This is a genomic window from Bifidobacterium callimiconis, from assembly GCF_003952005.1.
Lineage (GTDB): Bacteria > Actinomycetota > Actinomycetes > Actinomycetales > Bifidobacteriaceae > Galliscardovia > Galliscardovia callimiconis.
The window spans coordinates 1-57,671 of sequence record NZ_QXGJ01000004.1 but is presented as its reverse complement, the minus strand read 5'-3'; the positions used below and the strand labels follow the sequence as shown (position 1 = coordinate 57,671).

43 protein-coding genes and 4 tRNA genes are annotated in these 57,671 nt (G+C 63.0%); 27 read left to right on the top strand and 20 right to left on the bottom strand.

The genetic code is table 11. From position 1 onward, the window contains the following. Positions 1-64: 64 nt before the first annotated feature. The 3 genes from rpiA to D2E23_RS04910 form a co-directional block, all read right to left on the bottom strand. Positions 65-763 (bottom strand): ribose-5-phosphate isomerase RpiA, encoded by a 699-nt coding sequence (gene rpiA, locus D2E23_RS04920; protein ID WP_093959767.1) that lies wholly within the window; start codon positions 761-763, stop codon positions 65-67. A 214-nt stretch (positions 764-977) separates the two neighbouring features. Next, positions 978-2,210 (bottom strand): ribonuclease H family protein, encoded by a 1,233-nt coding sequence (locus D2E23_RS04915; protein ID WP_126029883.1) that lies wholly within the window; start codon positions 2,208-2,210, stop codon positions 978-980. A gap of 288 nt (positions 2,211-2,498) precedes the next feature. Further along, positions 2,499-3,599: a hypothetical protein gene (locus tag D2E23_RS04910; protein WP_241227219.1), complete on the bottom strand. Its 1,101-nt coding sequence runs from the start codon at positions 3,597-3,599 to the stop codon at positions 2,499-2,501. Positions 3,600-4,433: 834 nt separating this feature from the next. Between D2E23_RS04910 and D2E23_RS04905 the strand changes: the two genes are divergently transcribed. The 6 genes from D2E23_RS04905 (at position 4,434) to D2E23_RS04880 (ending at position 13,985) form a co-directional block, all read left to right on the top strand. Next, on the top strand, positions 4,434-7,190 hold the full coding sequence (locus D2E23_RS04905; protein ID WP_164520685.1) for a fibronectin type III domain-containing protein: 2,757 nt from the start codon (positions 4,434-4,436) through the stop codon (positions 7,188-7,190). Positions 7,191-7,617: 427 nt separating this feature from the next. Next, a complete protein-coding gene (locus tag D2E23_RS04900; protein WP_206431999.1) occupies positions 7,618-8,853 on the top strand; it encodes a heme/hemin ABC transporter substrate-binding protein in 1,236 nt (411 codons plus the stop codon). Continuing rightward, the gene (locus D2E23_RS04895) at positions 8,850-10,148 is read left to right on the top strand and encodes a FecCD family ABC transporter permease (RefSeq protein WP_206431998.1); all 1,299 of its coding nucleotides are present in this window, start codon (positions 8,850-8,852) and stop codon (positions 10,146-10,148) included. Before D2E23_RS04900 ends, D2E23_RS04895 begins: the two co-directional genes overlap by 4 nt. After that, positions 10,145-11,092 carry a heme ABC transporter ATP-binding protein gene (locus tag D2E23_RS04890; RefSeq protein WP_206431997.1) on the top strand — a complete coding sequence of 316 codons (948 nt, stop codon included), beginning with the start codon at positions 10,145-10,147 and terminating at the stop codon, positions 11,090-11,092. The genes D2E23_RS04895 and D2E23_RS04890 overlap by 4 nt, the downstream gene beginning before the upstream one ends. Continuing rightward, positions 11,089-12,432, top strand: a complete 1,344-nt coding sequence (locus D2E23_RS04885; protein ID WP_126029880.1) for a hypothetical protein — start codon at positions 11,089-11,091, stop codon at positions 12,430-12,432. Before D2E23_RS04890 ends, D2E23_RS04885 begins: the two co-directional genes overlap by 4 nt. Then, entirely contained in the window at positions 12,432-13,985 is a 1,554-nt protein-coding gene (locus tag D2E23_RS04880; protein WP_126029879.1) for a hypothetical protein, read from the top strand. The genes D2E23_RS04885 and D2E23_RS04880 overlap by 1 nt, the downstream gene beginning before the upstream one ends. A gap of 142 nt (positions 13,986-14,127) precedes the next feature. Here the strand turns inward: D2E23_RS04880 and pgm are convergent, their stop codons facing one another. Beyond that, a complete protein-coding gene (gene pgm / locus D2E23_RS04875) occupies positions 14,128-15,804 on the bottom strand; it encodes a phosphoglucomutase (alpha-D-glucose-1,6-bisphosphate-dependent) (protein ID WP_126029878.1) in 1,677 nt (558 codons plus the stop codon). A 385-nt stretch (positions 15,805-16,189) separates the two neighbouring features. Between pgm and D2E23_RS04870 the strand changes: the two genes are divergently transcribed. Further along, positions 16,190-18,283, top strand: a complete 2,094-nt coding sequence (locus D2E23_RS04870) for a glucose PTS transporter subunit IIA (protein ID WP_126029877.1) — start codon at positions 16,190-16,192, stop codon at positions 18,281-18,283. 103 nt (positions 18,284-18,386) lie between these two features. Next, complete coding sequence (locus D2E23_RS04865) at positions 18,387-19,226, top strand: PRD domain-containing protein (RefSeq protein ID WP_126029876.1); 840 nt, start codon at positions 18,387-18,389, stop codon at positions 19,224-19,226. A gap of 92 nt (positions 19,227-19,318) precedes the next feature. Here D2E23_RS04865 and D2E23_RS04860 read toward each other — a convergent pair whose 3' ends face one another. After that, entirely contained in the window at positions 19,319-20,560 is a 1,242-nt protein-coding gene (locus D2E23_RS04860) for a diacylglycerol/lipid kinase family protein (RefSeq protein ID WP_126030007.1), read from the bottom strand. Between the two features lie 139 nt (positions 20,561-20,699). Here D2E23_RS04860 and serS point away from each other — a divergent pair, with 139 nt between their 5' ends. The 3 genes from serS (at position 20,700) to D2E23_RS04845 (ending at position 23,834) form a co-directional block, all read left to right on the top strand. Continuing rightward, on the top strand, positions 20,700-21,986 hold the full coding sequence (gene serS / locus D2E23_RS04855; protein WP_126029875.1) for a serine--tRNA ligase: 1,287 nt from the start codon (positions 20,700-20,702) through the stop codon (positions 21,984-21,986). A 392-nt stretch (positions 21,987-22,378) separates the two neighbouring features. After that, positions 22,379-23,533, top strand: a complete 1,155-nt coding sequence (locus tag D2E23_RS04850) for an MFS transporter (RefSeq protein ID WP_338142179.1) — start codon at positions 22,379-22,381, stop codon at positions 23,531-23,533. A 216-nt stretch (positions 23,534-23,749) separates the two neighbouring features. Further along, a tRNA-Ser gene (locus D2E23_RS04845) sits at positions 23,750-23,834 on the top strand. A gap of 117 nt (positions 23,835-23,951) precedes the next feature. Here D2E23_RS04845 and D2E23_RS04840 read toward each other — a convergent pair. Then, complete coding sequence (locus tag D2E23_RS04840) at positions 23,952-24,662, bottom strand: nucleotidyltransferase domain-containing protein (RefSeq protein ID WP_126029873.1); 711 nt, start codon at positions 24,660-24,662, stop codon at positions 23,952-23,954. A gap of 52 nt (positions 24,663-24,714) precedes the next feature. Here D2E23_RS04840 and D2E23_RS04835 point away from each other — a divergent pair, with 52 nt between their 5' ends. After that, on the top strand, positions 24,715-25,377 hold the full coding sequence (locus D2E23_RS04835; protein ID WP_164520684.1) for an HAD-IA family hydrolase: 663 nt from the start codon (positions 24,715-24,717) through the stop codon (positions 25,375-25,377). Positions 25,378-25,387: 10 nt separating this feature from the next. Here D2E23_RS04835 and D2E23_RS04830 read toward each other — a convergent pair whose 3' ends face one another. From D2E23_RS04830 to D2E23_RS04820, 3 genes are all read right to left on the bottom strand, one after another. Beyond that, a complete protein-coding gene (locus D2E23_RS04830) occupies positions 25,388-26,875 on the bottom strand; it encodes a metallophosphoesterase family protein (RefSeq protein WP_126029871.1) in 1,488 nt (495 codons plus the stop codon). Between the two features lie 357 nt (positions 26,876-27,232). Then, positions 27,233-28,021 carry a LuxR C-terminal-related transcriptional regulator gene (locus D2E23_RS04825; protein ID WP_126029870.1) on the bottom strand — a complete coding sequence of 263 codons (789 nt, stop codon included), beginning with the start codon at positions 28,019-28,021 and terminating at the stop codon, positions 27,233-27,235. 18 nt (positions 28,022-28,039) lie between these two features. After that, complete coding sequence (locus D2E23_RS04820) at positions 28,040-29,536, bottom strand: ATP-binding protein (protein ID WP_126029869.1); 1,497 nt, start codon at positions 29,534-29,536, stop codon at positions 28,040-28,042. Between the two features lie 146 nt (positions 29,537-29,682). Between D2E23_RS04820 and D2E23_RS04815 the strand changes: the two genes are divergently transcribed. Continuing rightward, a complete protein-coding gene (locus D2E23_RS04815) occupies positions 29,683-31,488 on the top strand; it encodes a PspC domain-containing protein (RefSeq protein ID WP_164520683.1) in 1,806 nt (601 codons plus the stop codon). A 128-nt stretch (positions 31,489-31,616) separates the two neighbouring features. Then, positions 31,617-32,309, top strand: coding sequence for a hypothetical protein (locus tag D2E23_RS04810; RefSeq protein WP_126029867.1), 693 nt, complete (start codon positions 31,617-31,619; stop codon positions 32,307-32,309). A 167-nt stretch (positions 32,310-32,476) separates the two neighbouring features. On the opposite strand, the gene gdhA is transcribed toward D2E23_RS04810, so the two are convergent. The 5 genes from gdhA to D2E23_RS04785 form a co-directional block, all read right to left on the bottom strand. After that, positions 32,477-33,823, bottom strand: a complete 1,347-nt coding sequence (gene gdhA, locus D2E23_RS04805; RefSeq protein WP_126030006.1) for an NADP-specific glutamate dehydrogenase — start codon at positions 33,821-33,823, stop codon at positions 32,477-32,479. Between the two features lie 217 nt (positions 33,824-34,040). Further along, positions 34,041-34,727, bottom strand: a complete 687-nt coding sequence (locus tag D2E23_RS04800; protein ID WP_126029866.1) for a DUF4125 family protein — start codon at positions 34,725-34,727, stop codon at positions 34,041-34,043. 71 nt (positions 34,728-34,798) lie between these two features. Then, on the bottom strand, positions 34,799-36,952 hold the full coding sequence (locus D2E23_RS04795; protein WP_126029865.1) for a DUF4037 domain-containing protein: 2,154 nt from the start codon (positions 36,950-36,952) through the stop codon (positions 34,799-34,801). Positions 36,953-37,130: 178 nt separating this feature from the next. Next, positions 37,131-38,318, bottom strand: a complete 1,188-nt coding sequence (locus tag D2E23_RS04790; RefSeq protein WP_126029864.1) for an MFS transporter — start codon at positions 38,316-38,318, stop codon at positions 37,131-37,133. 192 nt (positions 38,319-38,510) lie between these two features. Next, positions 38,511-38,587 (bottom strand) — tRNA-Pro (locus D2E23_RS04785). A gap of 199 nt (positions 38,588-38,786) precedes the next feature. On the opposite strand from D2E23_RS04785, the gene lysS reads away from it, so the two are divergent. From lysS to D2E23_RS04765, 4 genes are all read left to right on the top strand, one after another. Beyond that, entirely contained in the window at positions 38,787-40,490 is a 1,704-nt protein-coding gene (lysS, locus tag D2E23_RS04780; protein WP_164520682.1) for a lysine--tRNA ligase, read from the top strand. An 89-nt stretch (positions 40,491-40,579) separates the two neighbouring features. Then, the gene (locus D2E23_RS04775) at positions 40,580-42,013 is read left to right on the top strand and encodes an MFS transporter (protein ID WP_277596255.1); all 1,434 of its coding nucleotides are present in this window, start codon (positions 40,580-40,582) and stop codon (positions 42,011-42,013) included. A gap of 344 nt (positions 42,014-42,357) precedes the next feature. Then, positions 42,358-43,341 carry a 1,4-dihydroxy-2-naphthoate octaprenyltransferase gene (gene menA / locus D2E23_RS04770; RefSeq protein WP_420897293.1) on the top strand — a complete coding sequence of 328 codons (984 nt, stop codon included), beginning with the start codon at positions 42,358-42,360 and terminating at the stop codon, positions 43,339-43,341. Between the two features lie 113 nt (positions 43,342-43,454). Next, a complete protein-coding gene (locus D2E23_RS04765; protein WP_093960194.1) occupies positions 43,455-44,192 on the top strand; it encodes a phosphoglyceromutase in 738 nt (245 codons plus the stop codon). Positions 44,193-44,407: 215 nt separating this feature from the next. Here the strand turns inward: D2E23_RS04765 and phoU are convergent, their stop codons facing one another. After that, on the bottom strand, positions 44,408-45,115 hold the full coding sequence (gene phoU / locus D2E23_RS04760) for a phosphate signaling complex protein PhoU (protein ID WP_126029861.1): 708 nt from the start codon (positions 45,113-45,115) through the stop codon (positions 44,408-44,410). Between the two features lie 225 nt (positions 45,116-45,340). On the opposite strand from phoU, the gene D2E23_RS04755 reads away from it, so the two are divergent. Beyond that, positions 45,341-46,651, top strand: a complete 1,311-nt coding sequence (locus D2E23_RS04755; RefSeq protein ID WP_241227217.1) for a sensor histidine kinase — start codon at positions 45,341-45,343, stop codon at positions 46,649-46,651. A gap of 143 nt (positions 46,652-46,794) precedes the next feature. Here D2E23_RS04755 and D2E23_RS04750 read toward each other — a convergent pair whose 3' ends face one another. Then, positions 46,795-47,055 carry a DUF2530 domain-containing protein gene (locus D2E23_RS04750; RefSeq protein WP_126029860.1) on the bottom strand — a complete coding sequence of 87 codons (261 nt, stop codon included), beginning with the start codon at positions 47,053-47,055 and terminating at the stop codon, positions 46,795-46,797. Between the two features lie 118 nt (positions 47,056-47,173). Here D2E23_RS04750 and manA point away from each other — a divergent pair, with 118 nt between their 5' ends. Then, positions 47,174-48,598 carry a mannose-6-phosphate isomerase, class I gene (gene manA / locus D2E23_RS04745; protein ID WP_164520681.1) on the top strand — a complete coding sequence of 475 codons (1,425 nt, stop codon included), beginning with the start codon at positions 47,174-47,176 and terminating at the stop codon, positions 48,596-48,598. Positions 48,599-48,715: 117 nt separating this feature from the next. Here the strand turns inward: manA and serC are convergent, their stop codons facing one another. Next, positions 48,716-49,861 (bottom strand): phosphoserine transaminase, encoded by a 1,146-nt coding sequence (gene serC, locus D2E23_RS04740; protein WP_126030004.1) that lies wholly within the window; start codon positions 49,859-49,861, stop codon positions 48,716-48,718. 339 nt (positions 49,862-50,200) lie between these two features. Between serC and D2E23_RS04735 the strand changes: the two genes are divergently transcribed. The 4 genes from D2E23_RS04735 (at position 50,201) to D2E23_RS04720 (ending at position 54,359) form a co-directional block, all read left to right on the top strand. Next, positions 50,201-51,169: a CHAP domain-containing protein gene (locus D2E23_RS04735; protein WP_126029858.1), complete on the top strand. Its 969-nt coding sequence runs from the start codon at positions 50,201-50,203 to the stop codon at positions 51,167-51,169. Positions 51,170-51,315: 146 nt separating this feature from the next. Further along, on the top strand, positions 51,316-52,122 hold the full coding sequence (locus D2E23_RS04730) for a C40 family peptidase (protein WP_126030003.1): 807 nt from the start codon (positions 51,316-51,318) through the stop codon (positions 52,120-52,122). A 186-nt stretch (positions 52,123-52,308) separates the two neighbouring features. After that, a complete protein-coding gene (locus D2E23_RS04725; protein ID WP_240541641.1) occupies positions 52,309-53,010 on the top strand; it encodes a C40 family peptidase in 702 nt (233 codons plus the stop codon). 275 nt (positions 53,011-53,285) lie between these two features. Then, complete coding sequence (locus D2E23_RS04720) at positions 53,286-54,359, top strand: universal stress protein (RefSeq protein ID WP_126029857.1); 1,074 nt, start codon at positions 53,286-53,288, stop codon at positions 54,357-54,359. A gap of 78 nt (positions 54,360-54,437) precedes the next feature. On the opposite strand, the gene D2E23_RS04715 is transcribed toward D2E23_RS04720, so the two are convergent. After that, the gene (locus D2E23_RS04715; RefSeq protein ID WP_126029856.1) at positions 54,438-54,851 is read right to left on the bottom strand and encodes an OsmC family protein; all 414 of its coding nucleotides are present in this window, start codon (positions 54,849-54,851) and stop codon (positions 54,438-54,440) included. A 179-nt stretch (positions 54,852-55,030) separates the two neighbouring features. On the opposite strand from D2E23_RS04715, the gene D2E23_RS04710 reads away from it, so the two are divergent. The 3 genes from D2E23_RS04710 (at position 55,031) to D2E23_RS04700 (ending at position 57,205) form a co-directional block, all read left to right on the top strand. Next, complete coding sequence (locus tag D2E23_RS04710; RefSeq protein ID WP_126029855.1) at positions 55,031-55,903, top strand: thymidylate synthase; 873 nt, start codon at positions 55,031-55,033, stop codon at positions 55,901-55,903. A 106-nt stretch (positions 55,904-56,009) separates the two neighbouring features. Beyond that, positions 56,010-56,678, top strand: a complete 669-nt coding sequence (locus tag D2E23_RS04705) for a dihydrofolate reductase (RefSeq protein WP_126029854.1) — start codon at positions 56,010-56,012, stop codon at positions 56,676-56,678. After that, positions 56,675-57,205 carry a low molecular weight protein-tyrosine-phosphatase gene (locus D2E23_RS04700; RefSeq protein ID WP_126029853.1) on the top strand — a complete coding sequence of 177 codons (531 nt, stop codon included), beginning with the start codon at positions 56,675-56,677 and terminating at the stop codon, positions 57,203-57,205. Before D2E23_RS04705 ends, D2E23_RS04700 begins: the two co-directional genes overlap by 4 nt. Positions 57,206-57,426: 221 nt before the next feature. On the opposite strand, the gene D2E23_RS04695 is transcribed toward D2E23_RS04700, so the two are convergent. Both D2E23_RS04695 and D2E23_RS04690 read right to left on the bottom strand, forming a co-directional pair. After that, positions 57,427-57,502: transfer RNA gene (locus D2E23_RS04695), tRNA-Phe, on the bottom strand. A gap of 43 nt (positions 57,503-57,545) precedes the next feature. Continuing rightward, positions 57,546-57,619 (bottom strand) — tRNA-Asp (locus tag D2E23_RS04690). Positions 57,620-57,671 lie beyond the last annotated feature (52 nt).

Sequence of the window (57,671 nt, the reverse complement as noted above, 5' to 3'; positions counted from 1 at the left end):
GGTTCGGCGGTCAGCCGGTCATCGACCGACCGCCGTGTGATCGCTTGATCAGTGGATCACTTGATCACTTGTTACCGTTGGTCATCACGCGCGGGCCGTTCGGATCGCCGACGATCACGGTGTCGACCATGTTGAGGAACAGGCCGTGCTCCACCACGCCCACGGTGTTGATCAGGTCCTCGGCCAGATCCTGCGGGTGGTCGATGCGCTCGAGGTGCAGGTCGACGATGAAGTTGTTCTCATCGGTGCGCACTTCCTTGCCGTCGGCGTCGAGACGCAGCACCGGCTTGTAGCCCTTGGCCTCGAACTTCTTGACCACGTGGCCGGCGCCGAACGGGATCACCTCGACGGGCAGCGGGAACTTGCCGATGGTGTCGACCACCTTGGACTCGTCCACGATCCACACGATCTTGTTCGAGTTGATGGCCACGATCTTCTCCCACAGCAGGGCGGCGCCGCCACCCTTGATGCCGTTGAAGTTCTTGTCCACCTCGTCGGCGCCGTCGATCGTCACGTCGATGTGGTCCACATCGTCCACGTCCACGATCTTGATGCCGTAGCTCTCGGCCTGCTCCTGCGTACGACGGGAGGTGGTCACGCCGGTGAACTTCAGGCCCTCCTCCTGCACGCGGCGGCCGAGCTCGTCAACGAGGAAGCGCACGGTGGAACCGGTGCCCAGACCCGCGATCATGCCATCCTCAACGAGCTTGGCGGCTTCGATGCCCGCCGCCTTCTTCAGTGCGTCCTGCTGTGCCTTGTCCATGTCTTCTCCTTCGCGATATGTGCGTCTGAGCGATCGGTTTTGAACGTTCTATGTGTTCTCTGCCCAGTCTAGGCGGCCGCGTGGAATTTCGGGGGATGACGTGGACGGTATGGGTGGTGCGGACGGACGGTCGCCGACGGTCGGTGGTGGTTGCTGGCGGTGAGTGATGGCGTTGCTGGCGGTTGATAGGGGTGACGGCGGTAGGGATATCGGCTCAGCGGCGAGGCATGATCGTCACATCGCCGTCGAGCTGCATGTAGCCGTCGGCGTCCACGATGCCGGTGAACGTGATCGTGCCGCTGATCGTGATCGTGCCGCCGGAGAACGACGGACTGCTCGACGGTGGCGGCGTGATCCGCACCCGGCCCGACGCGTGCAGTCCGCCGGTTCCGGTCGCGCGGCGCGGCGTCTGATCGGTGGTCGGTGCCGTCTGTCGGGCGGATATCGTGCTCGACGTTGCCGCCTGCTGGGCGGTCGTATTCGACGTGGCGACGGATTGCATCTGTGCCGCGTGGGCATTGCCTTCGTTCCCACTTCCGTCGCTGTCACGCCGATTCGCGCTGGTGGATGCGCCATCGAAACGGTTTGTACCACCGTCCGTGTCACCGATTCGTCCGGTTCGTGGTCCGCTACTCGTATTGGCGTTCGTCGAACCAGCCGACTTTGTGATCGAACCCGGTGCAGATGTCGACGAATCCGACGAAAAATCAGCCAGTTCCGGTACACCCTCCCTGCCAGCGAGACGCTGTGCCAGCGAATCCGCACCGTGCCCGTTTCTGCGATCGTCGGTCATTGCACCGGTTGCACCCCCCTCCGTCACACCGCCGGTATCCTCACCGTGACCGAGATGATATTCCGCCGCCGTGATCTGCCCGTCCATGAGCATCTGCGCGTCGGCCGGCACATCCGTGCCCTTGGAATACTCTGACGCCAGCAGTGACTCCCAACCCTCCTTGGGCAGGTAGCCGTCGCGCGCGCCGGACCGGCAGTCCTCCGCGTACGTGCGCGCCAACTCGTCCACCTTCTCGTTGCCGGCGTTGCCTGCGTGACCCTTCACCCACACGAACTTCACCGAACCAGGACGCTTCGAAATCTCCACGTCGATCGCCTTGATCACGGCCGCGTTCTTCACCGGCTTCTTCTGCGAGTTCCTCCAACCGTTACGCTTCCAACCGTGCACCCACTTGGTGGAGCAGTTGATCGCGTACTGTGAATCCGTTTCGATCACCAGTGGCTCGTCACCGGGATGCGCGCGCAGCACCTCAAGCACCGCACATAGTTCGCCGATCTGATTCGTGCCGTTCGTGGCGCCGCCCGCATCACAGTCGCCGCCATGCTCATGGCCGGGTCGTCCGCCCGCGTGCGCCTCGTGATCAGCCCACGCCCATCCCATCGGTCCGTTCGGATTGCCCAGCGCGCTGCCGTCTGTAGAAACCGTAATCGTCATGCGTTCCACCTTAGCCGACGGTCCTGTGTCATACTTTTTGGCGGGGTTGGTGCGTCTTCGCTGCGGGTTCGTATGGATCGTGCTGCAAACCCGCATCTGGTGAAGCGGTTCACTGCGGGTTTGTCATTTGGTCGTGCCGAACCTGCAGTGAGCGCAAAGCTCCGCTGCGGGTTTGTCGTACAAGCATGACGGACCCGCAGTGAGGAGATACGTTCGCTGCGGGTTTGTATGAGATTTCGGACAGACCCGCAGCAACGACGTTCCGTGCGACTGCGAGATCGCCGCCACTCACCGACGTTTCGGCACGCCCGCCTGCAGCAGTTTGCGCTCCAGCCGTTCCGAATGGGTGAGATCCTCGAACTCGAACCGGACGATCGTGGTCACGCCCTGCGATTTCAGCTGATCCTCGCGCTCGCGTTCGGCGTGCACCTTCGCTTGGATGCTGCTGCGTTTCGTGTCGGTCATCACGTACTTGCCCATGCCGTCGAACTCGGCAACGATGATGATGTCGCCAGGCAGTTCCCATGTGAAATCCGCGCGCAGCGGTGCGTTCGGATTCGCGGGGTTCACGAACGGTCTCTGCAGTCGCGGCACGACGAACCCCAGCTGGATGATCGTCGCGCGGGCGAACGACTCACCGCCGTTCTCGCTCAACGGATCCGCATACGTGCAAAGCGCCGTGACGTTCGCGCTGTCGATGCCAAGCGCGCGGCAGCGATCGGGGAGACCTGTCAGCGACACCCCTTTGCGTGCCGCGGAATCGAACATCGGCAGTGCGCTGGCAAAAGGAAACAGTGTCGCGCAATCGATGAGCGTGCGATGGATATCGGTGACGGGAAGGCCGGCGATTTGTCGGTGGGAGGTATCCTTCATCCGAATGCGACGCAGACGTGGATTCTGGCGGGGCATGTCCGGACTCGTGCTGGCGATGGTGATCGTCATGTCGGCGTGCAGCGAGTGCGAATGGTCAAGACCGTATGCACAGGCTGCCGTCAGTCCGGCGAAAATCCAATGCGGGTAGACGATGGACAGAGCGCGAGCGGTATGAATATGTTGTTGCGGAGGTGTCAATGAGCTCCAGTACTCGGCACGGGCGTAGAGATTACGGTATGGGGAAATCAGTATTCCGGCCTTACGACGACGTAGTAATGCTCGGCGTTGTGCATCAGTGCCGCCGATGGCGCAACGATGGCTGCGTTCGGCTTCGTCAAGGAGACGTTCGGTGGGTATGTGTGTTCTCATACTTGGAACGCTAACGGGGTGGCGGGCGTGTGACAAGGGTTTGGGAGCAATGTGGTCGAATGAGGATTTTCGTTGCAATTGCAACGATCTGTAGAGGTTCTTGGATAAGTGGTTGTGGATTTCGTGCTTTGGATCTAGGACGGGCACGATCGTGATTCCGGATTCGGATACGGTGTGTTTCCGATTATGAGCGGAACGTAATCAAAAGGGGACTTTGAAGTACGTTTCGCTACGTTCCCGGACCAAAACGTACTCCGGAATAGGTGTTTGATTACGATGCGTTGTCGGTCGTAAGCGAAACGTAATCGCGGATCGATCTTGGAGTACGTTTCGCTGTGAGTCCTTGACGAAACGTAATCGGGAAGGAGCATACGAGTACGTTCCGTCATGGAATAGAGACGGAACGTACTTAAGGGGTCCGTTGTGCTCGGCGATCGTGATGGAACGTAATTAACCCCGGAACGGTGGATGGGCACATGGATATCGGGATGGGGATGGCTGGGGATCCTGCAAATGTGAGGCTTATCACAGGTATTGATTTTGGGAATGATTCTTGATATCGCGCGCGCGACTACGGGAACCGGCTGGGGAAATCAAGACTTGAGAATGGGAAATTTCTCGTCGTATCGTGCGGATGTTCTTCACGAACCGAGCCTGTCATACACACGTTGAGCAGTCGAGGCGACGGTCGTGAGACATGCAGTGTTGGAACATCCCGCAGGATCGTCACGATCATCGCGGTCGACCGAGCCGACGGCACCAGCCGACGACTGAACCGACGCTTGGACCAACGGCCGTGCCCCACAATGGTGCACGCCGATGGCCGAAACGAAAAAACACGAAGTCGGTGACGGCCGACGACGGGTCGATGGTTGATGCATGCCGGGATCGTCCTGTCGGAACGCTGGCGCCGATGCCCGCCCGACACGGAACACCCGTTTCCGAAAGCGGGCACTGGGGAATGAGACGAAAGGAACACCAGTGTTCTTCAACAGCAGGAAACGAGCCGCGGCGCTCGCATCCGTGGTCGCAGCGGCCACGATGGGTGCCGGTCTGATCGTACCGGTGGCCTCCGCCGCAGCATCGACCGAAAAGACCGTGGACGACGCCACGTTCGCGTGGGGCCTCAACAAGGAAACCAACTGGCGCGCATACGCGCCGGGCACCTTCAACTTCCTGAGCGCTGGCATCGTCGACAAGACCTCCGCCGAGGATTCTGTAACGGAAGGCGAATGGAAGCAGTCCGACGGTAACGTCACCATCGAAAAGAAGCAGTCCGACGGCACGTACAAAGCCGCCACCTGGGCCGGACTCAAGACCACGCCGGACGGCAAGGACCTGCCCGCCGCCTACTCCGCCACCGGTGAATCCAGCGGCAACCGCGTCAAGCTGAGCCACGGCACCGGTACCATCGACGCCGAGAACGACAACGCCGAAATCTCCTGGACCGGCGCCTTTACCGTCGTCTACTACTCCGGCCTCAACCAGTGGTATGCCAAGGATCTCAAGCTCACCGTGGCCGACGGCAAGGGAACCGTGACCGCCACGCTCGGCGGCTGGGGCACCGACATGAACGACACCAGCAAGTTCTCCGTACTCACCGAACGGCAGAACGTGGAGATCGCCACGCTGTCCAACGTGGATGTGAAGGACGACGGCACGATCGTCACCCCCGACTTCAACGAGATCGACGTTGATGGTCAGGGCACCGTGGCCAAGAGCTGGCCGAAGGCGTTCGTCGACTTCGTGTCGCAGACCGGCTCCGGTGCCTACTGGTATGCGTCCGGCGGTTCGGGGGATGCCCGCAAGACTCCCGCCGAAATCACCGTGGCTTACACCGCCAAAGCGGTCGAACCCGAAGCCACCGCGCCCGCGGCTCCGGCCAAGCCGACCGCGACCGTGGCCGGCACCATGGCCGACCCGTACCAGGTGAAGGTTGAGTGGAAAGCGCCGTCCGACGGCGGTTCCGCGATCACCGGCTACACCGTGACCCTCACCCCGTCCACCGGCGACCCAATTACGCAGGACGTGGCCGCCGACGCCACCTCCGCCATGTTCGGCAAGCTCACCGCGCCGGCCGTGTCGTACACCGCCAGCGTGGTCGCCAAGAACGAGGTCGGCGCGTCCGCCGCGTCCCCGGCCTCCGCCGCCGTGACGCCGAACGCCGACCCGACCTCCACCCCGGCCATCACCGTGACCCCGACCACCCACATCGACCCGTCCAAGGAGACCACGTTCACCGTGAAGGGCACCGGCTTCACCGGCGGCGCCGCGTTCTACGGCGCCTACGTGGTGGTCGCCGACACTGACGTGTGGAACGCCGGACAGAACCCGTCCAGCGCCAAGGACTTCGTCAAGGCCGCCTGGATCAAGGCCGCCGACATCAAGAACGGCGAGTTCACCACCACCGTGACGATTCCCGCCGACACGTTCCAGTACGGCAAGAACTACGTGGTGGGCACCACCGCCGCGCACGGCCTGTCCCTGACCGACCGTCGTCTCGACACCGCCAAGCCCATCGCGCTCAAGGCCCAGGCTCAGGTGCCGGACGCCCCGGCCAAGCCCACCGCCTCCGTGCCGGCCGCAGGTTCCGTGAAGGTGGAGTGGAAGGCGCCGTCCGACGGTGGTTCCGCGATCACCGGCTACACCGTGACCCTCACGCCGTCCACCGGCGCCCCGATCACGCGTGACGTGGCCGCCGACGCCACCTCCGCCACGTTCGACGGTCTGACCGCCAAGGGCGTCTCCTACACGGCGACCGTCGTCGCGAAGAACGAGGCCGGTGCGTCGGCTCCGTCCGCCGCCTCCGCCGCCGTGACCCCCACCGAGGCCACCAAGCCGTCCGCCCCGCGCGCCGTGACCGTGAAGCAGGGTGCCGTCCACGAGCTGCTCGTCAGCTGGGAGAAGCCCGAGGACAACGGCGGTTCCGCGATTACTGGCTACACCGTGACTCTCACCCCGAAGGACGCTTCCGCCGCCAAGGTCAAGGCCGCGGCCCTGACCGCCGACGTGGATGCCAACACGTTCCAGCATGCCTTCGCCAAGCTGGACCCGGCTACCGAATACACCGCGTCCGTGACCGCCAAGAACGCCAAGGGCACCAGCGCCGCCGGACAGTCCGACGCCGCCGTGGCCCCCGCCCCGATCGCGCCGAAGCTGACGTTCGCCGACGCCGACGGCAAGGCCATCACCGAGCTCAAGCTCGACGTGGACGGCAAGGCGACCGTCAACGCCGTGATCGCCGGCGAGAACACCGACGACGTGACCGTCGCATGGGAGTCCTCCGACGCCGCCGTGGTCAAGGTGACCGCCGCCAAGACCGGCGACAAGGCCACCGTGACCGCGCTCAAGTCCGGTGCCGTGACCGTGACCATCAAAGCCACCATCGACGGCGCCGCAGTGTCCGCCTCGATGCCGGTGACTGTGACCGCGCCGGCCACCGACGGTGGCAACGATAGCGACGGCAATGGTTCTGCCGACAACGGCAACGGCTCGACCGGTACCGACAATGGCAACTCCGACTCGAACGGCTCCACGGCTGCCGACAACGGCACGGGCTCGTCCGCTTCGACGAACACCAACGCCGCGAACGGCACTGCTGCCAGCAACACTGCCAAGAAGACCGCCACGCTGAGCAAGACCGGCTCCGCCGTGCTGGGCGTGTTCGGCGCCGCCATCGTGCTGGTCGCCGGCGCGGGCATTGCGCTCGCCGCTCGCCGCCGCATGAGCCGCGACTGACGGCATAGTCCCGTCCCGTGCTCCCTCCGTGGGAGGGAGCCGGCCTCCGTAGGCGGGCTGAGGGAGGGGTGAGGAGCATCGGGGTTCCGGGTGCTGGATCCCTCCCTCTGTCACGGCATGCCGTGACATCTCCCTCCCTGGGAGGGAGAACTCGCAATGAGTCCTTTGGAGGGAGAACGCCTGCACCGTTTTGTTGTGGGAGGGGTCTGGGTTCGGGGAATCCTGGCCCCGTGCTCCCTCCGTGGGAGGGAGCTGGCCGCCGTAGGCGGGCTGAGGGAGGGATGATGAGCATCGGGGTTTCGGGTGTTGGATCCCTCCCTCTGTCACGACGGTTGTCGTGACATCTCCCTCCCCTGGAGGGAGAACTCCTGAATGGCTGGAGGGAGAACGCCCTCACAACACGTTCTGAGGAAGAGGAAATCAATCCATGAACATCGGACATATGAGCCACGATCTTCGACGCGGCATCCGCGTGCTGCTGTCGTCGGTGATCGCAGTCGCATGCCTGCTGTCCGTGGCCGGTTGCGCCAACATCGGCACCATCAGCGAGGCGAGCCTCGAATCATGCACCGTGCCGAACGCGTCCACTGAACCGAACCCGCCGAAACTGCCCGACGTCACCGCAGCCAAACTCGGCAATCCGCGCACCATCGAAGGGCCAACCACCGCGTACACCAAGTCGGATCAGATCATCCCGATCAGCAACGCGCCATTTGAACACCAGACATTGCCCGCCACCGTCACCAGCGCGGACGGGCCCGAACAGACCGTCACCGACACCACGCGCATCCTCGCCCTCAACCAGAACGGCGGACTCGCTGCCGCGGTCTATGCGCTCGGCTTCGGCTGCAATCTCGTCGGTCGCGATACCGCCACCGGCTCGTCTGGCATGGACAAACTACCCAAGGTGACCGCCAACGGCATGGATCTCAACGCCGAGGCGATCATGGCGCTGTCGCCCACCGTCATCATCACCGATACGAGCATCGGTCCATACGACGTGCAGTTGCAGCTGCGCCAGTCGGGCGTCCCTGTCGTATTCGTTCCGCTCGTCAGCGATCAAGGTGTCAGCGGCGTCGGCACACAGATCCAGGCCGTGGCCGACGCGCTGGGCGTGAGCGACCTCGGCAAGCAGCTCGTCGACCGCACGAACAGCGAGATCGATCAGACCATCGCGGCGATCAATGAACGATTCGTTCCCACGAACACCGAACGCAAACCGCGCATCGTGTTCCTCTACGTCCGCGGCACGTCGATCTACTACTGGTTCGGCGAAGGGTCGGGCGCGGACTCGCTCATCCAGTCGATCGGCGGCGTGGATGTGGCCAAGGAAGTCGGCTTCACCGGCATGTCCCCGACCAACGCCGAAGCGCTGATCAAGGCCGCGCCCGACGTGATCCTCGCCATGACGCTCGGCGTGCAGTCCGCCGGCGGCGTGGACGGCATGCTTGACCTGCCCGGCATCAAGGAGACCCCCGCCGGCGAGCATCGACGGGTGGTGGACATGAGCGACTACGAGATCATGAGCTTCGGACCGCAGACCGCGCAGGTGCTGGCCGCGCTCGCCACCGCCGTGTACGTGCCGGACCTCGCGTACCAGCCTTCGGACACGCAAACGGAAGCCACGCAGTCCGAGACCACGAATCAGGAGGATGCGCAATGAGCGCAGCGACGACACGACGACTACGACGAACCGACAGGACCGGTCACAATACTCGGTCTGGTCAGTCCGGTCGGGCCGGATATGAAAACGATCAGTCCAGACAGGATACGCTCGGTCGTGCCGGTCATGACCAGTCCGTTCATGTCCGCACCAGTCGCGTCCGTGCCGGTCGTGACCAGTTCGGTAGCGACCAGTCCCGCTACGACCGTACCGCTCGTCTCCGCGCCAACGCCGCGGCCCTCGATCTCGCCGCCAAACCGCGCATGGGTCGAACGGCCGTCGTGTTCCTCATCATGACCGTGGCATTGCTCGTCATGATCGTCGTTTCCGCGTCGCTCGGTCAGCTCGTCATTCCCTTCGATCAGGTGATCGGATCGGTGCTCAACAAAATCGGCATCCACTGGATCGACGGACCGTCCCGCGCGTTCGGCAACGAGGCGCTGTGGAACGTGCGGTTCCCGCGCATCGCCATGGCCGTCGTCGTCGGCGCGGCGCTCGGCGTGGCCGGTGCGGTGATGCAGGGCGTATTCGGCAATCCGCTGGCCGAACCGGGTACCGTCGGCGTATCGTCGGGCGCGGCCGTGGGCGCCAGCTGCTCGATTCTCATGGGCTGGACGTTCCTCGGATCGTTCACCACACCGTTCCTCGCGTTCGTCTGCGGACTGGGCACCACGGTGGCCGTGTACCTGCTGGCACGCCGCGGCGGCCGTACCGAGATCGTCACGCTGATCCTCACCGGCGTGGCCGTGAACGCCATCGCCGGCGCACTCATCGCGTTCTTCACGTTCGCCGCGCCGACCAGCGCGCGCGACCAGATCGTGTTCTGGCAGATGGGCTCGTTCAACGGCAGCCGCTGGCAGCAGGTAGCGCTCGTGGCACCCATGTGCGTGATCGGCATGATCATCGTGCAGACACTGGCCCGCCGACTCGACCTGCTGTCGTTGGGCGAACGCTCCGCCCGTCACCTCGGTGTGAACGTGGAACGACTGCGGTTCGTCGCCATGCTGGCCGTGGCGCTGCTCGTGTCGTCGGCCGTGGCATTCGCCGGCATCATCTCGTTCGTCGGACTCGTGGTGCCGCACCTGCTGCGCATGATCCTCGGACCGGGCCATCGCACGCTGTTGCCCGCATCCGCATTGGGCGGCGCGCTGCTGCTGACGATCGCCGACTTCGCCGCACGCACGACCATCGCATTCGCCGACCTGCCGATAGGCATGCTCACGTCGTTGGTCGGCGGACCGTTCTTCTTCTGGCTGCTGCGACGCAGTCGCTCCAAGTCGGGAGGCTGGGCATGACCATGACTCTTTCACTGCCGTGGCGTACGGATCATCTTGCGCCCGATATGCCCAAGCCGGGCGACTGCGTGCTGGAACTGTCGAACGTGAGCGTGAGCATCGGCGAGCGCGCCGTGCTGCAGGGCGTGGACCTCGACGTGCGTGCCGGCGAACTGCTGGCGCTCGTCGGGCCGAACGGCGCCGGGAAATCGACGCTGCTCAACGCCATCACCGGTGACGTACCGCTCACCGACGGTGAGATCTCCCTGTTCGGCAAGCCCTCTGGCGTATGGGATTCCACGGAGCTGGCCATGCGCCGATCGGTGCTGCTGCAGTCCGTGGACGTGACGTTCCCGTTCTCCGTGCGCGACATCGTGCGCATGGGCCGCGCTCCGTGGGAGGGCACGGCGCAGGAGATGAACGACGACGTGATCGTCGACGATGCTATGGCCACGACCGAGGTGACGGCGCTCGCCGACCGCGTGTACGCGTCGCTGTCCGGCGGCGAGCGCGGTCGTGCCGCATTCTCCCGCGTGTTGGCCCAGACCGCGCCGATCCTGTTGCTGGACGAGCCGACCGCGGCCATGGATGTGAAGCATCAGGAGATGCTGATGCGTGTGGGGCGCGAGTATGCGGCGGCCGGCTGCGCGGTGGTGGTGATCGTGCATGCGCTGGATGCGGCTGCCGCGTGGGCGGATCGTGTGGCGCTGTTGGAGCGCGGGCGTCTGCGCGCGCTGGGCACGCCGGAAGAGGTACTGACACCGCGGCTGCTGAGCGACGTGTACCAGTGCCCGATCGACGTGCTGCGGCATCCGGACGGCGGGCTGATCATCGTGCCCGGGCGGCCGGTGGTGGCGCGCAACGTGTATGGCCGGTGCGGTGTCGGCGTGGGTGATGCCGACGCTGTGGATGGTTCGGGTGGCAGCACGGCGGATGACATGAGCAACGGAACGGGTGAGGGATGATGTCGATGAGGGTGATACGAGGAAACGGTCTGCCGATGCGATTGACCGGCATGGTGATTGCGGTACTGTCCGTATTGGGTTCGCTGATCGCGGTTGGTGCGGTGGCTCCGGTTCCCGCGCGGGCCGCCGGCGCCACGGTGTCGGTTTCGGTTCAGGGAGGCACACTGCATACGGACGCGGCGACCACGGTGAACCTGTCTGGCAGCGGATTCCAGTCGGTTCAGGGCGGGTTTGGCGGCATCTATGTGCTGTTCGGCTGGGTCAGCGATCCGAACGGGGACTCATGGAAGCCGTCAAAAGGCGGCATGACCGGCGAAACCTACCGATACGTGCCCGACGACGAGAACAATCCGACGGGATATGACGTATTCGTCGCGTTCCCAGGCGACCCCACGGCGTCGGCGGCCAACGGCGGGCAACTCGCGTCCGACGGCACGTGGCATGCCGCGATCACGGTGCCCGGCGCGAAGTTCACGAGCGTCGATCGGTCGAACAATCCGGTGAACGTCGACTGCACGACCGTGCAGTGCGGCATCATCACGATCGGCGCGCACGGCGTGGCCAACGCCACCAACGAGACGTTCACACCGATGTCGTTCGACACATCATCGTCGGCGCGGCAGTCGAATGACGGACAGACGAACACGGGCGTCGTCGCCACGGATTCCACGGCGAATCAGTCCGATCAGCAATCGGCCGACGACGCTGCCGAACAGACCGCCGATGCGAATACGCAGAACACCAACGACAATACCGATACCGAAAACGGCACCGAGAACGCCGCGAAGACGACACGTGCCGCGGCGTCGACCGCGGATTCCACGACAACGAGCAAGGGGAACGACGATATGATAATGACCATTCCGACGTGGGGTGTGGCCGGCTGGCTGATCGTGGCCGCGGCGATCATTCTGGGACTGTCGATCATCGTGCTGGCTGCGGGCGTCGGCGGATATCTGGCGGTCAAGGCGCTGTTGCTTGGCATCTCACCGGCGGCATTGGACAGGGAGGTGGCCCGTCGTGAGCGTCGGGCGGCCGCGGTGCGCGCCCGTGAGGAGATCCGAACGGAACGACATCGGCGGAAACTGCACGAGCGGCTGATCAAGGAGCGGGAACGTGCCGACAAGGCGCAGGCGATGGCTGAATCGACATCGGCGTCGGCGGGATCGGCCGCGGAATCGGAGAGGCACGATGCCGATTCTCGACCTTCCGTATTCGTGCCCGGTGGCGGACTGCGCGCTCCGCGTGCCGACTCCGCCCCGGCGGCGAACGGCATGGTTGCGGCGAACGGCACAGTTGCGACGGGTGACGCGGTTACGTTGGCCGGGAAGGAGTCCTGATGAGCATCAGACGAACCATGTTGAAAACCGTGTGCGCGCTGTCCACGGTCATGGCGGTCTGCGCCGGATCGGTCGCCTTCATGGCGCCGGCGTTCGCGGCCACGCGAACTTCGGACACTGTGACCGGAGGAGCCGTGACCGGAGGAACTGCGACCGGCGGCGGGGAGGCCTCCGACAGGGGAAACACGTCGGAGGATGGGAATGACGGCACCGGTAAGGACGATACCGGTACCGGGACCGACCCCCTCGCCACGTATACGAACGTCACCCTGCGATGGGGAATGAACGACGAAACGAATTCGGCGGCCTACTACGGCGGCTGTAACTTCCTGTCCGCGGGCAAGGCCGGCAACACCGGTTCGGCCAAGGTCTGGACGCAGGAGCTCTATAAATCCACGGACGGCAACGTCAGCATTGAGAAACCGGATTCGTCAGGCCGATGGGTGAACGCATCATGGGACAGTCGGTGCCTTACCCGCGGCGGCGACGCCGTCACCATGGGCAAACGCGCCGACGGGCGATCGATCAACACCGAATCGCAGGTGGTGGTCACCAACGGTTCCGGCATCATGGCCGCGGACGGTTCCATCACGATTTCATGGAAGGGCTCGTGGACCGTCGCCTACTACGGTGGCATGACCTACTGGAGTGTTACCGATCCCACGCTCACGCTCGACGCGAACGGCATCGGCGCACTGACCGCCACCGCGTCCGGCTATGGATCGTCGATGAGCGACGCGAGCAAATGGGTCGAATTGTCGCCGCGCACCATTCACGTGGCCGACATCACGGGCGTCGACCTCAGTCAGGCCGATTCGGATCACGGCTTCACCGTCACACCGGAATATCTGGGCGTCGCCGTCACCGCGAGCGGCGATCATGGAGGCCAGGCGGCCAAGGACGACGGCAACGCCGAATACTGGGGGTCGTTCCCGCAGTCGTTTGTCGACTTCCAATTGGAGACCGGGCAATCCGCCTACTGGTACACGGCCGGCAGTACGCGCGACTTCGCCAAGATCACGTTGCCGATGTCCGTACAGTTCGATTCGTCATACACGGTGGACGTGCCCGAGGAATCGCCCGCGTCCACACCATCCACGGGAGGTACGTCGTCTGCCACAACGTCGAACGCGGCCGGCGGATCGACGTCGAATTCCGATACAACGTCGTCTGGTTCAACGTCTGGCTCGACGGATACGACGACCTCCACGACGTCGGGAACCGCGTCGGGCTTGGCGGGAACATCGTCGGGCAAGGCCGCCGCGGCGCCGAAGGCCAGTACGTCGCAGGGCGATACGCAGCGGAATCACGACGCCGACACCGCAGCTAAGGTCGCCGACGGGTCCGGTGATTCGTCGTCTGATTCGGATTCCGCCGCCGCGTCGTCTGCGAGTACGGAGTCACTGATCGAGGACAATGCGCGGACCATTGCCGCAGGATCGGCCGGCGTTGCCGCCGCGACTGCGCTGCCGTTGGGCTGCGGGTGGCTCATTCGTCGCCGTCTGGGACTCGATCCGTCCGACGCGCTTGATCGTCTGCTTGCCGGACGGTGACGGTTCGTAATCGTAGACGACCGTTCGCGGACTCGACGGTGGTGGAGCGAGTACGAACACATACGAAAGGGGTCTGGTATCACAGTGAACCGCACTGCGATACCAGACCCCTATCTTGTGTTATTTGGCGATTGCTATGCGACTACTCGCTCAGCGCCTTGTCGACCACGGCGCCGGCCTCGTCGAGCACCTTGTCCAGCGCCTCGGGGGAGACGAAGGACTCGGCGTACACCTTGTAGATGTTCTCGGTGCCGGACGGGCGGGCGGCGAACCAGTTGTCCTTGGTCGTCACCTTCAGGCCGCCGATCTTGGCGCCGTTGCCCGGAGCCTCGGTCAGCTTGGCGGTGATGTCCTCGCCGGCCAGCTGCGTGGCGGTCACGTCGCTGCCGGACAGCGTGGCGAACTTCTGCTTCTGCTCGAGCGTGGTGGGCGTGTCGATGCGCTTGTACCAGCTCTCGCCGAAGCGCTCCACCTGCTCCTGATGCAGCTGGGCCGGGTTCTTGCCGGTCTTGGCGGTGATCTCGGCGGCCAGCAGGTCGGGGATCAGACCGTCCTTGTCGGTGGTCCACACGCGGCCGTCGCGACGCAGGAAGCTCATGCCGGAGCTCTCCTCGCCGCCGAACGCAACCTCGCCCTTGAACAGCGGGTCGACGAACCACTTGAAGCCCACCGGCACCTCGACGAGCTTGGCGCCGATGGAGGCGGCCACGCGGTCGATCAGCGAGGAGCTCACCAGCGTCTTGCCGATACCGGCGCCCTTCGGCCAGTCGGGGCGGTTGCCGCCGAACAGGTATTCGACGACCACGGCGATGTAGTGGTTCGGGTTCATCACGCCCCAGTTCGGGCAGACGATGCCGTGACGGTCGGCATCCGGGTCGGTGCCGCCGACGAGATCGTACTTGTCCCATGCACCGGCGTTGAGTTCGTCGACCAGACCCTTCATCGCGTACGTGGAGGAGGGGTCCATGCGGATCTTGCCGTCGTGGTCGATGGTCATGAAGCGCCAGGTCGGGTCGACCTCGGGGCGAACCACGTCGATCGACAGGCCGAACTTCTCGTTCATGAGCGGCCAGTAGTTCACGGAGGCGCCGCCCAGCGGGTCGATGCCCAGACGCACGCCGCTGTTGCGGATCACGTCGAAGTCGATCACGTTGCCCAGATCGGACACGTAGTGATCGCGGAAGTCGAAGCGCTCCACCAGATCGGACTTGACGGCCTGCTCGAACGGCACGCGCTTGACGGACTTGTAGTCGCCGAGCAGTTCGTTCGCGCGGGCGGCGATCGCGTTGGTGGTCTCGGCCGGGGCCGGGCCGCCGGTCGGCGGATCGTACTTGAAGCCGCCGTCGGTGGGCGGGTTGTGCGACGGGGTGACCACGATGCCGTCGGCCAGATCGTCACCACTGAAACGCTGGGTGCCGTCGGCCGCACGGTTGTGCGTCAGAATGGCCTGGGAGACCACGGGGGTGGGGGTGAAGTCGTCGCGCGAATCGATGCGCACGCGCACGCCGTTGGCGACGAGCACCTCGATGGCGGTCTTCCACGCCGGCTCCGACAGGGCGTGCGTGTCACGGCCGATGTACAGCGGACCGGTGACGCCGTCCTTCTTACGGAATTCGGCGATCGCCTGCGAGATGGCGACGATATGGGCCTCGTTGAACGAGGTCTTCAGGCTGGAACCACGGTGGCCGGACGTGCCGAACGACACGCGCTGCTCGGGCACCGAGGGGTCGGGGACGAGGTCATAGTACTTGCCGATGACCTCATCGACGTTGATCAGATCTTCTGGGGTGGCGGGAAGTCCCGCATTTTTAGCAACCATGACACCATTGTACGGCGGGGCGTGGGCTCGGCCGGGGAGGTTCGGTTCCGTGATGTGCCGGAATGTGGTCGGCGGCATGGGCGCGGCGTGTCGCCTGCGTGTCGTCGCGAATGGAGAGGAACGGCTATGGGTCTCGCGACCGCAGGCTGAAAGTTATTCCAATAACATTTGGTTAAGCGAATAATTTCATGCTATATTGTCAGCCGACAGTTTCCTTAGCAGGGTTGCTACTCAAGATTTCGAGGCAAGACCTGGTATGTGTGGCGGAGTCGCAGGCGTATTCACTTGCACCTCCGCTGCCTGTTCCAAGCCTTTCTCGTGTTTGGGTCATTGAAGATCCGGCGAAGAACTGCACATGTGGAAATGAAGGAAATGGAGAAAACTGATGTCGCATCAGGACGATGTTCAGGCGATCATCACCAATGTTGGTGGTGTTGCCAATATCAAGTCGCTGACACACTGCGCCACGCGACTGCGTTTCGAACTGAACGACGCCGGCAAGGTCAACGCCGACGCCCTCGATAAGAACAAGCTTGTGCTGGGCGTCGTACCCCAGTCGGGAGACCGTTATCAGGTCGTCATCGGCGGTCAGGTGGCCTCCGTGTACGACGACATCATGCACCTGCCCGCAATGGCCGGACTCGGCAAGGGCACCGTGCCGGACAATGACGGCGAGATGACCAACGCCGAACTCAAGGCGGCGGAACGCAAGAAGGGCGTGCGTGGCAAGGTCGCTTGGCTTGATAGCTTCTTCGAATATCTGGCCGACTCCTTCCGTCCGATCCTGGGCGTGCTGCTTGGTGCATCCATCATCATCGCGCTCGTCAACCTGGCCATCTCCCTGAAGATCGTCGAAAGCGACACCGCTACCACCGGCCTCGTGTTCATTCAGGCCATCTGGAAGGGCGTGTTCTACTTCCTGCCGATCATGATCGCGTACAACGCATCCAAGAAGCTCAAGGTTGATCCTTGGCTGGGCGGTTCGATCATGGCCATGCTCATGACCCCGCAGTTTATGACCACTCTGCAGGACCCCAAGCAGTGGGGCGACGCCGTCAAGTGCGTCGAGGTGATGGGCAACAAGCAGTGCACCACCACCGTGTTCGGTCTGCCGATGCAGATGTCCGACTATTCCGGACAGGTGTTCGTACCGCTGCTCATGGTCGCCGTGCTCGCACTCGTGTACCACGGTCTCAAGAAGATCATCCCCGAAAGCGTCCAGCTGGTCTTCCTGCCGTTCTTCTCGATGATCATCGTCGGCGCCCTGACCGCCTTCATCATCGGCCCGATCGGCGTCTGGGCCGGTAACGGCGTCGGCGTAGCCCTGTCCTGGATGAACTCCCACGCGCCGTTTATCTTCGCCATCGCCATCCCGCTGCTCTACCCGTTCCTCGTGCCGCTGGGTCTGCACTGGCCGCTCAACGCCCTGATGCTTATGAACATCCAGACGCTCGGCTACGACTTCATCCAGGGCCCGATGGGTACGTGGAACTTCGCCTGCTTCGGTGCGACTGCCGGTGTGCTGTTCCTCTCCATCCGTGATAAGGACACCCAGATGCGTCAGACCTCCATCGGCGCCCTCGCCGCCGGCCTGCTCGGTGGTGTTTCCGAGCCGAGCCTTTACGGTATCCACCTGCGTTACAAGCTCATCTACTCCCGTATGCTGGTCGGCTGTGGCGTCGGCGGTGTCGTGATCGCCGTCATGGGCTGGCTGTTCCCGTCCTCCACCGGCGTTCACGGCGTGACCACCACCACGTTCGCCTTCACCTCCCTGCTTACCATCCCGGTGTTCAACCAGATGTGGGTCTACGCGATCTCCATCGCCGCCGCATTCGTCACGTCGATGCTGCTCATCATCTTCCTTGACTACCGCACTCCGGAACAGAAGGCCGAAGTGAAGGCCCGCGTCGCCGCCGAAGCCGCCGAGGTCGCCGCCAAGGCGAACGGTGGCAAGGCCGCGAGCGTCGCCACGGCTCCCGCGCCGGCCACCGAGAAGGCTTCCGCCCCGGCCGCCGCTGCCGCTCCGACCACCGAGGTGCTTGCCCCGGTCTCCGGCCACGTGGTCTCCCTCGACGACTCCGGCGATCCGGTGTTCGCATCCCGCGCCCTCGGTGAAGGAGTCGCCATCCAGCCGACCGATTCCGAAGTCAAGGCACCGGTCTCCGGCGTGCTGCAGACCGTGGCCGAAACCGGTCACGCATTCGGCATCAGGACCGATGACGGTGTCGAAGTGCTGGTGCACGTCGGCATCGATACGGTCAAGATGAACGGTGACGGATTCGACGTGAAGGTCGCCAAGGGCCAGCGCGTCAACGCCGGTGACACACTCGTGACCGTTGACTTTGATAAGGTGAAGAAAGCGGGCTACAACACGATCACCCTGATAACGGTGCCCAACACCATGGCGCTTGCCTCCGTGAACCCGAAGACGGGCATGGATGCCAAGTCGGGTGATGTGGTTCTCGCCATCGAGAAGTGATCGAGAGAACGAGATATTGATTCGGTGCGTCGCCATCTCCGGAACCGGTCTGCCGAAGACCTGGCCGGCGATGACGGCGCACCGAATCGTATAAGGGGGTGTCATGGAGATACTTCGGGTCTTCAACAACAACGTCATATTGGCCAAGGACGGGAACCGCGAAGTCATCCTCACCGGAAGGGGTCTTGGATTCAAGGCCAAGTCCGGCATGACAGTGGACGAGTCCAAGGTCGCGCGCGTGTTCGTTTCTGCGGACGGACGCGACCCCGACCGCATGGCCCAGATCCTGGGCGACATCCCACCGGAAATCATCAAGCTGGTCTCCGAAGCCATGGACGAGATCGGTCTGGGCGACGAGGCCGTGCAAAAGCCCACGCTTGTCATGGCGCTCGCCGATCATGTCTGCGGCGCATTGCGTCGGGCCAAGAACGGCATTCCCGCAGTGTCCTATCCGCTGGGCGAAGAGGTGCGCTCGCTGTATAGGCATGAATACGAGCAGGGACAGGCGCTGCTTAAAGCCCTGAACCACAAGCTGAACAACACGCTCGCTCCCAACGAGAGCGTCGCGTTGGCCCTGCACCTCGTCAACGCCGGATTCGCCACCGGCGACCTGTCCAACACGTTTACGATGACCGGCGTGCTTCGGCAGATGCTCAACATCATTGAAGGCGAATACGGCATTACGTTGGACGAGTATTCCATCAACGTCAGCCGATTCATCACCCACATACGCTATCTCTTCGTCCGCATCCGCCAGAACAGCCAGCTCAACGACGAACCGGCGCCCGTCATTCACGCCATCGAACAGTCCTACCCGCAGGCTCTCCAATGTGCCCGGCATATCGCCTCGGTACTTGAAATGCGGTTCGGCGCCGGCCTGACGCAGGACGAAACCGCGTATCTGGCACTCCATATCGCCCGCGTCAGCGGAAGTTCCAAGTAACGGCGTACGTTTGTCGCCTTGACGGTCTTCCTCGTCTGTCCAGAGTGCCGTACGGTGTCGTAGCACGCCTTATCACGCGTCAACGGGGGAGATCAGTCCTTGGAAGGCTGCCGTTCCGGTGACGCCCCGGGCTGCTCAGCGTCAGCCGGCGCTGCCTTCATCTCCTCCTCTTCGGCGGCCTCGGAAGAGACCGGCACCTTCACCGGCTCCATCACCCCCGTCGCGTCCGGCATGGTCGCCGGCACCTCCGGCACGCGCACGCACAGCGCACGATGCTCCACGGTGAACTCGATCAGCGAGGTCTTGCCGAGAATATCGCCGTCCACCTCGGCTAACGCGGGCTTCTCCAAACGGATGCGTGCGCGCACGCCCTGCGTCTGGTCCACCGACGAATTCGTCGACAGCGGATTCTGTTCCGCCTTGCGGGTGATCGTCTGATGCACCACGTCGCCGAACAGGTTCGCCCAGCCGATCAGGCCGCCGGTCGTGTCGATCAGTTCGAAGTCAAGGATGCCATCGTCGTACGCGGCCTCCGGCATGAGCGAGAATCCCGGAATCTGACCGCAGTTGCCGGCCATGAACGTGCGGAACGAGATGTTCTTCGACGTCTGCTCCTTGCCATCCGTGCCGATGATCGTCACATCGCCGTGATAGCGCGGCGTGAACAGGTTCTTCACGCCGCCGACGAAGTACGCCAGCCAGCTGATGTTCTTCTTCAGCGCCGGATCGGTGTCGTCGATCATCGCCGCGTCAAAACCGATGCCGGCGATGATCAGGAACGCGTGCTTGCGCTCCGGCTCGTCGGAATCCAGCAACGCCAGACGACCCATGTCGACCTTGCGCGATCCGTGCGATGTGGCCACGGTGAGCGCCGCGTCGACATCGCCGATCGGAATGCCCATGTTACGGGCGAACAGATTGCCGGTGCCGATCGGCACGATGCCGAACGGACGATCCGAACCCGCCACCGCACTCGCCGCCGTGCGCACCGTGCCGTCGCCGCCTACGGCGACGATCGCGTCGGCGCCACGCTCCATGGCCTCCCTGGCGCAGTCGCGTCCGTCCTTGTCAAGCTGCGTCTCCACGATCATCGGCTCGGCAAGATGATGCGACTCGAAGAACGCGAGGATCTGCCCCTTGACCTCCTCGGCGCCGGGCTTGGACGGGTTGAGAATGAACGCGTAGTGCACGGGCGCCTTGTCACGCTGCACGATGGCCGTCGCCAGCCGGTGCTTGCGGTACGCCTGAACGGCGAGGAAAACGGCGACGCCCACGACGGCGACCACGGCGATCGCGATGAGCACGATCCAGACTGGAGACAACGATGACAACATACTTTCCATTGTGTTATCCATCCCCTGTTCAAGGGTGCAACGGCTCGCGGATTTCTTCGTTTTCCGCACAAAAACCATCGGAAAAATCAACGAAAGACCGTTGCCGGCAGTGTCTCATGTGGGCGTTAACGTAAGCCATATGCTTGATATTCAATTCATCCGTGAACACGCCGACGTTGTCAAGGAATCGCAGCGCAAGCGTGGCGAATCCGTGGAACTCGTGGACGAGGTGCTGCGCTCCGACGCCGCCCGTCGTGAAGCACTGAAGGAATTCGAGGCCGCCCGCGCCGAGCAGAAGGCCATGGGCAAGAAGGTCGCCTCCGCCCCGGCCGATCAGAAGGCCGCCATCATCGCCGAGACCAAGGAACTGGCCAACAAGGTCTCCGAATACAAGTCCGAAGCCGACAAGGCCGCCGAGGAATACACCACCGCCATGTGGAAGCTGTCCAACGTGGTGGAGCCGGAAGCCCCCGAAGGTGGCGAGGACGACTACGTGGTCGTCAAGAAGATCGGCACCCCTCGTGACTTCGCCGCCGAGGGCTTCGAGCCGAAGAACCACCTCGACCTCGGTGTGGGCGTGGCCGGCATCGACATGCGTCGCGGCGTGAAGGTCTCCGGATCCCGCTTCTACTTCCTGCGCGGAGCCGTGGCCCGCATGGAGATCGCCATGCTCACCATGGCCGTGGACCAGGCCGAGCAGAACGGCTTCATCACCACCATCACCCCGACGCTCGTGCGCCCCGAGATCATGGCCGGCACCGGCTTCCTCAACGCGCACTCCGACGAGATCTACCGTCTGCGCGAGCCCGACGACGACTACCTGGTCGGCACCTCCGAAGTGGCGCTCGCCGGCATGCACGAGAACGAGATCCTGAACCTGGAGAACGGCCCGCTGCGCTACTGCGGCTGGAGCTCCTGCTACCGTCGTGAGGCCGGTGCCGCCGGCAAGGACACCATGGGCATCATCCGCGTGCACCAGTTCAACAAGGTGGAGATGTTCGTGTACTGCAAGCAGGAGGACTCCCGCGACCAGCACCAGTTCCTGCTCGGCATGGAGCAGCAGATGCTCGGCAAGATGGAGATCCCGTACCGCATCATCGACACCGCCGCCGGCGATCTTGGCTCCTCCGCCGCCCGCAAGTTCGACTGCGAGGCTTGGGTGCCGACGCAGGGCCGCTACCGCGAGCTGACCTCCACCTCGAACTGCACCGAGTACCAGGCCCGCCGCCTCAACATCCGCGAGCGCACCGAGGACGGCTCCACCCGTTCCGTCAGCACGCTCAACGGCACGCTGGCCACCACCCGCTGGCTCGTGGCGATCCTCGAGAACCATCAGCAGAAGGACGGCTCCATCGTGATCCCGACCGCCATGCGTCCGTACATGGGCGGCCGCGAGGTCATCGAGCCCACCACTTGGGAGGCCTGATCCGACCAGTCGGAACAGGCCATAGTCACGTCATAGTCATATGACATGCAGCCTCCCTCATCCGAGGGAGGCTTTTTCGTAGGCACGCATGGATGTTCTGACGATCGGGGCCGTCGCTGCGCAAACGCTGTCTCCGTCGTAATCGTTAGCGTGTTGAAACGCGACGATTGTCGGATGACGGCGTTATTTTTTTCTCGTTCCGTAAACAATCATCCCCGTCATGGGGCTCCGCAAGGAAGAGATCAACGATGACGCAGGAGCAGATCAGCGCCAGCCAGAAGAACGTCAAAAGCGAATCCTCCAAGGCCGCGGTGGAGTCCGCCGCCTCCGCTGGCCGCCCCTCCCTGCGTGACGACCGGTTCTTCACCCTGCCGGTGATCTCACTGGTCGCCATGAGCTTCATGCTCGGCATGAGCGAATTCATCATCGTCGGCATTCTGCCGGACATCGCCGAAGGCCTGAACGTGTCCCTGACCACCGTGGGTGGACTCGTCTCGCTGTTCGCGTTCGTCTACGCGCCGGCCACGCCGATCGGCGCCTCGATCAGCTCCCGGTTCGAACGGTTCCGCACCCTGCTGTTCCTCGCCGTCGTGTTCCTGATCGGCAACCTCATGTGCGCGTTCGCCGTCGGCTACGGCATGCTCGTGGCCGCGCGAATCGTGATCGCGCTGATCTCCGGCACCACCGTGGCCGTGTCCATGACGTTCGCCGACGACGTGGCCACGCCGAAGAACCGCACCAAATTCGTGGCCTGGGTGTTCTCCGGATTCTCCATCGCATCCGTGTTCGGCGTGCCGATCGGCACCACCATCGCCAACATGTTCGGCTGGCGCTGGTCGTTCCACGTGATCAACCTGCTCACCGTGGCACTGATCGTGCTCATGTGCGTCGTACTGCCGAAGAACCACTACGGTCCGAAGTCGCGCTTCCTCGCCCAGTTCTTCATCTTCACCGAAAAGCGCATCTGGGGTGGCATCCTCGCCGTCGTGTTCGCCGCCGCCTCTACCTATGTGTTCTACACGTATCTCACCCCGATCCTCGAACAGGAGATCGGCATTCCCGAGCAGTACATCTCGTTCGCGCTCGCCGCATACGGTTTGGCATGCCTCGGCAGCAACCTGTACGGCGGCAAGCTGGGCGACCGCGGCCGTGGCGTGGTGCCGCTGGTCAAGGGCCGTCCGATCTACCTGATCCAGGCGGTGTTCATGGTGGCGCTGCCGTTCGCCGTGCTCAACCCGCTCATCGGATGCGCGGTGCTGCTCGTGCTCGGCTTCCTCATGTACCTGCAGAACACGTCGTCGCAGATCCTGTACATGGACGTGGCCGCCGCGACCCACCCCGGCTCGCTGAACCTCGCGTCGTCGTTCAACTCCATGTCGTTCAACATCGGCATCGCGTTGGGCTCGGCCGTCGGCGGCCTGGTGACCGACCACGTGGGCATGCGCTGGCTCGGCCCGTTCGGCGCCATCTTCGCCGTGCTCGCCTATCTCACCGCCGTGTGGCTCAACGTCGATCTCAAGCGTCGCGAGGCCGACAAGACCAAGTGAATTCACGCTCGTTCCCCCTAGTGTGATCACACTAAGGGAAGGTACCGGGCCTAGTGTGGTTACACCAAGGTTCACACTATGGAAAGTCCCTAGTGTGATCACACCAAGACAGAAAGGGACGGGAACGCGAAGGCCGCGGTTTGGCGAACCGGCCGGTTTGCATTATGATGGTTCGCGTGCTTTTGCGTGTCGGGAACGCCGGCGCGTGAATTCCGTGGACAGATGTCTGAGCGGTCTAAAGAGACGGTCTTGAAAACCGTTGTGGCGCAAGCCACCACGAGTTCGAATCTCGTTCTGTCCGCGATTGGGCTCCTTGGCTTTGGCCAAGGAGCCCTTTGCATATCAGCCGATCGTGCACTGAACGCACACTGACCGATCGCACTCTGCCACCCTCAGTTCGGCATTCTCAGTTTGACCTTCAGCCCAACAGACGCATCGATCGTCCCACCCAATCCAACAGCCACCGGTACGGCTCGTCGATGCCACGCCCGGCGATGGTCGTGCGGATCGCATTGTCGTCGATGCTCAGTTCCATCATCCGCGCCTCATCGTCATGCCCATCCCGCACGCACACCTCCAGCAGATCGTTCTTGGTGGGCATAAACCGGCCGGTCCTCAGATACTCGACGATCTGCAGAGAGAAGAAGAAATGCTTGTACGCGGCGTGCAACGACTCCACGCAGGACTCCAGATCGTCGTCATGTCGCAGAAACGCGTTGTTCGTCAGATGATACAGGCTCGCCAGACTGGCCTGCGCACCCAGCACGGTGTCACGCGGCTCCAGATCCGGCAGACTGCTCCTCAGATTCCCGAACCACGTCTCCGTGCCCTGTGCGAACTGAAACAGCTCGTGCATCGGCCAGTGCACCAGCTGACGGCGGCCGGACGCGAACATCACCACGCGCTCGCCGTACGGCAGATCGCGAATCACACGACGTAGTGTTCTGAGATCGTTGATATCCATGTCGTTGAGAATGATCAGCAGATCGATGCCGCTGTCCGGTCTGGCCTCGCCACGCAGATAGCTGCCCTGCAGTCCGACGTACCGCAGTCGGTCGCCGAACGCGTCATGCAGCGCGGCCACCACCTGCGGTTTCCACGTGTACAGATCGACCAGACTTTGTCTCATAGGACCAGTCTAGTTCCGGCCTGACATGACAGCGCGTGATAGTGTCGCCGATATGAATGGGAACAATCATGATTCACGCGGCGATCTCAACGTCGTGTTCGACTTCTGCGACGTGCTGCTCAACTGGGATCCCAAAAGCGGTACGTATGATCTGCTGGCCGGGGAGTTCGGCGTTGACGCGTGGCGGGACTTCTACGACGAGGACGCGCCGTACGGCATGTGGCACTATGACGGTCTGCTCGACATCGGACTCGATCCGGCGGAGGCGGCGGCCGACTACCGTGCGCATCATCGCGGCGAGGATTGCGAGCGCATGTTCGACGTGTATTACGCGCATCGTGAGCAGGCGTTCCGCGGCATGATCACCGGCATGGATACGCTGCTGAACGATCTGGCGCGGCGCGGCGTGCCGGTGTGGGGATTGACGAACTTCACGCAGGATGCCGTGGATTATGCGACGGCGAAGTATCCGTCGCTGCGGCTGCTGCGTGACGTGGTTGTTTCGTCCACTGAACGGTTGAAGAAGCCGGATCATCGCATCTACGAGCTGGCCGCGGAACGGTTCGGCATCGATCCGGGCCGGTCCGTGTTCATCGACGACAAGATGTGGAACGTGCGCGGCGCCAAGGAGTCGGGATTCCGGTCCTTCGTGTTCACCAACGCGCTCGACGCCCGCGCCCAGCTCGCACAGTTCGGCGCGTTCTCGCGTCGCTAGGAATCGTGCATTACCGGCGCCACAGGCGACGAATCACGTCGTGCCATACCACGTGGGCGGTGGCGGCGAGCGTGAGCAGGGCGGCGAGGAACACCTTCGGTCGGCGCAGCTGGTTGCGCACCGAGGCGCCGTCGGTCATCAGATGATCGCCGAAGAACACGCGCACCTCGTCGCTGCTGTACGGCCCGATCAGCTCGCCGAACGTGAGCATGCGCGAATCGTACGCCGCTGGATCATCCTCGTGGAACACGAACAGGCGGATGCCGCGCAACGCCGACTTCGGGCCGTAGGACTCGAACCCGCAGGTGGGCGCATACCCCAGATCAAGGCCATCCACGTGTCCGATGAACGAGTTCTTATGGTCATGGCCGGTGAACAGTGCGAAATAGCCGCCGGTGCGACGCAACGTGTCCACTTCGCCGCAGTCCTCGTCCGGGCATCCGATCGACTCGCCGAGGATGGAACCGGGACGGCACACGGATTCGTCGATCACATAGCACTGCCCGGCGAAGGCGCGCGTGCCTTCCACGGCGTTCGGCGTCCATGCGGGAACGGGACGGAGGCAACGGTAGAACTCCTGCGGGGGGATGTGCTGGAACGCGATGGCCGGCACGGGCTTGCCGTCACCGTTGACCTCGCCCAGATGATGCTGCACGTCGGCGAGCCACCTCAGCGCCTCCGGGCTGGGGGAGCCGTAGCCGGCGCTGTCGGCCAGATCAAGGGCGCGGGAATGCTTGGAGTAGAACTCGTGCGTGATGGAGTGCAGGGCCTGCGGGGTGCCCTCCATATAGGAGGCCGGCTCGCCGTCCTCGTCGCCCGCCTTGCCGGCGTAGTCGCCGGAGTTGACCATCATCACGCTCATGGCGATGCGATCGCTGCCGTCGGACGCGGCGATCGGCAGGGCGAACGTGCCGGGCTCACAGGCCAGCGGATCGGCGTTATCCGTGGCTCGCGAGTCGTCGTCGGTCGGTGCCGGAGCGTTGTCGGTCTTCGGATTCAGGCACCCGTCGAACTCGCGGTACATGTCGTCCTGCTCGTCCACAAGCACGCCGCACTGGAAGTCATGGTTGCCGTACGTTGTGGCGAACGGCACATGCGCCTCGATCGCAGGGGAGAGGAACGCGGCGAACGTGCGACGGACCTTCTGCCGGGTGGCGTCCATCGCCGCAGCGAGCAACGCCTGATGATCGGCGGAATCGGCGTCCACGTCGGGGCCGGATTCGTCCATCGGCGTGATGCCTCGCACACGGGCCTCGAGTCTGGTCACCGCACGAATATGCTCGCCGGGCTCGTCATCGCGCCGACGCAGGAACGTATCGATGTATGCGGGATCGTATCCACGGATCTGATCGCCGGTGAACACGATGAGATCGGGATCCCCCTCGGCGATGGCCGCCCGGATCAGGCGAAGCGTATCCTCATTGACGTCCGGACCATCCTGGATATCGGCCATCTGAAGCACGCGGAAGGTGCCGTTCCTGCGAAATCGAAGAGTCATATTAATCCACTCTATTACGGCGAGCGCGGACGTGAGAGATTCTGTGGGAAGTTGAAAGCTTCTGTTTGCCTTCCCGACATATTCTGGACGGATTATGGGGCAGGCATCTCGGGAAAATCGCACAACTGAAAAGTACGGCTCAAGGTCCCTTGAGATTTCAAGGCCATGAAATGTCTACTTTGCAGTTGTGCGATTTCAGCCATGGAATCAAGACCTGATAGGACGGTACCGGGACCCTATCGATGTTCGGGATTGTGCGATTCCCGGAGTGTCAAGCCCAGAAAAGTACCGATACGGCGTGTGGAACGAAAATCGAGAGAGAATCGGCATCCGATCCAACACGACTGGTACGGGGTTTTACACGATGCTTCGATCGGAGGCCCATCGAATGAGCTCCGCCCGGTTCGACAGCTGCAGTTTGCGCAGCACGCGCGAGGCGTGCGTCTCCACGGTCTTCACAGAGATGAACAGCTTGGCCGCCACTTCGCGGTATGTATATCCGCGCGCGATCAGTCGCATCACCTCGCGTTCGCGCGGCGTGAGCTGGTCCAACTCCTCCGGGGCGATGCCGTATCCGGTACGGGAATCCGAGTCGGAGCCAGACCCCGCACTCCAATTGGAAGCGGCTCCGGCGATCGCAGCCCCGGCCTGGAACATGGACAGCACAAAACCCGCCAGCTTCGGCGAAAACACCGTATACCCCTGCGCCACCTGATGAATCGAGGAGACCAGATCCATGCGCGAGATCGTCTTGGTCACATACCCCAACGCACCGGCACGGATCACTGCGCCCACGTCCTGTGCCGAATCCGACACCGACAACGCCAGAAACGCCGACTTGGGTGAGGCTTCCCGCGACTTGAGAATGATCTCCGCGCCGCCACCACCCTCGCCGCCGGGCACATGCACGTCAAGCAGCACCACATCCGGCTTGGTCTGCGTGATCATCGCCACCGAGCCCTCCACGTCCGCGGCCTGACCGACCACGTCGAACCGGTCACCGAGAATCGTGATCACGCCGGCTCGGAACACCTCGTGATCGTCCACGATGGCCACGGTGATGTGTCGATCGTCACCGGCCGACGCATCCGACGCATTGCCGTTCAACGTATCGTTCAACGTATCACCCACAGACACCCTCTCCATTCGTCACGCTCCCTACGCTCATCCGACAGTCGGAGCCGTCGGGGCTGCCGGAGTAATCGGCATATGCATGTGCACCTCGGTGCCGAGTTCGGCGGACGACTCGATCTCCACCTGCCCGCCACGTCGCAGCACCCGGCCCATGATCGACTCGCGAACGCCAAGCCGCCCCTCGGGGATGGCGTGCGGGTCAAAGCCAGTGCCGTGATCCTTTACATACACGTCCACGCCGTCGTCCACCACCTCACAGTACACGCTGATTGGCGGCCTGCCGTGCTTGGCCGCGTTGGTCAACGCCTCGCGCGTGGCCTCGAGCAGCGCGGTCAGCGATCCGTCGGGCCGCACGTCGCCCACGGTCACCACATCGATGGGCTCGCCTACGCGGGCCTCCGCCTCGGCGGCCGCCTCCCTAAGCCCGGTGACGAACGACTGCGACTCCGTGCCGCGCCGCTGATACAGCCACGACCGCAGTTCGCGCTCCTGGGCATGGGCGAGCTGCCGCACGATCGTCGGATCGTCGGCGTTCACCTGAATCAGCGACAGCGTCTGCAATACGCCGTCATGCAGATGCGCGGCCATGTCGGCACGCTCCTCCTCACGCTCCTTGGCAGCCTGCTCGTCGGCGAGACGACGGGTCATCGCCGTAACGCGCGGGCCGATCATCAACGCCGCCGCACCAGCAAGCATCAGCACGCAGACGATCACGCGCAACGATCGATTGGCGGTCCGCTCATACCCGATATACGTGGAGAACGCAAACAATGCCAGCGTCAGAAATGACAGGCCGACGGTCAGGCTGATTCTTCCCGACGTGCGCGGATACCGCCGCAGCACCCAATCGGCCAGTACGCCGGTGGCGGCGAAAAACAGCGTGATCGCGGGGGACAACTCATGGAACAGAGAACCCAACAGCATCGTCAGCGGAACAATCACCGTATATGCCGCCACGATCACTGATATGGCGGACGCGTCATGCAACAGATCGGCGAGCGAACGGCCAGACGCCGGGGAGAAACCGTACGCAGAGCCCGTTGTGGCGCCCGGTGCGGCGGCGTTCGTATACGGCATCCCCGTCGTTCGAACTGCGGCACTCCTCATCACGTCGGTATTGCCCTTGGCCAGCGGCATGCTTACCACGTCGGTGCGTTCCCGTTCGACTGCGCGCGGATCGCCCTTCGGTACGAACGCCCAGAGAAAGACGTACAGCACCAGTCCGAATCCGAACAATGGCGCGGCCAGCACCATGAACGCACGTACCAACGGCGTTGGCAACCCCAGATGCGCCGCCAGCCCGGAGCACGCCCCGCACAACAGACCGCCGTGTTTGCGATCGGGGCGCAACAGCGGAGTGTGCGCGGGCGCCAGCGGCCGAAGCGGTGCCGCTGACGTTGCGGGTGTGGTCGTGGCCGTGCCGATTCCCGTCGCGTCCGGTATCGCGTTCGGCGTGGTGCCCCCTGCGGTCGTGCCGGCAATCGTGCGACGCGTCACGATCGGCGGGGCTTGCAATACGATCATCATGATTCCATTCCTACCGCAGCCATGCGCGGACCATGCCGGGTCACCGCTGATCTCAGGAAAAATCAGGCGATCGCGCGGAAAATGTCAGGCAATGTCAGGGCAAACCCCCATAGACGGATGGTATGTCACCGTGGTCTCATGAAGGTATGAACGACAACGATAAGACTTCGCACGGCACGACCGTGCATGATGAGACCGCGTCTGGCGACACGACCGCGCCTGCCGGTGCGACCGTGCATGGCGATCCTGGTTCCACTCATGGCGCAATCCCGCCTGACACTCCCCAGACCGCAACCCCCGTAACGTCCGCACCACCCAAGGAATCCCGATTCTTCCGATGGGTGCGCGACAGCGCCGTCGAGCGCTCGCCATACCGATGGTTCGGCGGCGTGTGCGGCGGCATCGCCTACCGCATCGGCGTGAGCGAACTGCTGATCCGGGCCGTGTTCGCGGCCTCTTGCTGCTTCTTTGGCGTGGGCGCGGCCGTGTACGGACTGGCGTGGCTGATTCTGCCGGACAGTCGCAACGGCCATATTCTGCTGCAACGCCTCGGGCATGGCAAGCTGTCGTGGCCGTTGATCGGCGCAAGCCTCATGTTCTGGGCGGGATTCATCGCCATGGTGAACCTGCCCGCAACGATGACGGACGGTCGTGTCGATACGGTCGGCTGGTGGATGTTCGTTTTCGTCACGATCGGATTCCTCGCGTTCCTCAATTGGAGCGGATCGCACGCACAGTATGTGGTGCGGTCATCGTCCGCGGTTCATCCCGTGCGTAGCTTGGAGGATGAGATGAGGGGCGCGCGGGCCGGGGGAGTGGGTGCGTCATCGGACTACGCATCTGCGACGACTGTCATGGCGTCAGATGGCGTGACTGATACAGCGGCGACTGCGACTGCGGCGACGGCCAAGGCTAACGATGTGAATGGTTCTGCGGTGAAAACCGCACCCGCCCAGCCGGCACCCATCGCCGATGCTGCTGTTCCTGTCAGTCCCAAGCCGCGTCCGCGTAGACGTCCGGCCGGATTCCTCGTCGTCGGCGTGGTCTGCGGACTGATGCTGGTCTCATTGGCCGGCGTATTGCTGATGAACGCCATAACGCAGGCGGGGCCGCAGGAGATGATCCGTTCCATCCTGATCTGGGTGTGTGCCTCCGCCGCCGTGGTCGGCATCGTACTGGTGGTATTGGGATTCCTCGGTCGTAAATCCGGCGGACTGCTGCCGATCGCCGTGCTGCTGTTCATCGCCGTGGCGATACTGGCGATGACCGGCGTCACGTATGCCGGCACGTCGTCTGCCGATGAATCGCGTGACTACGTCGTGAAAAACGTGTATTCGAATCTCGAATTGGGCAGTGGCGATGATCAGATGCGGATGTACCGCAATGGACTGACGCTCAGCGGCGAACAGTCGGGCGGCTTTTCCCACGCGACAATCAATCTCAGCGATGCCACGGAATGTCCGACCGGCACCATCCATCTGAACGTGGAATATACGCAGCTGGTGGTGCGTATGCCGCGTGGCTGCGGATTCCTGCTGGGCAATGACGCGATGGGATACCCGATGGGCGTCGGCGGCATGCACGGTCTCTCCTCGAACTCACCGCTGCTGAGCGGATTCACAGGGCCGAGCGGAGACCTGAGCGGCGGACAACTCCCCGCCGCCATGGCGCCAAGCGCCGATTCAGATACTGGTTCGGCCGATAGCTCCGGTGCGGTGGACGGTACGGGTTCGGCCAACGGTACGAATTCGCAGGATTCCGGTGACGGTTCCGATGCCGTGAACTCAGACAACACTTCCGAAAACGGTATTTCGGATGGTTCGAACATCGATTCCGACGAGGACCTGTACGACTATTCCACCAACTGGACCACCGACGACACCAAGCTCCTCCGTATCGACGCCACCGTCCGCTTCGCCTCCATAGAGGTCAGCGCCTTCGACAACCACTAGTTCCGGCTCCCCTCTCCGAGGGGAGCTGTCAGCGCAGCTGACTGAGGGGAGCACCACCGCTATCTTCTTCCAGACTCAATTCCCCTCGCACCCCCATCAACCTACCCCACACAAAAGGACCAAACCCCATGCCTACCAACACCCCCAACTCCACCAACGCTCCCAACCCCACCGATTCCCTCGCCGACATCACCGCCGAGCTCCCCGCCAACCCCTTCGCCGCCAACGCCGCCAAGGTTCCCCTCTTCTCTGCCGACTCCGTCAGCACCACCGAACTTCCAAAGACATCCTTCGCCGATTCCTCCACGACACGGTCCGCGAAAAACCACGAAACTGAGCCCGATGTCCCCTATACTGAGGAATTCCGTGCCGGCTCGTCGGACGAATCCTCATTCGAGGCCCCAATCGAGCCCACGATCCCGATTCCCGGGAAAACGGTTCGTCTCACTGTGGACGGCGATGATAAGTCTGGGGATAATTCCCCGAAGCAACCCACCGTTATGCACACCCCTGCGCCCAACACTGGGGATATCAATAATCAACGAAACGCGTCTGTCGCAAACGCATTGAACGCGCCCGACGAAACCGAAACGCCATCCCCGTGGAAAACCGGCATCAGCGCCCTGACCGTCACGTTCGGTCTACTTCTGCTCGTGATAGCCAGCCTCGGTTTCCTCACCGTCTACCGTTTCCCCGAACCGATCTTCTCCGTACATTCCGGTTCGTTTGACGCCTTCCTACTGGCCGCGGTCCTTGCTATCGCGGGTCTCGCCATCATCGCCGGCGTCCTCATCCGCACGGTCCGCCGGAATCGGGAATAGAGCGGTGCCAGTGCCAAGATGTCATGTCTAAGACGTCATGTCATGCATATGATGCCGGCGAACAGATAAAAAAAATCGGCTCTGTCGACGATGAAAACCGTCGGCAGAGCCAATTCTATAACTGTCGTTTTATGGCTTAATGCGCATAATCGACAGTTGGGTATGGATCACAGCACGCCCTGGGCGACCATGGCGTTGGCGACCTTGACGAAGCCGGCGGCGTTGGCGCCGAGCATCAGATCGCCCTCGTGGCCGTACTCCTTGGCTGCGGCCAGGGACTCGGCGACGATGGTCTCCATGATGTTCTTGAGCTTGGCGTCCACCTCGTCGAACGTCCAGGACAGGCGGTAGCTGTTCTGGCTCATCTCCAGACCGGAGACGGCCACACCGCCGGCGTTCGCGGCCTTGGCCGGGCCGTACAGCAGGCCGTTCTCCTGGTACACGGCGATGGCCTCCGGGGTGCTCGGCATGTTCGCACCCTCAACGACCACCTTGCAGCCGTTGGCGACGAGAGCCTTGGCGGACTCCTCGTTGATCTCGTTCTGGGTGGCGCACGGCAGGGCGATGTCGCACGGCACGGTCCACACGCCGGAGCAGCCCTCGTGGTACTCGGCGCCCTCGACGCGCTCGGCGTACTCCTTGATACGGCCGCGCTCGACCTCCTTGATCTGCTTGACCACGTCCACGTTGATGCCGTTCGGATCGTAGACATAGCCGTTGGAGTCGGACACGGTCACGACCTTGGCGCCCAGCTGCTCGGCCTTCTGCGCGGCGTAGATGGCTACGTTGCCGGAACCGGAGATCACCACGGTCTTGCCTTCGAAGGAATCGTTCTTCAGCACGCGCAGCGCCTCGGCGGTGTAGTAGCACACGCCGTAGCCGGTGGCCTCGGTACGGGCGAGCGAGCCGCCGAACTCCAGACCCTTGCCGGTGAGCACGCCGGAGTATTCGTCGCGGATGCGCTTGTACTGGCCGAACAGGTAGCCGATCTCACGGCCACCCACGTTGATGTCGCCGGCGGGGACGTCGGTGAACTGGCCGATGTGACGGCACAGCTCGGTCATGAAGGCCTGGCAGAAGCGCATGACCTCAGCGTCGGACTTGCCCTTCGGGTTGAAGTCGGAGCCGCCCTTGCCGCCGCCCATCGGCAGCGTGGTCAGGCTGTTCTTCAGGATCTGCTCGAAACCGAGGAACTTGATGACGCCCTCGTTCACGGTCGGGTGGAAGCGCAGACCGCCCTTGTACGGGCCGATGGCGGAGTTGAACTGAACACGGTAGCCGCGGTTCACCTGCACCTTGCCCTCGTCGTCAACCCAGGCCACGCGGAACTTGACCACGCGCTCGGGCTCGACGATGCGCTCGAGGACGCCGTTCTTCTCGTATTCGGGGTGCTTCTCGACAACCGGCTCGAGGGTCTCGAAGACCTCGCGCACGGCCTGCAGGAATTCGGGCTGGTCTCCGTCGCGCTGTTCCACCTGGGCGTAGACGCGCTTGAGATACTCGTTGTTCAGCATCATGCTCCTTAGCATGTTGGGAGCCACGTCGCCCACGATTTCCCCCGACATTGTTGAAACGCGACAGTCATGGCCGGGCGACGATGCTCTGATTGATGAAACACCCTCATCATAAGGCAGGATGTCCATTTACGGAATACCCATCGCACAATGTGGGACGACGACACGGGGACGGCGGCTCATCCACCCGAACGAGCCGCGTGGTCGATCACCGCCCCTACTGTGCGGCCTCGGCCTCCTCAAGACCGTCGAAACCGCCGAGGATCACCGTCGTGGCGATCGTCTGCTCGGTCAGGTTCACGCCGGCGTTGCGCAGATCGATCACCATCAGCGCGTACTTGTGGAACGTGCGATCCGAATACGTGCCAAGCTCGCCGCGCAGATACGTCTCGAACGACGTCGTGCCGATCACGTCCTCGTCCGTCGTCAGCACGCGCATGGCCTGACCGAGCTTCGGATAGCGCTCGCGGAAATCGCGCGCCCACGCCACCTGCTGCTTGATCACGGCCTCCTGCGCATCCACGCGCTCCGGGTCGAGCACAGGCAGCGACGGCTCGAGCTCCTTGTGGTAGCGCTCCGGCTCGGTGGACTCCATCATGCGCGCGTACTTCTCGGTGAGCAGATTACGCCCCGACTCGTCGGCGTCGTCGAGATCCTGCGCGTAGCTGTCGAGCAGGTCGAGCCGCCACGTGAGGAACTGACTGATGCGCATCTGATGGAAGGTGGGCCAGTTGCCCTGGCAGTTGGCGCGGCCGCCTTCGTTGTTGACCTGCTGGAACTGCTGCCATTCGTGGCGCACGATCAGCTCGGCCTTGTGCGCCTGTTCGTTCACGTTGTGCTGGTCGTCGTACCACAGCGTGCTGGTCAGCACGTTCTTGTCCGCGGCCTCGGTGGTGCTTGTCATGTATCGACTCCTTGATTCGTGATGATGACGGATTCGTGACGGTGATGGTGATGGTAACGAGATGCTGCGGCCTACAGGCTCTTCAGCCACGGGTTGACGATGTGCTCCTCCACGTACGGGCGCTGCCATTCGAGGAAGGTCTCGTCGCTGCGGGTGAGCCCGTCGCGCTTGAGTTCGGTCACGATCTCCCCGCAGATATGGTCGACGATCTCATTGACCTGCTTCACGGCCGGGCCAGCGCCCTTGCCACCCTCGCCGAATCCCGCGCCGCCGTAGCATGCGGCCGACGAGATGCGCAGCAGCGTCTCGAGCTGTTCGCACACGTCGGACATGCGCGTGGCCAGCCCCCGGCTGAGTTTGCGTAGCGCGGCGAAGCTCCACTTGTAGTACGGCAGATAGCCTACGGTAATCGGCTCGTTGACCAGATATACGAACGATGCGGTCGCCTTGACGAACTCGTCGATCGCCAGCCATGCGGCCGCGCCGTCGCCGCGCTCGATCATGCGCGGGAAGTTGTACTGGCCGGCCTGCGAGATCATACCGATCCTGCGCGACAGCAGCGCGATGCGCACCTCGTCGGGCATGTTCTTGAACCCCTGACGCGTCTTGGAGAACTGTCCCAGCGGATCGGCGAACACCTTGCCGTTCGTCGCGGCGGCAAGCGTGGCCTCGTCGAGCAGCAGCCATTCGTGTGCCTTGGACGGGTCGTTGCCCGGCGCCTCGCGGTATCCGGTGATGCCCTCGAAGAAGTCGCCGATCGAGAACACGCCCTCGCGACGGTTCGCGCCTTGCGCTCGCGGCGTGGACGAATCGGCGGTCTTCACCGTGAATCCCATGAATTCGTGCGGCAGCAGCGTCTCGTAGTCATGCTGCAGCCGTTCACCGATCGTGGCGTAATCCTCGTCGGTGAGCCACAGGCAGAAGCGCGGCGCGAAGTCGTGGTCCTGCGAGATGGCGTCGTCGAACCCGTAGCATTCCGAACCGTGCCCGACCAGTCCGGCGGCGATGCGGCCCTTGTAGTTGGGGTAGCGGTCGGCGATCATCGGCTTGCCGCAGTGCAGCCAGTACTGCTTCGCCAGTTCCAGTCCGCTGATGGACGGATGGGCCGTGGCTGCGGGCGTTGCGGATGCAGAAGATGCCGTGGCCTGCGATGTCGTCGTCGCGCCTGCCGCTTCGCCGGCTGCGTTCGCCGCGGTCACATCGGGGCCCTGCTTGGGCGATGCCTTCGCCGCGGCGGCGGACGATGTCATCGGCTGATCCTCGTGTGCGATGCGCCAGTCGAATTCCTGCGCCGCCCCTGCGATGCGCGCGGCGGTCTGCGAATCGCCGACGAACTGATCGCTGTCGTCGTTCCAGAAATCGGAACCGTCGTCGGCGGGCACGCTCACGCCGGCCTTCGCCGCCGCCTGTTCCACGGCGTCCAGATTCTCCTTGGTGATGGTGTAGTAGTCGTTGTGCCCGTAGCATTCCTCGATCACGGCGAGCGACTTGCGGTAGGCGCGCACCGCGTTGTCGAGTCGCCCGGCGTGGAAGCACGCCTGCGCGTAGCCGGCCAGCGCGGAGGCGAAGTGCGCGCTGTTCTCCAGATGGCCACGCTTGTAGATGCGCAGCGCCTCGGCCGCATGCTTCATGGCCTCGTCGTCGCGGTCGGCGTTGAGCAGGATCAGCGCCAGATTCGTATGCGTGGACGCCACGTCCACGTCCTCGGCGGCGTTCACGCTCGACGATTCGAGGATGTGCAGCGCCTTGCGCAGCTCCTGCTCGGCCGGCTCGTACCGGTTGGTCTCGCTGTAGAGGATGGACAGATTGTTGTGCAGTGCGGCGAGACGACGGTCGGTGGGGGAGAGGGTCTTCTCCGCGGATTCCAACGCGTCGCGGTAGAGCCGTTCCGCATCGTCGTACTTGCCAGCCGCGCGCATGGCGGTGGCCGCGTTGATCAGCGTGGTGGTCCAGGCGTCGCTGCCCTCAAGGCCCATGCGCTTGGCCAGTTCCAGCGATTCCGTGACCAGCGGCAGATTGTCGGCGTGACGGCCCTGCGAACGGTAGAAGCCGAGCAGTTCGTTGATCACGGTGAGCTGGCCGGCGTCGTCGTTGAGTCGTCGCGCCTCGTCGAGCGCGTGCAGCAGGTACGGTTCGGCCTTCGTAGCGGCGTCGTGCGCCGAGAATATGGCGTCCAGCCCCTGGATGAATCCGTTGACGTCAAATGTGTTTGCTTCGTTGCCCATGCATCCCCCTGATCCGGTCGGTCATACGCCGGTCCGCGTTCGTCGCGTCCCGTGGATTACGCATCGTTCCCAAGTCTAGATGTCCGTCCGGCGCGGGGGAGTGCCGGACGGACGAAATCCCTGTGATCTTACCCACACATCGCCAGTGTGATCACACTAACGAACACGCATGGCGTGATCACACGTGCACCTCGCGCATACGCTCATACGCGCCGGTGTTCGTTTCGTGACGCATGGAATACACAGCCAGGCAGATCACGGCGAGCAGGGCGAGCGGAGCGCCTGCCAGCGACGGATAGTGGTAGTCCATGTTGGTCATGGTCAGCGCGGCGCCGCCGATCATGGAACCGACGGCGTTGCCGAAGTTGAACGCCACCTGCACGGTCGCGCCTCCGATCAGCTCGCCGCCGCCCTTGCCGGCGTTGGCCATGAGCAGCTGCTGCGGCGAGGAGACGAAGAACAGGCCGAACGCCACCACGAACGTCATGATCGCTGTGCCGATGTGCCCACCGGGAATGAAGAAGATGATCACCAGGCCGATCATGGAGATCATCTGGCCAAGCGCGGCGGTGCCGGCGTACCGCCATGCGTCGCAGATCTTGCCGCCGATAAGACCGCCGACCACCATGCCGAATCCGGCGAGCATCATCAGCACCGGTACCATGCCGGACTGGTAGCCGCCTACGGTGGTCAGCCACGGCGAAACGTAGCTCCACCAGCAGAAGACGCCGCTGTTGCCCAGGAACACGGCCGCGAGGATCAGCCACGGTCCGCGCTTCTTCAGGAACTCGAACTGTCCGGCCAGCCCCTTGTCGGGCACGGCGGGAATGCGGGGGATCCACGCCAGCGTAAGCACGATCGTCACCGCGGCCCATGCGGCGAGCACGCCGAACGCGAGACGCCACGATAGGAATTCGCCGAGCATGGTGCCAGCGGGCACGCCGAGCATGTTCGCCACGGTCTGACCGGTGACCATCGCGGAGACCGCCTGCGCCTCCTTGCCCTTGTCGGCCACGATCTTGGCGATCAGCGTGGCCGTGCCGAAGAACGCGCCGTGCGGCAGGCCCGAGATGAACCGGGCGAGGATTAGCATGGCGGAGTTGACGGAGAACGCCGACATGCTGTTGCCGACCACCACCAGCACCATGAACAGGATGATGAGGTTCTTCGGAGGCACGCGGCGGCCGAAGACGAGGATAAGCGTACCCACGCACACGCCGATCGCGTACGCGGAGATGTAGTGGCCGGCCTGGGGGATGGTGACGCCCATGTCGTGCGCGGCCTGCGAGAGGATGCCCATCATGACGAATTCCGCGGCGCCGAGTGCGAATGCGCCGAAGGCGAGGGCGATAAGACTTTTCTTCATGATCTTCCTGACGATTGTTCCGTGGTATTCCCTGCGATTACGTTGTTGCGATTACTTGCTGTCGAACTACTGAAAGCGAACTATTGAATGCGCACTATATTGTATGGGCGGCGATCGTCCTCGACACGCGATCCGCATGGTCGGATCGGAATAAAAAAGAAGGACCGCTGGAAACCAGCGATCCTTCTGTGTTGGTCGGGCTGGCGGGATTTGAACCCGCGGCCTCTTCGTCCCGAACGAAGCGCGCTACCAAGCTGCGCTACAGCCCGTCGAACCTCGATAGATATTACACGAGTCGTCGATTCATGCAAAAGCTCGGCGTGTTGCGCCAGATTTCAACGATTCCTGCATGTTTTTCGGAAATCTCGAAATGGATTCCCCATGATTTTTTGATGACGTTCGCGAGTGATTTCGCGTTCAAGGAGTATGGATTTTCGGTGTATCGCCGCATCGCTACACTGTGCAGTTATGAGTGAAGACATCATCGAAAACGGCGAGAACACTGCCGAAAACGCTGCCGAGGGCAGCGAACGCCGTCACCTTACCACCGTTGAACATGCCGAACTGCTGCTGAACCAGGACGCCGACATCCGCGCCCGTATCAACGCCGGCGCCACCCTGGACGAGGCCGTCGATCCGAACAACGCCAAGCTGGGCGACCTCTCCTCCTACGGACACCCCGAGCAGGTGCAGATGCGCGTGGCCAAGCGTGCCATGATGCTCAAGGACGGCATCGAGCCCTACCCGGTGCACCTCGACGTCACCGACACCATCGAATCCGTGCGCGCCAAGTACGACGGCAAGCTTAACGCCGGCGACGAGACCGACGACGTGGTGGGCATCGCCGGCCGCGTGCTGTTCCTGCGCAACGCGGGCGGCCTGTGCTTCGTGCAGCTGTCCGCCGGCGACGGCACCAAGATCCAGGGCATGATCTCCAAGCGCGAGATCGGCGCCGACTCCCTCAAGCAGTTCAAGCAGATCGTCGACCTCGGCGACCACCTGTACATTCGTGGCCGCGTGATCTCCTCGAAGACCGGCGAGCTGTCTGTGTTCGCCACCGACTGGGCGATCGCATCCAAGGCCCTGCAGCCGCTGCCCGCCCTGCACAAGGACCTCAACGAGGACACCCGCACGCGCAAGCCGTACATCGGCATGATCGCCGACGAGAACATCCGCAACATGGTGCGCAACCGTTCCAAGGCCGTCGCCTCGCTGCGCCGTACGTTCGACGACCACGACTTCATCGAGGTGGAGACCCCGATGCTGCAGACCGTGCACGGCGGCGCCGCTGCCCGTCCGTTCACCACGCACATGAACGCCTTCGATCTGGACCTCTACCTGCGCATCGCGCCGGAGCTCTTCCTCAAGCGCTGCCTGGTCGGCGGCATCGACCGCGTGTTCGAGATCAACCGCGACTTCCGCAACGAAGGCGTAGACGCCACCCACGCCCCCGAATTCACCATGGTCGAGGCCTATCAGGCCTACGGCACGTACGACACCATCGGCAAGCTCGTCAAGGAGCTCGTGCAGAAGACCGCCATGGACGTGTTCGGCTCCCACAAGGTCACCCTGCTCGACGGCACCGAATACGACTTCGGCGGCGAATGGAAGCAGATCAGCATGTACGACTCCCTCTCCGAGGCCCTCGGCGAGGAGATCGTGCCCAACGGCGGTCCCGACAACCCCGGCACCTCCGTGGAACACCTGGGCGCCATCGCCGACAAGCTCGGCGTGGAGCGCGACGACGTGGAGAACCACGGCAAGCTCGTCGAACACCTGTGGGAGCACTTCTACGAGGACAAGCTGTACGAGCCCACCTTCGTGCGCGACTTCCCGGTCGAGACCAGCCCGCTCGTCAAGGGCCACCGCTCCAAGCCCGGCGTGGTGGAGAAGTGGGACCTCTACGTGCGCGGCTTCGAGCTGGCCACCGGCTACTCCGAGCTCAACGATCCGATCGTGCAGCGCGAACGCTTCGTGGCCCAGGCCAAGGACGCGCTCGCCGGCGACGAAGAGGCCTGCGACATCGATGAGGACTTCCTCGAGGCCCTCGGCGTGGGCATGCCTCCGGCAGGAGGCATGGGCATGGGCATCGACCGACTGCTCATCGCGCTGACCGGCGCCACGATCCGCGAGACCATCACCTTCCCGCTGGTCAAGCCGCTCGCGCTGTAAGCGACCTTTCGAACCTCCCTTACGTTTTCCCGGGGCGCCCCTTTCATCCGAAGGGGCGCCCCTTTTCATTTGCGTGTCGATTTGCTTTTTTGAACGTTCTATCAATAAACTCTCTCAATTGTTTAACGACGTTACTTCGTGATCTCATCGAAGAATCCCACATACTTTCGATCCGCGGAGCCATCGTCGCGCATATCGACGGCCATGCATGGCAGTCGTTTTGGAAAGATGACCGTTCCTCCGGAACGGATACGGAGAGGAAAACTACGATGAGCAGCGCAAAGACCACGGAAGTGGAGGAGACTTCCGCACAGGCCGCCGACAAGCTCGGCAACGCGCCTTTCGCCGTCCTGATCCCCGTCATGATGTCGTTCTTCGTGATGGGCTTCGTCGATCTGGTCGGCACCGCATCGAACTATGTGCAGTCCGACTTCGGCCTGTCCGACTCGGTGAGCAACATCTTCACCACCATGGTGTTCTTCTGGTTCTTGGTGCTGTCGGTTCCGGCCGGCATGCTCATGAACCGCATCGGCCGCCGTCACACCGTACTTGTGAGCATCGGCATCACCGCGCTCGGCTGCCTGCTGCCGATCATCGGCTACTTGATTCCCGCCAAGGGCGCGCAGCTCGCGTTCATCGTCGTCTCGTTCTGCCTGCTCGGCATCGGCAACACGTTCATGCAGGTGTCGCTCAACCCGCTCGTCGGCAACCTCGCGCACGATGAGAAGCTCGCCGGCATGCTCACCTTCGGCCAGTTCGTCAAGGCCATCGCCTCGTTCATTGCCCCGCTGATCGCCGGCTGGGCTGCCGTCACGTTCGGCAAGTGGTGGCTGCTGTACCCGATCTACCTCGTGGTGGCCGTGCTCGCATTCATCATGCTGAGCTTCGACGAGATCAAGGAGAACGCCCCCGACACCGGCCACACCAGCATCGCCGGCTGCTTCGCCCTGCTGAAGAACCCCGTCATCCTGCTGTGCTTCATCGGCATCGTCTGCCATGTGGGCGTGGACGTCGGCATCAACGCCACCGCGCCGAAGATCCTCATGGAGCATTCCGATCTTGGTCTGGAAGCCGCCGGCGGCGCCACCAGCGTGTACTTCGCGTTCCGTACGCTCGGCTGCCTGTCCGGCTCCGTGCTGTTGCAGAAGTTCAGCCGCAAGGCGATGCTGCGCGTGTGCGGCGCGCTGATGGTCGCCTCCGCCGTGTGCTTCCTGCTGTTCTCCGGTCTGACCGGCATGCCGACGTGGCTGGCCTACATCGGTCTGGCCTGCGTGGGCATGGGCAACGCGAACGTGTTCTCGATCATGCTGACCACCGGTCTGCTGCACCTGCCCGAGCGTCAGAACGAGGTCTCCGGCCTGATGATGATCGGTCTGATCGGCGGCGCAATCTTCCCGCCGCTCATGGGTCTGGCCTCCGATGCCATGGGCATGCAGCTCGGCGCGATTCTGGTCATGTCCATCGGCGTGCTGTACATCGCCATCATGGGCGCGTTCTTCAAGTCCTACGGCACCACCCGCTGATTCGGCTCGCGTCGGGCTGTTCGCTCCCCTCAGAGAGGGGATCCGGGGCATACGACCCTCACCCGCCTTGGTTTCTTGTCGCAAGAGCATCCAAGGCGGGTGTTTCCATATTCAGACTCCCCTCCCTGAGGGGAGCTGTCCGGCATAGCCGGACTTGAGGGGAGTGCCACCTTCAGGGATCGGCAACCCTCACTTGGGCACCCCCTCCTGTTACACCTGAAATCATGACGTTGGGCTTATGGATTCAGGGAATGCGTCCGAAAACCCTCCCCGCCTCGATCGCGCCGGTGCTTGCCGGTGCCGCCTCGGCGTGGAGCGTATTCACTCGCTCGGACGGATGGGGCATGCACAGGCCTGGTTCGGTGCCGTCAGCCATTCCTTGGTACGCCATCGACGGCGCCATGCCGAGGTTTCTCGGCGTGAGCCTGCTCTGCATGGGAGTGGCCCTGTTTCTGCAGATCGCCGTGAATTTCGCCAACGACTACTCCGACGGTGTTCGCGGCACCGACGCGCATCGCGGCGCGTCCGAAACGCGCACCGGCAAGCCGCAGCGCATCACGGCTTCCGGTCTGGTCGCTCCGAAACATGTGCTTGCCGCCGCCGGTATCGCGGCGCTGTCGGCGTGCCTGTGCGGACTGGGCGTCGCCATCGTCAGTCGACAATACTGGTTGATCGCGGTCGGTGCGCTTTGTCTGATCGCCGGCTGGTTTTACACCGGAGGTCGGCATCCGTACGGATACGCGGGTTTCGGAGAACTTTTCGTGTTCGTCTTCTTCGGTCTGGTGGCCACGCTGGGCACGGAATTCGCCATCTGCCAGACCTTCAACGGATTCGGCGTCCCCGGCGCGATGGCGTTTGAGTTCGCCGGTCCGACCGAGTCCCACGTATGGTCGTTGAACGGATTCTGGCGTGGCCTGTACGGCATCGACGCCATCGGCATACTCGCCGCCGTCTGTGCCGGACTCAACGCCGTGATGATACTTATGGTCAACAATCTTCGTGACATCGACGACGATCGCGTTCACGGCAAACGGACCTTGGCGGTGCGGCTGGGCAGAAAGGGGTCGCGGAACGCGCTCGTCGTGTGCTGTTCCATGAACTGGCTCATCGCCACCGCGCTGATGCTGATGGTCGGTTTCGGCGGCGGACTGGTCGTGTGGGCGGGGGCTGCCGCGCTGATGCAGACCATGTTGGTCAAGGCCGTCTCCCGTCGTGACTTCCTCTCGGCACTGGGGCTTGCCGGCAAACAGTGTCTGGTGTTCGCGGCAATCTTCGCCATCGGTGTGTTCGCCGCGGGGAGTGGTTTCGGCATCGTCTTCATCCAGTGACATCGTGCGTTTCCGCACCGATGGGAAAACATGCCGAATGTTTACCTGTCCGTTATGGAATCGTGAGGGTTTTGCCATGGTTTTCGTCGCAAGATTGGCATAGACTGTGCCGTATGACTTACAAACTAGTACTGCTCCGTCACGGACAGAGCGCATGGAACAAGACCAATCAGTTCACCGGCTGGGTGGACGTCCCGCTGACCGAGCAGGGCGAAGCCGAGGCCAAGCGTGGCGGCGAACTGCTCAAGGAGAAGAACGTCCTTCCGGACATCGTGTTCACCTCCCTGCTGCGTCGCGCCATCAACACCGCCAACATCGCGCTGGATGCCGCCGATCGTCTGTGGATCCCGGTCAAGCGCAGCTGGCACCTGAACGAGCGTCACTACGGCGCCTTGCAGGGCAAGAACAAGTCCGAGATCCGTCAGGAGTACGGTGACGAGAAGTTCATGCTCTGGCGTCGTTCCTACGCCACCCCGCCGCCGGAGATCGATCCGAACGACGAGTACTCGCAGAACAACGACCCGCGCTACGCCGGCGATCCGGTCCCCGAGACCGAGGCCCTGGCCAACGTCGTGGCCCGCGTGACCCCGTACTGGGAGTCCGAGATCATCCCCGAGCTCAAGTCCGGCAAGACCGTGCTGATCGCCGCTCACGGCAACAGCCTCCGCGCCATCGTCAAGATGCTTGACGACCTGAGCGAAGAGGAGATCGCCAAGGTGAACATCCCCACCGCCATCCCGCTGGTGTACGAGCTTGACGAGAACTTCAAGCCGATCAAGCCGCGTGGCGAGTACCTGGATCCGGAGGCCGCCGCTGCCGGCGCCGCCGCCGTTGCCAACCAGGGCAAGTGATTGAACGGACTTTGGTCCGCTAATCGCTAATCGTTCAAGGAGGACCTTCCGTCAAGATGGCGGAAGGTCCTCCTTTTTTCGTGCATACGGTCACGCCGACGCAACGCCGCAGCTGTCAAAGAGTGCCGAAGGAGTGCCGAAAGGTGGCATATAACAAAACGGTGGGTTCCCGCAGCGAAGCGGAAACCCACCGTCCAGACGAATCAGCAGTCAGACTACTTCTCCGGGGCAGACAGGTACGGATCCTTGTCAGAAGAATCGGCCTTGGTCTGCGGAGCCTTGGTAGGGTCGAAGCCGGAAACGATGTAGACCAGACGACGGGCGGCGGACACGGCGTGGTCGCCGAAGCGCTCGTAGAAGCGGCCCAGCAGCACCACGTCGATGGTCTGCTGCGTGGTGCCGGTCCACTGGTCGCTGTTGACGATGTCGAAGATCTGCAGGTGCAGGGCGTCGAGCTTGTCGTCGTTGATGATCAGCTGCTCGGCAGCCTTGACGTCGCGGTTGGAGAGCACGTGGATGAGCTCTTCGGTGGTCTCGTCAAGGAACTGCTGCATCTTGGCGAACACCTCGCGGGTTTCCGGGGTCAGTGCGGACTCCGGGTAGGTGCGGCGGGCGATCTCGGCCACGTGACGAGCCAGATCTCCCATGCGCTCGAAGGTGGAGGCCAGACGCAGCGTGGACACCACGACGCGAAGATCGGTGGCGACGGGGTTCTGACGGGCCAGCAGCTGCACGCACTGGTTGATTACGCTGGTTTCCAGGGCGTCGATCTCCAGATCGCCATCGATGACGTTCTGGGCGACTTCGACATCAGATTCGAGCAGAGCCTTGCCGGCACCGAGAATCGCAGTACGCACTTCCTGTGCCATGCGATCGAGGTCGTCGGCTACCTGCTTCATCTCCTCGGTGAAGATTACGCGCATTTCTCTTTGCCTTTCCATTTCCGTTGCAATTTTCCGATTGCAAACCTTTTCCCATTCTAGGCGATGAACACCGGAATGACTTCGTTGCCGCACGGTGTAAACCGCGAGTTGTCTGAGTGTTCACCGTCATGTTCACCTTGACTTCACCTTGCGGCGGGCCGCAATGCCCGTTACAAGCCGTTCGATGTTCCGACATGATGCCTCACATCGTGCGACAATGGTGACATGACTACGCAAAACGCCCAGATCGTATCGATGGTGATCTTCGTGATCTTCTGCGTGATGTTGCTCATCGCGATCGTGGCTCTGATTTCCAAGTTGTACAACTGGGCGTATCCGTTCCTTTCCCAGTATATAAACACCGATGCGATCGCGCACTGGCGGGCCAGTATCGGCTTCCGTCGCTCCCGTAAACGCAACGATGACGACGACGATGACGACGACGAACTCGATTTCGAGACCGTGCGTATGCTGTCCGTCATCCCCGGCCTCACGGTGGTGGTGGACGAGAATGATGAGGTGCTGCAGGCCAGTACCGACACCTACCGTCTCGGCATCGTGAACGACGAATGCCTGGTGAACGACCATATCCTGCAGGCAGTGCACAGCGTTCGCGAGTCGGGAGGCAAACGGTCATGCGAACTCGTGACGCAGACACCCGATCGATTTGCGAGCGAATACCGGTTCGGCGATGACGGTGTCGATGGTGCAGCCTCCGTGCAGCAGCAGGTGACCGGTGATGGCATGGTGGTATTCACCCGTCCCAACTGGCTGAAGGTCACCGTCGGACAGATCAGCGAGACGAAGACGCTGGTGATCATCAACGATGTGAGCGAGGAGCATCGGTTTGCCCAGGTGCGTGAGGACTTCGTGGCGAACGTGACCGAACAGCTGCTCAAACCCACCCGTGCGTTGGAGACCCTGGGAGAGGATCTGGAAGAGGACGACGTGGACGTCAGCCAAATCCTCGTCGAGGCCTCGAGAGTGCGTAACTATGCCAGTCATCTGAGTCATCTGGTCGACGATCTGCTCCTGCTGATCAAGGCGCAGTCCAAGGTGGTGCCGAATCAGGACAATCTGGTGAACCTGCTCGATCAGGTACGCACGGCCGCGGACTGCATGGCTCCGCTTGCCAGAACGAGCAACGTGCGCGTGATCGTCAACGGCGCGGACGACATCATGGTACATGCGGAAAGCGAGCAGCTGCAAGGCGCATTGGGCAAACTCATCGAGAACGCCATCGAATACTCTCCGGAACACAAGGCCGTGGGCATCGCCGTGTCCAGAGCCAAGGACGGCAAGCATGCGCTGGTTCGCGTGGTCGATCAGGGATGCGGCATCCCCCGTGAGGAGCAGCCGCGTATCTTCGAGCGGTTCTATCGCGGCTCCAACCAGTCGTCGCGTACCGGCGACGGCGTGGGTCTGGGTCTGGCGATCGTCAAGCACGTGGCCCTTACCCATCATGGATCGGTTTCGGTGTGGAGCGCCCCCCGACAGGGCAGTACCTTCACCTTCTCCCTTCCCCTGGCCGACTGATTCCCGAACCGTCGTGCTTCCTCATTGGGAGCGTGCCATATTGTTTTTCGTGCTCCCTCCGAGGGAGGGAGCTGTCCGCCAAAAGGCGGACTGAGGGAGGGCTCCAACCCCGAAGACCGAGAACAAAGCCTCCCGGCAAAAACCTACTTCTGATTCCCCAACCGCCGGTAGTACCACCGGTTGAAGTGCTCCCAAATCAGCAGCAGCACGCCAATGATCATGCCGGCCACGCATACGATGAGCGCACCGGTCGCGTGTTTGCCCAGCAATACCAAAATCAGACAGATGATTCCCGCGATCAGCCACAGCGTCGTGCCGATGAAAAACACCCTGTGCAGATCCACCTGTGCGGGCTTGGGGCCGGGCTTGCGAGCGCCTGGATCGAGAATGGGTGCCAATTTCATAGGGAACACCTTACAGCCGGGGGTTGTCTTCGGCCATGGGTTGGGTAACCTTGGGTGAGTGCGCGGGAACGTCGTCGGCAGTGCGCATGCGTGTGTTCGTATGCCGGAAGGGGGACGTATGATTCCGATTCGACCGGTGCCGAAACGGTATGCGTGGGGTTCGTGCGACCGTCTGCAGTCGTTGGTTCCGGCGATGCGTGGGGTGCTCGGACCGTTGGCGGAGCTTTGGTATGGCGGGCATCCGCAGTCGCCGTCCACGGTGGATATCCGTGGTGTGGAGGCGCCGCTTGACGATATGATCCGCGACGATCCTGATCGGATGCTCGGCGTGGTGGCGTCCCATCGTTGGGGGCCGATGCTGCCGTATCTGCTCAAGGTGATCGCCGTGCGCACTCCGTTGTCGTTGCAGGTGCATCCTTTGGATTTCGAGGCCCGTGCCGGTTTTCACAGGGAGAACGCCGCCGGGGTCCCGCTTGATGCACGCGAACGGTCGTTCCGCGACGTCCATGGCAAGTCGGAGATGGTGGTGGCTCTGGACGATTTTCGTGCGTCGATCGGGTTCGCGCCGATCGCCATGCAGATCGCCGCGTTGCGGTTGGTGGATCATGACCGTGCCTGCCTGATGGTGTGGATGCTGGAGGGGAAGGCCGACGCGTCGCCGGCTGCGGATGATGCGCGTGAGGCGGATTCCCGTATGCCGGACGCCGCCGTGTCATGGAGTGCGCCTGCGCGGAGCGTGTTCCGCGCGTTCTGGGTGGCGGTGGCGTCCGATCGCGATGCGGGGAAGTCGACGGACTGGCTGGCGTTGCTCACCGCAGCTCGGGAACGGCTTGACCGGCGTCTGACGGCGGGGCGCATGCGCGACGGCGCCGCGTGTTCGGCCGGCGTTGCGGCGTCTCCGTCGTTCATGGACGACGTCGTTCGTCTGATGTTCGACAATGCGGTCGATGCCGCGCGATCGTTTCCCGATGACCCGACCGTGCTGGCGCTGCTGATGATGAATCCCGTACGGTTGCGGCCGGGGGAGGGTGCGTTCATCACTCCGGGGACGCCGCATGCCTATATACGGGGCGTGGGCGCGGAGATCATGACGAACTCCGATAACGTGCTGCGCGCGGGACTTACGGTGAAGTATCGTGACGTGCCGAACGCGCTGCGCAATCTTCGTCCGATGCCGGAGCCGGTTCGGCGGCCGGAGTGTTTCGCCGGGGTCGACGGCGTGGTGTATCGTCCCGGACTCGACGAGTTCGCGCTCAAGCTCGGCCATGTGTCTGGAGCGTATGCGGACGCTCCGCTGGATGCGCATGCGTTCCATGAGACCGCGGGGATCGTGCCGCCTCCCGAGTGCGCGTCCCGGCCTCGTATGCTGGTCTGCCTGTCCGGCGAACTGCGGTGTTCGGGCGGAACGGGGACGGTCGTGCTGCGGCAGGGTGACGCCGTTTTCGTTCCGGCCGCCGACGGGTCGATCGTCATCACCGCACGGCGCAATGGCGGGAACGCAAAGACCGGCGGGGCCTATCTTCTGGCCTCCACCGGTCTCTGACCTCATCTGATTCCATATCTACAGCGATATGAACGCCATGACTATATGGGAATAGATATATAGGAATGGTCATGTGACGTCATGTCGATGGTGCCGCACGACCATTCCGTGACTGCGCTACTGCAGATGCTCCACCACGTAGTCGATGCAGTAGGTGAGCGCCTCCACGTCACTGGGCTTGACGGACGGGAACACGCCGATACGCAACTGGTTGCGGCCGAGCTTGCGGTATCCGGAGGTGTCCACGATGCCGTTGTCGCGCAGCGCCGACACCACGGCGGACGCCTTGATCGAGTCATCCAGGTCGATGGTCACCACAACGTTGGAGCGCAGCGAGGCGTCGGTGACGAACGGGGCGGCGTAGTCGGACTTCTCCGCCCACGTGTACAGGATGTTCGCCGACTTGGCGCAACGGGCCTGCGCCCAGTTCAGTCCGCCGTGCTCGTTGAGCCAGCGCACCTGCTCGTCCATGAGCACCAGCGTGCCGATGGCCGGGGTGTTGAGCGTCTGATCCTTGCGGGAGTTGGCGAGCGCCTGGGTGAGGGACAGGAACGGCGGCACCCAGCGACGGGCGCCCTCGAGTTCGGCGCTCTTCTCCACGTCCTCGGCTCGCTTGACGGCATCGGGGGAGAGGATGGCGAACCACAGTCCACCGTCGGAGCCGAACACCTTCTGCGGAGAGAAGTAGTAGGCGTCGGTCTGGCTGATGTCGATGGGCAGGCCTCCGGCGCCGCTGGTGGCGTCGATGAGGGTGAGCGCACCCTGCTCCACGCTGCCGGGCACGCGCTGCACGGGTGCCATCACGCCGGTGGAGGTTTCGTTCTGTGCCCAGCAGTAGGCATCCACGTCGTCGGTGTACTGGGGGATGGCGCAGGAGCCGTATTCGGCCTTATATACTACGGGCTCTTCGAGGAAGGGGGCCTTTGCGGCGCTGGCGGCGAATTTGCCGCTGAACGAGCCGTAGACGCCGAACGCGGCCCGACGGGAGATCAGTGAGGCGCAGGCCATCTCCCAGAAGGCGCTGGCTCCGCCGTTGCCGAGGGCCACCTGCCAGCCTTCGGGAATGGAGAAGTAGTCGGCCAGCCCTTCGCGGATGGAGGCGACCACGTGCTTGACGGGGGCCTGACGGTGCGAGGTGCCGAGCAGATTGTAGCCGGCTTCGGTGAGCGCCTTGACCTGCTTGTGGCGGATTTTGCTGGGCCCGCAGCCGAACCGGCCGTCTTCGGGCAGCATGGACATGGGAATTTTCACGGCATCGATCATGGGGCCCAGCGTACCCAGACCACCATATTTTCTCATAATGTGAGAAAGTGGACATTTTGATTCATGCTGCGCGTTTCCGTGGGATTTGCGGAAATCATCCGGGGGAATGATGGACTTTTCCCTGACGATATGGCGCGATATTGCACGATAAAACCTTTGATCTCCCAACGATTGTGCTGATGATGTCATGGACGAGTGCTGATGACATAGCAGAAAGGTACGCCAATGTCAAGCGCATCAAACGTTTGACCCTTCCGATCGGTAAGTTCGATTTGTATCCGTCACTCAGACCGGTTAGTATCCAACGTTGGACAAAAGTTATCCAAGGAGTGATTTGCAATGAGACATGCGGCTCATAAGGCCAATGCCCAGAGCACCGGTTCGGCAAGCGTGTATAGGCCTGCCCGTCCGGGGCGAGCGGCGCATACCTCGGCCGTGGTGTATGCGAATTCACCCCTTGCCGTGGTCCCTGAAGTCGCCAAGATGCTCAACGAGGGTGCACCCACCACTCGTAGGGCCATTCGTCAGGCGGCTCGCCAGAAGGCGCATAAGAAGCAGTTCCTGAGCGCTTCGGCGTTTGCCCTGCTCGCGGCCACCGCCAGCAGCTTCGCCTACGCGTCCACGGCGTCCTCCGCAGGACTTCCGTCGGCGTCCGACGCGGTCTCCTCGCTGGTGACCGACACCACCGATGCCTCCGTCGCGACGACGCAGTCCACCGAATCCTCGTCCTCCACGACGACGTTGCGTGACACCAACGCCGACGTGTCCTCCGCCACGGTCTCCCGTTCCGAGGCCCGTGTGAGCGCCGACGACTCCGCCGCATGGAGCCTGTCGTCCGAATCCGATGCGCTCGACACCTCGCAGATGTCGAAGTCCCTGGCCGACAACCCCGAAGTCGCCAAGCTCATGGACCGCGATGCGGCCGATCTGCCCGTCGACTTCAATCCGAACCACGCCACCGGCGACACCGGCAACGCCTACTCGTTCTCGCAGTGCACGTGGTGGGCCTACGTGCGCCGTCAGCAGCTTGGCCTGCCCGTTGGCTCCTACTTCGGCAACGGCGCGGAATGGGCTGATTCCGCCCGCGCCCTCGGCTACTGGGTGGACAACACCCCGCGCGTGGGCGACATCATGGTGTTCCAGCGTGGCCAGGAAGGCTCCAGCGCCGTCTATGGTCATGTGGCCATCGTCGAGTCGATCAATCCCGACGGTTCGGTCGTCACCTCCGAGTGCGGTGCTTCGCTGAACGGCCAGACCATGTCCCGCACGTTCTCCAACGTGCATGACTTCCAGTACATCCACTACTGATCCGTACTGGACCATCGCTCTTGTACGTCGCCGATAAGCGACGGTCGGGCGTTGTCGTCGGATATCGGCGGCAATGTTCGATATTGTTCCTCGCTGTTAACGTTCTGAGCGTTTTCGGCGCATAGTGTTAGGGTAGTGAGGTAATGATGAAAGCACGTAAATCCATTTCCATTCTTGCCGCGGCTCTTGCGGTCGCTTCCATGTCTGCATTCGTTGCGCCTGCGGCCAGCGCCGCCGACGCCGGCGTTGTCACGTCGTCCCGTTCCTTCAAGGGACAGCAGTCCCGTTCGTCCGCACTGCTGAAGGAGTCCACCGCCACCAGCGTGGATTCTGATTCCAGCTACGGCGGCATCGAATCGCTCGATGTTCCCCAGACCAAGTCCCAGGCGGAGAAGGATGCCGAGGCCGCTGCCGCAGCAGCAGCCGCCCAGGCGCAGGCTCAGGCTGAAGCCGCTGCTCAGGCACAGGCGCAGTCCGCCAGCCGATCCACGGAGCGCACGTCGCAGACCGGCACCACTGCCGGAACGTCGACGTCCACGTCCTCCTCTTCTTCGTCTTCGTCGAGCTCGTCCAGCTCGGCCGCAGTCACCCCGGTGAACGGCACCAGTGCCTCCGCCGTGATCAGCTTTGCCATGCAGTTCGTCGGCAACGCCACTTACGGCGGTTGCAACGTGGCCGCTCGTCAGTGGGATTGCTCCTGCTTCGTGCAGTACGTCTACTCTCAGGTCGGCGTCAGCCTGCCCCGTACCTCCGGTGCCCAGGCCACGGTCGGTACCGCGGTGGCCAGCCTTGACCAGGCCCAGCCCGGCGACATCATCGCCAACAGCGTGCACGCCGGCATTTACATCGGCGACGGCAAGGTGGTCAACTCCCTGAACAGCCGCGTCGGCACGGCCGTCACTCCGGTCAGCGTCGCCTTCACCGGCGGCTACTCGATCCGTCGAGTGCTCTGACCAATGCGGCCGGCGTGTCATCCGGCCTCTGATTTGCGTGTACAAGCGCCCCGTTTCGGGGCGCTTTTTCGTTACGGGGGCTTTCGGTCGTTCACCAGGGCTTGGTATAGTCATGTTCTGATGATGAAAACTCGTATTGGTGTCAAGTTCGTCTCCACTCTCATATCCGCTTGCGCGGTGGTCTCCATGTCTGCGTTTCTCGCCCCTACGGCCAGTGCCGATAGCGGCAAGGTCGTGACATCATCCCGTTCGTTCAAGGGCCAGCAGTCCCGATATGCATCGCTGCTCAAGGAATCCGCGGCCACGTCCGTCGATCACGACTCCAGTTGGGGCGGCGTGGAAAGCCTCGAAGTCCCCCAGACCGAATCCCAGGCTGAAAAGGACGCCAAGGCCCAAGCTGAGGCAGAGGCCCAGGCCCAGCAGGAGCGTGAACAGGCCGCCAGCCGCTCGACCGAGCGCGAATCGACCTCCGCATCGTCTTCCACCAGCGAATCCGCATCGTCGTCATCGTCATCCAATGCCACGGCTGTCGCCGCACCCACCAGCACGTCGGGCGCCGCGGTCGTATCCTACGCGCTGCAGTTCCAGGGCGTTCCCTATGTCTACGGTGGTACCACGCCGTCCGGCTGGGACTGCTCCGGCTTCACCTCGTACGTCTACCGTCAGTTCGGTCTGGAGATCGGTCGCACCGACGCTGACCAACGTGCCTACGCCGTGGCCCATGGCGTCAAGGTCACCAACCCCGAACCCGGCGATCTGATGTGGAAGTCCGGTCATGTGGGCATCTACATCGGCGGCGGTCAGATGGTCCACGCCTCCACGCCGAGCACCGGCACCATCGTCAGCTCCGCGTCCTACGCCACCTTCGAGTACTACCGCATTCTGTAGTCGTCATCGCGCGGAACGTCATCGTGCAAGTCGCCCGATGACATCGGAGACACGCGTTACCAGGCAATGCCCGCATCGGATTTTCCGGTGCGGGCATCGTCGTATTCGGTTGAAAAACCGCCAAAATACGATCGTTTGCAGCGAAGCGAACCAGGCCCTGCCGAGCATGTTCACTGTCGGCGCCTCCCGCGTTTCGTGGTTTCAGACGCTATCCTTACAAGTAGGAACCATGCACAGACGCATGGTCTTTCCCAGAACACAAGGGGAGGTACATCATGACTGTCAACGAAAAGGCCATCCTTGTAGGTGTGGACGGTTCGGATGCCAGCTACAAGGCCACGTGGTGGGCGGCGAACTACGCCAAGCACGCCGGCCTGACACTGCAGATCGTCTGCGCGTACTCACTGCCGAGCTATGCCGCGGTCTCCTTCGACGCCACCTACACCGCCATGGGCGACGACAATGTGGCGCACACCGATGCCCAGGAAATCCTGTCCAAGGCCAAGGCCATCGCCGACGAGCAGGGCGTGGAGGCCGCCACGCTGATCGTCACCGGCGATCCGAGCTCCGTGTTCGTAGAGCTCTCCCGCAACTACAACCTCATCGTCATCGGCAACCGCGGCAAGGGAGGTCTGGCCGAACGCCTGCTGGGCACCACCAGCTCCAGTTTGCCGGCCTATGCCTACTGCCCGATCGTGGTCGTGCCCTACACCGACGACGACGGCAACCTCATGCACCTCAACAACACCATCACATCGGTGGTCGTGGGCTCCGACGAATCCAAGTGGGGTCTCAAGGCGCTCGACATCGCCGCGGAATTCGCCCACCAGTGGGGCGCCAAGCTTACGGTGATGAGCGCCGTGCCGAGCTTCGGCGGCATGGGCATGTTCGCGTCCGGTGGCTCCGGTGGCGCCGAGGCGAACAGCATCATGGAATCGTACCTTGAGGATCTCGACGTGCGCATCGCCCCGATTCAGGAGCGTTTCCCGGATCTGGTCATCGCCAAGTCCGTGGTGCCCGGTTCGGCCGTTACCGCACTGACCGAGGCCAGCCACAACAGCGACGTGGTGGTCGTGGGTTCCCGCGGTCGTGGCGGATTCACCGGCCTGATCCTCGGCTCCACCAGCCAGGGTCTGCTGCAGCACTCCGTGAGCCCCGTCTACGTGGTGCCGCGCAAGTACGTGGAGGCCGCCGAGTCCCGTCTCGACACCGTGCCCGCATCTCCGGCCGATGTCAAGCCCAAGGCCCTCGACGACATCAGTGGCGTGCAGGAGGTTTCCGTGCCCACCGCCGACGCCGAGGCCGCACACGCCATCGAGGCCACCATCGACCCCGAGCACAAGGCCTGAGTCCTTACGAAACCTACGAAAAAAGGCTCCCTCTGATGAGGGAGCCTTTTTCATGAGAACCTATGACGGAACTATGGCCTACGCGCGAACCGTGATGTCCATGCGGCAGGGGGTGTCCTGCTCATAGGTGTGCTTCACGGTGCAGGCCTTGTCCACGTGGCGGCGGATGCGCTCCTTGAGCTTCTCCACATCCTCGGGGCTCAGGCCGGCGTCCACCGCGTCCACGGTGATCTGCTCGGTGAAGTTGATGTAGGCGTCGTGGTACTGGTCGTACGTACCGTCCACAACCACCTTGGCGCCCTTGCCTTCACCACAGGCGCTCTCCACGGCGAACTGGCTGCTCAGCGCGGCACAGCCGGCCAGCGCCACCTTCATCAGGTCGCCGGGAGTGAACTGGCCCTTGTCCTTGCCGAACTTGATGTGTGCACCGTCATCCGAAAAGGCGTCCCAGGAACCGTCCTTGTTCCGCTCCACCCAAATGCGCTTGCCCATAATTCCTCCTTGTCGAAGAATTCGTTGTATTCCGGCATGCCCGGCAGGCTTGCCGGCATTCCACTCTCCAATCTAATCCACGGCGACGTTCCGCGCTCCCATATACTCTCCCAGTGGATGCATATTGTGGCGGATCCCACGTTTCCGCCAGATGTTTCCCTGTCGCTACACTGGGTCTCATGGCTTTGACTCAAGAACAGCTCGACGACATCCGCGCACGCATCCCCGCCCGGCCCGAAACGGACATCCCCATGCCGTACGAGGATCTGGTACGTACCATCCTCATCGAGGGCACGCTCAAATCCGACCGTACGGGAACCGGTACGATCTCCTTGTTCGGCCGGCAGATGCGATTCGATCTCAAGGACTCCTTCCCGCTGCTCACCACCAAGACCGTGTACTTCAAGGGTGTGGCCTACGAACTGCTGTGGTTCCTCAAGGGATCCAGCAACGTACGCTGGCTGCAGGAACATAACGTGCACATCTGGGACGAATGGGCCGACGCCGACGGCAATCTCGGTCCGGTCTACGGCGTGCAGTGGCGCAGCTGGCCCGCGCCCACACCGGACGACCCGAACCATACGATCGATCAGATCGCCAATGTCATGGATCTCATCAAGCACCACCCCGATTCCCGTCGTATGATCGTCTCCGCGTGGAATCCGGCCGAAGTGGAGAACATGGCACTGCCGCCCTGCCACGCTCTCTTCCAGTTCTACGTGGCCGACGGCCGCCTGTCCTGCCAGCTGTACCAGCGCAGCTGCGACATGTTCCTCGGCGTGCCGTTCAATATCGCCTCGTATTCGCTGCTCACGCTCATGATGGCCCAGCAGGCCGGTCTCGAGCCGGGCGAGTTCGTATGGACCGGCGGCGACTGCCACGTGTACGACAACCACATCGAGCAGGTGCTCACCCAGTTGGGGCGTGAACCGTACCCCTACCCGCAGATTCGCATCCGCAAGGCCGCGTCGATCTTCGACTACGAGTTCGAGGACTTCGAGATCGTGGACTATCGCCACCATCCAGCGATCAAGGCCCCCGTGGCGGTCTGACATATGGCCGATCGACGGGGCGTATGCCGTCTTTCGTGTGTCGTGATACGCCCCGTCTGGCCGCATCGTTAGGATGAAAACCACTTGCGTATGAAGGAGTTTTTCGATGGACCATGACAGTAGTCGTAGCGGCTATCACGAACCCAGGCCCGGTTCTGCCGGGCTTTACGATGAGGATTGGGAGAACGAGGACCTGCATGATGACGGTCTGCGCCCGATCCGCGTCAATCTGATCTGGGCACAGTCCCGCAGCACGGACGGTCGCGACGGCGCGATCGGATTCGAGGGGACCATGCCATGGCATCTCGCCGAGGATATGAAGCATTTCAAGGATCTGACGATCTCGCATCCGGTGATCATGGGTCGCCGTACGTGGGAGTCGCTGGGGGAGCGGTACCGTCCGTTGCCGAATCGCGACAACATCGTCATTTCGCACGACGATCATTACCGCGCGCGTGGCGCCACCGTGGTCAGCTCCATCGACGACGCCTTGGATCTGGCCCGTCAGGAGGCCATTCCCGACGACGGCATCGAACGTAACGAGTTGTGGGTGATCGGCGGTGCACAGATCTTCCGCGAGGCTCTGCCGTTCGCCGACAAGGCGTTCATTACCGAGATCGACGCCGAATTCCCCGCCGACACGTTCGCCCCGCCGCTGCATGAACTGGTGGAGGCCGGACTGTGGCAGGTGGCCGGCGAGACCGGATGGATGAAGCCCGCCAAGGACACCGGCATCGCCGGATACCGCTTTGTGGAATACGAAAGGAAGTCATGACCGAGACCCGATCCAACCGTCCCGATGACCGTTACACGGTGATGACCGTGTGCACCGGCAACATCTGCCGTTCTCCCATGGCCGAGATCATTCTGCGGCATTTCGTGGAGGAACGTGGACTGGGTGACCGCGTGCGCGTGATGTCCAGTGGCGTGAGCAGCGAGGAGCATGGCAATCCGATCGATCCGCGCGCCCAGAAGGTGCTTCGTGAGCGTGGATATGCCGTGGACCCGCATCATTTCGCGCATCGCATCACCCGCGATGAGATCGAGGAATCCGATCTGTTCCTTCCCATGACGGCGTCGCACATGCGTTCCCTGCTGCGTCAGCTGCCCGCCGGCAAGCGTGGCGAGGTGCACATGTACCGCAGCTTCGATCCGAACCTGCCGACGCCCAAACCCGGGCATGAGGATCAGATCGATCTGGTTGACCCGTGGTACGGTGGCCCGCGCGAATTCGACGTGGCCATCGACCAGATCGAGGAAGTGGCCCCCTACATCGTCGACTGGGTCGAAACCCAGCTCTGAGAAGCCTCCCGGTGCCGACAGCTCCCCTCATGAATGAGGGGAGCTGTCGGCGCAGCCGACTGAGGGGAGTTGACCGCTAACCATCCTTCGTGCTCACTCCCAGGGAGGGAGCTGTCCGGCACCGCCGGACTGAGGGAGGGCTACCAGAGCTAAACCTCAGACGGCACCCACACGCCACCCGCATACAAAAAATCCCCGCCGGAAACCCGGACGGGGATATCTGGTGGCTCCGAGCGGCATCGATCCGCTGACCTAACGATTTTCAGTCGTTCGCTCTACCAACTGAGCTACAGAGCCATGAATAGTGAAAAACCCGGCCGAAACCGGGCTTTGCCATTCGCGACTCCGACCGGACTTGAACCGGCGACCTCCGCCGTGACAGGGCGGCGCTCTAACCAACTGAGCTACGGAGCCACAAGTAGTGAACTACTCATGAAATCCAACCTTGCGGTTGATTTCGTACCCC

Bases quoted from the DNA above. Each gene is read 5' to 3' on its own strand.
- rpiA (WP_093959767.1), bottom strand. From the start codon at position 763: ATGGACAAGGCACAGCAGGACGCACTGAAGAAGGCGGCGGGCATCGAA.
- D2E23_RS04915 (WP_126029883.1), bottom strand. From the start codon at position 2,210: ATGACGATTACGGTTTCTACAGACGGCAGCGCGCTGGGCAATCCGAAC.
- D2E23_RS04900 (WP_206431999.1), top strand. From the start codon at position 7,618: ATGAACATCGGACATATGAGCCACGATCTTCGACGCGGCATCCGCGTG.
- D2E23_RS04895 (WP_206431998.1), top strand. From the start codon at position 8,850: ATGAGCGCAGCGACGACACGACGACTACGACGAACCGACAGGACCGGT.
- D2E23_RS04890 (WP_206431997.1), top strand. From the start codon at position 10,145: ATGACCATGACTCTTTCACTGCCGTGGCGTACGGATCATCTTGCGCCC.
- D2E23_RS04885 (WP_126029880.1), top strand. From the start codon at position 11,089: ATGATGTCGATGAGGGTGATACGAGGAAACGGTCTGCCGATGCGATTG.
- D2E23_RS04880 (WP_126029879.1), top strand. From the start codon at position 12,432: ATGAGCATCAGACGAACCATGTTGAAAACCGTGTGCGCGCTGTCCACG.
- pgm (WP_126029878.1), bottom strand. From the start codon at position 15,804: ATGGTTGCTAAAAATGCGGGACTTCCCGCCACCCCAGAAGATCTGATC.
- D2E23_RS04870 (WP_126029877.1), top strand. From the start codon at position 16,190: ATGTCGCATCAGGACGATGTTCAGGCGATCATCACCAATGTTGGTGGT.
- D2E23_RS04865 (WP_126029876.1), top strand. From the start codon at position 18,387: ATGGAGATACTTCGGGTCTTCAACAACAACGTCATATTGGCCAAGGAC.
- D2E23_RS04860 (WP_126030007.1), bottom strand. From the start codon at position 20,560: ATGTTGTCATCGTTGTCTCCAGTCTGGATCGTGCTCATCGCGATCGCC.
- serS (WP_126029875.1), top strand. From the start codon at position 20,700: ATGCTTGATATTCAATTCATCCGTGAACACGCCGACGTTGTCAAGGAA.
- D2E23_RS04850 (WP_338142179.1), top strand. From the start codon at position 22,379: ATGAGCTTCATGCTCGGCATGAGCGAATTCATCATCGTCGGCATTCTG.
- D2E23_RS04840 (WP_126029873.1), bottom strand. From the start codon at position 24,662: ATGAGACAAAGTCTGGTCGATCTGTACACGTGGAAACCGCAGGTGGTG.
- D2E23_RS04835 (WP_164520684.1), top strand. From the start codon at position 24,715: ATGAATGGGAACAATCATGATTCACGCGGCGATCTCAACGTCGTGTTC.
- D2E23_RS04830 (WP_126029871.1), bottom strand. From the start codon at position 26,875: ATGACTCTTCGATTTCGCAGGAACGGCACCTTCCGCGTGCTTCAGATG.
- D2E23_RS04825 (WP_126029870.1), bottom strand. From the start codon at position 28,021: ATGGAGAGGGTGTCTGTGGGTGATACGTTGAACGATACGTTGAACGGC.
- D2E23_RS04820 (WP_126029869.1), bottom strand. From the start codon at position 29,536: ATGATGATCGTATTGCAAGCCCCGCCGATCGTGACGCGTCGCACGATT.
- D2E23_RS04815 (WP_164520683.1), top strand. From the start codon at position 29,683: ATGAACGACAACGATAAGACTTCGCACGGCACGACCGTGCATGATGAG.
- D2E23_RS04810 (WP_126029867.1), top strand. From the start codon at position 31,617: ATGCCTACCAACACCCCCAACTCCACCAACGCTCCCAACCCCACCGAT.
- gdhA (WP_126030006.1), bottom strand. From the start codon at position 33,823: ATGCTGAACAACGAGTATCTCAAGCGCGTCTACGCCCAGGTGGAACAG.
- D2E23_RS04800 (WP_126029866.1), bottom strand. From the start codon at position 34,727: ATGACAAGCACCACCGAGGCCGCGGACAAGAACGTGCTGACCAGCACG.
- D2E23_RS04795 (WP_126029865.1), bottom strand. From the start codon at position 36,952: ATGGGCAACGAAGCAAACACATTTGACGTCAACGGATTCATCCAGGGG.
- D2E23_RS04790 (WP_126029864.1), bottom strand. From the start codon at position 38,318: ATGAAGAAAAGTCTTATCGCCCTCGCCTTCGGCGCATTCGCACTCGGC.
- lysS (WP_164520682.1), top strand. From the start codon at position 38,787: ATGAGTGAAGACATCATCGAAAACGGCGAGAACACTGCCGAAAACGCT.
- menA (WP_420897293.1), top strand. From the start codon at position 42,358: ATGCACAGGCCTGGTTCGGTGCCGTCAGCCATTCCTTGGTACGCCATC.
- D2E23_RS04765 (WP_093960194.1), top strand. From the start codon at position 43,455: ATGACTTACAAACTAGTACTGCTCCGTCACGGACAGAGCGCATGGAAC.
- phoU (WP_126029861.1), bottom strand. From the start codon at position 45,115: ATGCGCGTAATCTTCACCGAGGAGATGAAGCAGGTAGCCGACGACCTC.
- D2E23_RS04755 (WP_241227217.1), top strand. From the start codon at position 45,341: ATGACTACGCAAAACGCCCAGATCGTATCGATGGTGATCTTCGTGATC.
- D2E23_RS04750 (WP_126029860.1), bottom strand. From the start codon at position 47,055: ATGAAATTGGCACCCATTCTCGATCCAGGCGCTCGCAAGCCCGGCCCC.
- manA (WP_164520681.1), top strand. From the start codon at position 47,174: ATGATTCCGATTCGACCGGTGCCGAAACGGTATGCGTGGGGTTCGTGC.
- serC (WP_126030004.1), bottom strand. From the start codon at position 49,861: ATGATCGATGCCGTGAAAATTCCCATGTCCATGCTGCCCGAAGACGGC.
- D2E23_RS04735 (WP_126029858.1), top strand. From the start codon at position 50,201: ATGAGACATGCGGCTCATAAGGCCAATGCCCAGAGCACCGGTTCGGCA.
- D2E23_RS04730 (WP_126030003.1), top strand. From the start codon at position 51,316: ATGAAAGCACGTAAATCCATTTCCATTCTTGCCGCGGCTCTTGCGGTC.
- D2E23_RS04725 (WP_240541641.1), top strand. From the start codon at position 52,309: ATGTCTGCGTTTCTCGCCCCTACGGCCAGTGCCGATAGCGGCAAGGTC.
- D2E23_RS04720 (WP_126029857.1), top strand. From the start codon at position 53,286: ATGACTGTCAACGAAAAGGCCATCCTTGTAGGTGTGGACGGTTCGGAT.
- D2E23_RS04715 (WP_126029856.1), bottom strand. From the start codon at position 54,851: ATGGGCAAGCGCATTTGGGTGGAGCGGAACAAGGACGGTTCCTGGGAC.
- D2E23_RS04710 (WP_126029855.1), top strand. From the start codon at position 55,031: ATGGCTTTGACTCAAGAACAGCTCGACGACATCCGCGCACGCATCCCC.
- D2E23_RS04705 (WP_126029854.1), top strand. From the start codon at position 56,010: ATGGACCATGACAGTAGTCGTAGCGGCTATCACGAACCCAGGCCCGGT.
- D2E23_RS04700 (WP_126029853.1), top strand. From the start codon at position 56,675: ATGACCGAGACCCGATCCAACCGTCCCGATGACCGTTACACGGTGATG.